The sequence below is a fragment of the Cytobacillus sp. OWB-43 genome (assembly GCF_034651445.1).
In the GTDB taxonomy this organism is placed as follows: domain Bacteria; phylum Bacillota; class Bacilli; order Bacillales; family Cytobacillaceae; genus Cytobacillus; species Cytobacillus kochii.
Window position 1 is genome coordinate 57,672 of the sequence record NZ_JAYEFF010000006.1, and the last position, 57,671, is coordinate 115,342.

Annotated in this window: 54 protein-coding genes and 1 other annotated feature (2 of these 55 cut by a window edge); of the genes, 15 read left to right on the top strand and 39 right to left on the bottom strand. The window is 36.5% G+C overall.

Annotated features, from left to right (window positions below; translation table 11 throughout):
* Nucleotides 1-341: the 3' portion of a glycosyl-4,4'-diaponeurosporenoate acyltransferase gene (locus U9M49_RS18375; protein ID WP_095372249.1), read on the top strand. The gene continues 169 nt to the left of window position 1, outside the view; 341 of the gene's 510 nt are visible here — the last part of the coding sequence; the start codon falls outside the window, past its left edge; the stop codon is at nt 339-341.
* Between the two features lie 45 nt (nt 342-386).
* Here the strand turns inward: U9M49_RS18375 and tyrS are convergent, their stop codons facing one another.
* Nucleotides 387-1,637, bottom strand: coding sequence for a tyrosine--tRNA ligase (gene tyrS, locus U9M49_RS18380; RefSeq protein WP_095372248.1), 1,251 nt, complete (start codon nt 1,635-1,637; stop codon nt 387-389).
* A gap of 65 nt (nt 1,638-1,702) precedes the next feature.
* Nucleotides 1,703-1,926, bottom strand: a binding site (T-box leader).
* 179 nt (nt 1,927-2,105) lie between these two features.
* On the opposite strand from tyrS, the gene U9M49_RS18385 reads away from it, so the two are divergent.
* Together U9M49_RS18385 and tlp are read left to right on the top strand one after the other, a co-directional pair.
* Nucleotides 2,106-5,024 (top strand): transglycosylase domain-containing protein, encoded by a 2,919-nt coding sequence (locus U9M49_RS18385; RefSeq protein ID WP_322910350.1) that lies wholly within the window; start codon nt 2,106-2,108, stop codon nt 5,022-5,024.
* Between the two features lie 769 nt (nt 5,025-5,793).
* Nucleotides 5,794-6,039: a small acid-soluble spore protein Tlp gene (tlp, locus tag U9M49_RS18390; protein WP_307316780.1), complete on the top strand. Its 246-nt coding sequence runs from the start codon at nt 5,794-5,796 to the stop codon at nt 6,037-6,039.
* 409 nt (nt 6,040-6,448) lie between these two features.
* On the opposite strand, the gene acsA is transcribed toward tlp, so the two are convergent.
* Together acsA and U9M49_RS18400 are read right to left on the bottom strand one after the other, a co-directional pair.
* Nucleotides 6,449-8,167 (bottom strand): acetate--CoA ligase, encoded by a 1,719-nt coding sequence (gene acsA / locus U9M49_RS18395; protein WP_322910391.1) that lies wholly within the window; start codon nt 8,165-8,167, stop codon nt 6,449-6,451.
* A gap of 236 nt (nt 8,168-8,403) precedes the next feature.
* Nucleotides 8,404-8,544: a hypothetical protein gene (locus U9M49_RS18400; RefSeq protein WP_307316778.1), complete on the bottom strand. Its 141-nt coding sequence runs from the start codon at nt 8,542-8,544 to the stop codon at nt 8,404-8,406.
* A 464-nt stretch (nt 8,545-9,008) separates the two neighbouring features.
* On the opposite strand from U9M49_RS18400, the gene U9M49_RS18405 reads away from it, so the two are divergent.
* Genes U9M49_RS18405 through U9M49_RS18415 form a run of 3 tightly spaced genes read left to right on the top strand, consistent with a single transcriptional unit; the run spans nt 9,009 to nt 11,471 of the window.
* A complete protein-coding gene (locus U9M49_RS18405; protein WP_095372243.1) occupies nt 9,009-9,641 on the top strand; it encodes a GNAT family N-acetyltransferase in 633 nt (210 codons plus the stop codon).
* A gap of 25 nt (nt 9,642-9,666) precedes the next feature.
* A complete protein-coding gene (locus U9M49_RS18410) occupies nt 9,667-10,308 on the top strand; it encodes an acetoin utilization AcuB family protein (protein WP_307316775.1) in 642 nt (213 codons plus the stop codon).
* Nucleotides 10,309-10,313: 5 nt separating this feature from the next.
* The gene (locus U9M49_RS18415) at nt 10,314-11,471 is read left to right on the top strand and encodes an acetoin utilization protein AcuC (RefSeq protein ID WP_322910351.1); all 1,158 of its coding nucleotides are present in this window, start codon (nt 10,314-10,316) and stop codon (nt 11,469-11,471) included.
* Between the two features lie 324 nt (nt 11,472-11,795).
* Here U9M49_RS18415 and U9M49_RS18420 read toward each other — a convergent pair whose 3' ends face one another.
* From U9M49_RS18420 to U9M49_RS18445, 6 genes are all read right to left on the bottom strand, one after another.
* A complete protein-coding gene (locus U9M49_RS18420; protein ID WP_322910352.1) occupies nt 11,796-11,987 on the bottom strand; it encodes a hypothetical protein in 192 nt (63 codons plus the stop codon).
* Between the two features lie 63 nt (nt 11,988-12,050).
* The gene (locus U9M49_RS18425; protein WP_322910353.1) at nt 12,051-12,692 is read right to left on the bottom strand and encodes a hypothetical protein; all 642 of its coding nucleotides are present in this window, start codon (nt 12,690-12,692) and stop codon (nt 12,051-12,053) included.
* A gap of 111 nt (nt 12,693-12,803) precedes the next feature.
* Entirely contained in the window at nt 12,804-13,250 is a 447-nt protein-coding gene (locus tag U9M49_RS18430) for a DUF6376 family protein (protein ID WP_307316769.1), read from the bottom strand.
* A gap of 399 nt (nt 13,251-13,649) precedes the next feature.
* A complete protein-coding gene (locus U9M49_RS18435) occupies nt 13,650-14,105 on the bottom strand; it encodes a DinB family protein (protein ID WP_095372239.1) in 456 nt (151 codons plus the stop codon).
* Nucleotides 14,106-14,126: 21 nt separating this feature from the next.
* Complete coding sequence (locus U9M49_RS18440; RefSeq protein WP_095372238.1) at nt 14,127-14,492, bottom strand: cupin domain-containing protein; 366 nt, start codon at nt 14,490-14,492, stop codon at nt 14,127-14,129.
* A 2-nt stretch (nt 14,493-14,494) separates the two neighbouring features.
* Nucleotides 14,495-15,049 (bottom strand): flavodoxin family protein, encoded by a 555-nt coding sequence (locus tag U9M49_RS18445; protein ID WP_095372237.1) that lies wholly within the window; start codon nt 15,047-15,049, stop codon nt 14,495-14,497.
* Nucleotides 15,050-15,167: 118 nt separating this feature from the next.
* Here U9M49_RS18445 and U9M49_RS18450 point away from each other — a divergent pair, with 118 nt between their 5' ends.
* Nucleotides 15,168-16,079, top strand: coding sequence for a LysR family transcriptional regulator (locus U9M49_RS18450; protein WP_322910354.1), 912 nt, complete (start codon nt 15,168-15,170; stop codon nt 16,077-16,079).
* A 295-nt stretch (nt 16,080-16,374) separates the two neighbouring features.
* Here the strand turns inward: U9M49_RS18450 and U9M49_RS18455 are convergent, their stop codons facing one another.
* Nucleotides 16,375-17,595: an MFS transporter gene (locus tag U9M49_RS18455; protein WP_095373627.1), complete on the bottom strand. Its 1,221-nt coding sequence runs from the start codon at nt 17,593-17,595 to the stop codon at nt 16,375-16,377.
* 143 nt (nt 17,596-17,738) lie between these two features.
* On the opposite strand from U9M49_RS18455, the gene U9M49_RS18460 reads away from it, so the two are divergent.
* Entirely contained in the window at nt 17,739-18,626 is an 888-nt protein-coding gene (locus tag U9M49_RS18460) for a LysR family transcriptional regulator (RefSeq protein WP_095372235.1), read from the top strand.
* Nucleotides 18,627-18,653: 27 nt separating this feature from the next.
* Here U9M49_RS18460 and U9M49_RS18465 read toward each other — a convergent pair whose 3' ends face one another.
* The 6 genes from U9M49_RS18465 to U9M49_RS18490 form a co-directional block, all read right to left on the bottom strand.
* Nucleotides 18,654-19,193 carry a GrpB family protein gene (locus U9M49_RS18465; protein ID WP_307316759.1) on the bottom strand — a complete coding sequence of 180 codons (540 nt, stop codon included), beginning with the start codon at nt 19,191-19,193 and terminating at the stop codon, nt 18,654-18,656.
* A 15-nt stretch (nt 19,194-19,208) separates the two neighbouring features.
* Complete coding sequence (locus U9M49_RS18470; RefSeq protein ID WP_307316757.1) at nt 19,209-19,853, bottom strand: hypothetical protein; 645 nt, start codon at nt 19,851-19,853, stop codon at nt 19,209-19,211.
* A gap of 150 nt (nt 19,854-20,003) precedes the next feature.
* Nucleotides 20,004-20,750, bottom strand: a complete 747-nt coding sequence (motS, locus tag U9M49_RS18475; protein WP_322910355.1) for a flagellar motor protein MotS — start codon at nt 20,748-20,750, stop codon at nt 20,004-20,006.
* Nucleotides 20,737-21,558: a flagellar motor protein MotP gene (motP, locus tag U9M49_RS18480; RefSeq protein ID WP_322910356.1), complete on the bottom strand. Its 822-nt coding sequence runs from the start codon at nt 21,556-21,558 to the stop codon at nt 20,737-20,739. Before motP ends, motS begins: the two co-directional genes overlap by 14 nt.
* Before the next feature lie 214 nt (nt 21,559-21,772).
* Nucleotides 21,773-22,771, bottom strand: a complete 999-nt coding sequence (gene ccpA, locus U9M49_RS18485) for a catabolite control protein A (RefSeq protein WP_224938773.1) — start codon at nt 22,769-22,771, stop codon at nt 21,773-21,775.
* Between the two features lie 350 nt (nt 22,772-23,121).
* The gene (locus U9M49_RS18490; protein WP_285840908.1) at nt 23,122-24,195 is read right to left on the bottom strand and encodes a bifunctional 3-deoxy-7-phosphoheptulonate synthase/chorismate mutase; all 1,074 of its coding nucleotides are present in this window, start codon (nt 24,193-24,195) and stop codon (nt 23,122-23,124) included.
* 239 nt (nt 24,196-24,434) lie between these two features.
* Between U9M49_RS18490 and U9M49_RS18495 the strand changes: the two genes are divergently transcribed.
* Nucleotides 24,435-26,669, top strand: coding sequence for a cell division protein FtsA (locus U9M49_RS18495; RefSeq protein WP_322910357.1), 2,235 nt, complete (start codon nt 24,435-24,437; stop codon nt 26,667-26,669).
* A 31-nt stretch (nt 26,670-26,700) separates the two neighbouring features.
* Here the strand turns inward: U9M49_RS18495 and ytxJ are convergent, their stop codons facing one another.
* The 3 genes from ytxJ to U9M49_RS18510 all read right to left on the bottom strand — a co-directional run bounded on the left by ytxJ (nt 26,701) and on the right by U9M49_RS18510 (nt 28,145).
* Complete coding sequence (gene ytxJ / locus U9M49_RS18500) at nt 26,701-27,024, bottom strand: bacillithiol system redox-active protein YtxJ (protein ID WP_095372227.1); 324 nt, start codon at nt 27,022-27,024, stop codon at nt 26,701-26,703.
* A 129-nt stretch (nt 27,025-27,153) separates the two neighbouring features.
* Nucleotides 27,154-27,636 carry a YtxH domain-containing protein gene (locus U9M49_RS18505; RefSeq protein WP_095373626.1) on the bottom strand — a complete coding sequence of 161 codons (483 nt, stop codon included), beginning with the start codon at nt 27,634-27,636 and terminating at the stop codon, nt 27,154-27,156.
* 23 nt (nt 27,637-27,659) lie between these two features.
* Complete coding sequence (locus U9M49_RS18510) at nt 27,660-28,145, bottom strand: DUF948 domain-containing protein (RefSeq protein WP_095372226.1); 486 nt, start codon at nt 28,143-28,145, stop codon at nt 27,660-27,662.
* A gap of 317 nt (nt 28,146-28,462) precedes the next feature.
* On the opposite strand from U9M49_RS18510, the gene U9M49_RS18515 reads away from it, so the two are divergent.
* Entirely contained in the window at nt 28,463-29,578 is a 1,116-nt protein-coding gene (locus U9M49_RS18515; RefSeq protein ID WP_095372225.1) for an aminopeptidase, read from the top strand.
* Nucleotides 29,579-29,658: 80 nt separating this feature from the next.
* Here the strand turns inward: U9M49_RS18515 and U9M49_RS18520 are convergent, their stop codons facing one another.
* The 7 genes from U9M49_RS18520 to U9M49_RS18550 all read right to left on the bottom strand — a co-directional run bounded on the left by U9M49_RS18520 (nt 29,659) and on the right by U9M49_RS18550 (nt 37,900).
* Entirely contained in the window at nt 29,659-30,072 is a 414-nt protein-coding gene (locus U9M49_RS18520) for an acyl-CoA thioesterase (protein WP_322910358.1), read from the bottom strand.
* A 318-nt stretch (nt 30,073-30,390) separates the two neighbouring features.
* Complete coding sequence (murC, locus tag U9M49_RS18525; RefSeq protein ID WP_095372223.1) at nt 30,391-31,686, bottom strand: UDP-N-acetylmuramate--L-alanine ligase; 1,296 nt, start codon at nt 31,684-31,686, stop codon at nt 30,391-30,393.
* A gap of 273 nt (nt 31,687-31,959) precedes the next feature.
* Nucleotides 31,960-32,637 carry a hypothetical protein gene (locus tag U9M49_RS18530; protein ID WP_095372222.1) on the bottom strand — a complete coding sequence of 226 codons (678 nt, stop codon included), beginning with the start codon at nt 32,635-32,637 and terminating at the stop codon, nt 31,960-31,962.
* A gap of 29 nt (nt 32,638-32,666) precedes the next feature.
* Nucleotides 32,667-35,246 carry a DNA translocase FtsK gene (locus U9M49_RS18535; RefSeq protein ID WP_322910359.1) on the bottom strand — a complete coding sequence of 860 codons (2,580 nt, stop codon included), beginning with the start codon at nt 35,244-35,246 and terminating at the stop codon, nt 32,667-32,669.
* Nucleotides 35,247-35,409: 163 nt separating this feature from the next.
* Complete coding sequence (locus U9M49_RS18540; RefSeq protein WP_224938783.1) at nt 35,410-36,219, bottom strand: DUF1444 domain-containing protein; 810 nt, start codon at nt 36,217-36,219, stop codon at nt 35,410-35,412.
* Nucleotides 36,220-36,557: 338 nt separating this feature from the next.
* Complete coding sequence (locus tag U9M49_RS18545; protein WP_095372220.1) at nt 36,558-36,869, bottom strand: thioredoxin family protein; 312 nt, start codon at nt 36,867-36,869, stop codon at nt 36,558-36,560.
* A complete protein-coding gene (locus U9M49_RS18550; RefSeq protein WP_095372219.1) occupies nt 36,866-37,900 on the bottom strand; it encodes a PTS transporter subunit IIC in 1,035 nt (344 codons plus the stop codon). The genes U9M49_RS18545 and U9M49_RS18550 overlap by 4 nt, the downstream gene beginning before the upstream one ends.
* A 514-nt stretch (nt 37,901-38,414) precedes the next feature.
* Between U9M49_RS18550 and U9M49_RS18555 the strand changes: the two genes are divergently transcribed.
* Nucleotides 38,415-38,861, top strand: coding sequence for a YtoQ family protein (locus U9M49_RS18555; protein WP_095372218.1), 447 nt, complete (start codon nt 38,415-38,417; stop codon nt 38,859-38,861).
* A gap of 134 nt (nt 38,862-38,995) precedes the next feature.
* On the opposite strand, the gene U9M49_RS18560 is transcribed toward U9M49_RS18555, so the two are convergent.
* Together U9M49_RS18560 and U9M49_RS18565 are read right to left on the bottom strand one after the other, a co-directional pair.
* Nucleotides 38,996-39,508 carry a DUF84 family protein gene (locus tag U9M49_RS18560; RefSeq protein WP_095372217.1) on the bottom strand — a complete coding sequence of 171 codons (513 nt, stop codon included), beginning with the start codon at nt 39,506-39,508 and terminating at the stop codon, nt 38,996-38,998.
* Between the two features lie 112 nt (nt 39,509-39,620).
* Nucleotides 39,621-40,694: a M42 family metallopeptidase gene (locus U9M49_RS18565; RefSeq protein WP_095372216.1), complete on the bottom strand. Its 1,074-nt coding sequence runs from the start codon at nt 40,692-40,694 to the stop codon at nt 39,621-39,623.
* A 200-nt stretch (nt 40,695-40,894) separates the two neighbouring features.
* On the opposite strand from U9M49_RS18565, the gene U9M49_RS18570 reads away from it, so the two are divergent.
* Nucleotides 40,895-41,206 carry a PepSY domain-containing protein gene (locus U9M49_RS18570; RefSeq protein ID WP_095372215.1) on the top strand — a complete coding sequence of 104 codons (312 nt, stop codon included), beginning with the start codon at nt 40,895-40,897 and terminating at the stop codon, nt 41,204-41,206.
* 66 nt (nt 41,207-41,272) lie between these two features.
* On the opposite strand, the gene U9M49_RS18575 is transcribed toward U9M49_RS18570, so the two are convergent.
* Both U9M49_RS18575 and trmB read right to left on the bottom strand, forming a co-directional pair.
* Nucleotides 41,273-42,115: a YtnP family quorum-quenching lactonase gene (locus U9M49_RS18575; RefSeq protein ID WP_095372214.1), complete on the bottom strand. Its 843-nt coding sequence runs from the start codon at nt 42,113-42,115 to the stop codon at nt 41,273-41,275.
* Nucleotides 42,116-42,533: 418 nt separating this feature from the next.
* Nucleotides 42,534-43,172: a tRNA (guanosine(46)-N7)-methyltransferase TrmB gene (gene trmB / locus U9M49_RS18580; RefSeq protein ID WP_095372213.1), complete on the bottom strand. Its 639-nt coding sequence runs from the start codon at nt 43,170-43,172 to the stop codon at nt 42,534-42,536.
* Between the two features lie 216 nt (nt 43,173-43,388).
* On the opposite strand from trmB, the gene U9M49_RS18585 reads away from it, so the two are divergent.
* Nucleotides 43,389-43,667: a YtzH-like family protein gene (locus U9M49_RS18585; protein ID WP_307316725.1), complete on the top strand. Its 279-nt coding sequence runs from the start codon at nt 43,389-43,391 to the stop codon at nt 43,665-43,667.
* Here the strand turns inward: U9M49_RS18585 and U9M49_RS18590 are convergent.
* The 4 genes from U9M49_RS18590 to thpR all read right to left on the bottom strand — a co-directional run bounded on the left by U9M49_RS18590 (nt 43,655) and on the right by thpR (nt 48,960).
* Nucleotides 43,655-44,446, bottom strand: a complete 792-nt coding sequence (locus U9M49_RS18590; protein WP_095372211.1) for a phosphotransferase family protein — start codon at nt 44,444-44,446, stop codon at nt 43,655-43,657. The genes U9M49_RS18585 and U9M49_RS18590 overlap by 13 nt on opposite strands.
* 146 nt (nt 44,447-44,592) lie before the next feature.
* On the bottom strand, nt 44,593-46,719 hold the full coding sequence (gene pulA, locus U9M49_RS18595; protein WP_307316720.1) for a type I pullulanase: 2,127 nt from the start codon (nt 46,717-46,719) through the stop codon (nt 44,593-44,595).
* Between the two features lie 720 nt (nt 46,720-47,439).
* Nucleotides 47,440-48,387 carry a nuclease-related domain-containing protein gene (locus U9M49_RS18600; RefSeq protein ID WP_095372209.1) on the bottom strand — a complete coding sequence of 316 codons (948 nt, stop codon included), beginning with the start codon at nt 48,385-48,387 and terminating at the stop codon, nt 47,440-47,442.
* Nucleotides 48,388-48,399: 12 nt separating this feature from the next.
* On the bottom strand, nt 48,400-48,960 hold the full coding sequence (thpR, locus tag U9M49_RS18605; protein ID WP_307316718.1) for an RNA 2',3'-cyclic phosphodiesterase: 561 nt from the start codon (nt 48,958-48,960) through the stop codon (nt 48,400-48,402).
* Between the two features lie 181 nt (nt 48,961-49,141).
* On the opposite strand from thpR, the gene cysK reads away from it, so the two are divergent.
* The gene (gene cysK, locus U9M49_RS18610) at nt 49,142-50,071 is read left to right on the top strand and encodes a cysteine synthase A (protein WP_095372207.1); all 930 of its coding nucleotides are present in this window, start codon (nt 49,142-49,144) and stop codon (nt 50,069-50,071) included.
* A 385-nt stretch (nt 50,072-50,456) separates the two neighbouring features.
* Here cysK and U9M49_RS18615 read toward each other — a convergent pair whose 3' ends face one another.
* Nucleotides 50,457-51,977: an MDR family MFS transporter gene (locus U9M49_RS18615; protein ID WP_307316716.1), complete on the bottom strand. Its 1,521-nt coding sequence runs from the start codon at nt 51,975-51,977 to the stop codon at nt 50,457-50,459.
* 152 nt (nt 51,978-52,129) lie between these two features.
* On the opposite strand from U9M49_RS18615, the gene U9M49_RS18620 reads away from it, so the two are divergent.
* A complete protein-coding gene (locus tag U9M49_RS18620) occupies nt 52,130-53,002 on the top strand; it encodes a TetR/AcrR family transcriptional regulator (RefSeq protein ID WP_095372205.1) in 873 nt (290 codons plus the stop codon).
* A gap of 78 nt (nt 53,003-53,080) precedes the next feature.
* Here the strand turns inward: U9M49_RS18620 and U9M49_RS18625 are convergent, their stop codons facing one another.
* From U9M49_RS18625 to U9M49_RS18640, 4 genes are all read right to left on the bottom strand, one after another.
* The gene (locus U9M49_RS18625) at nt 53,081-54,337 is read right to left on the bottom strand and encodes an MFS transporter (RefSeq protein WP_322910360.1); all 1,257 of its coding nucleotides are present in this window, start codon (nt 54,335-54,337) and stop codon (nt 53,081-53,083) included.
* 24 nt (nt 54,338-54,361) lie between these two features.
* Nucleotides 54,362-54,595, bottom strand: coding sequence for a hypothetical protein (locus U9M49_RS18630; protein WP_322910361.1), 234 nt, complete (start codon nt 54,593-54,595; stop codon nt 54,362-54,364).
* 452 nt (nt 54,596-55,047) lie between these two features.
* The gene (locus U9M49_RS18635) at nt 55,048-57,090 is read right to left on the bottom strand and encodes a catalase (RefSeq protein WP_322910362.1); all 2,043 of its coding nucleotides are present in this window, start codon (nt 57,088-57,090) and stop codon (nt 55,048-55,050) included.
* Nucleotides 57,091-57,298: 208 nt separating this feature from the next.
* Nucleotides 57,299-57,671, bottom strand: the final stretch of a protein-coding gene (locus U9M49_RS18640; RefSeq protein WP_322910363.1) for an FUSC family protein. It continues 1,565 nt past the right edge of the window; 373 of the gene's 1,938 nt are visible here — the last part of the coding sequence; the start codon falls outside the window, past its right edge — the gene reads right to left on this strand; it ends in the stop codon at nt 57,299-57,301.

Below are 57,671 nucleotides of genomic sequence, written 5' to 3' on the forward strand. Positions count from 1 at the left end.
GAGAGCTTTGGCAATGGCTGGTTAAGGTAAGACAGTGGAAACATAAAATTCCAGATGGTAAGCATATTATTTCTAAAGGATACGAAAAACAAAACTTACAGGGTGTTTCTCTGTCAGACCTTGAAGTTTTCTTATATGAATCTAGAAGAGCAGAGCTCACCCACTGGCTATCCATACCACCTGCATGTTTATTTTTCATTTGGAACCCCATTTGGGCAGGTTGGGTAATGATTGCCTATGCATTAATATTTAATTTACCTATTATTATCGTACAACGCTATAATCGGCCACGCTTAATACGCTTAATAGCATTAAAAAAATGCAGAAAAACTGTTTACTAAAGATAAGTAGCCTATCTCTAATTTTTAGAAATAGGCTACTTCATTTTAATATTGAATTAATGTATATTTCTTCTTCCCGCGACGAATAACTGTAAATTGACCCTCTATTTTATCTTGCTCACTCAACTGATAATCAACCTGTTGCATACGATCACCGTTAATGTAGATTGCACCGTTCGTTACGTCTTCTCTCGCTTGTCTTTTAGAAGGCGAAATTTTAGCCTCTACAAGTAAGTCAACAATATTGCCCTCTCCAGTATGTTGATAAGAAGGAACATCCTTAAACCCTTCCTTTACTTCCGCAGCGGTTAACTCTTTAATTTGTCCACTGAATAAGGCTTCAGTAATTTTCAGCGCTTGGTTCAATGCTGCTTCACCATGTATTTGTCTCGTCATTTCTTCTGCTAATGCCTTTTGTGCTTTACGTAAATGAGGCTCTTCTTGGACAGCTACTTCCAAAGCTTCGATGTCTTCACGTGATAGGAATGTGAAGTATTTCAAGTATTTAATGACATCTGCATCTGCTGTATTAATCCAGAACTGATAAAACTCATAAGGTGATGTTTTTTCGGCATCTAACCAAATGGCTCCACCTTCTGTTTTTCCAAACTTCGTACCGTCAGCTTTTGTCACAAGCGGAATGGTCATACCGTATGCTTTTGCACCTTCTCCAACCATTTTACGGATAAGCTCAAGCCCAGTTGTAATATTACCCCACTGATCACTGCCGCCAATTTGAATTTTACATTGATGATTTTCATAAAGATGCTTAAAGTCCATCCCTTGTAAAATCGTATAAGTGAATTCCGTAAAAGAAATACCTGATTCTAATCTTTTAGCAATCGTATCTTTAGCTAACATATAGTTAACCCCAATATGTTTACCGTAATCCCTGAGGAAAGTGACAATATTCATACTCGATGTCCAGTCGTAATTATTGACTAATGTCGCTCCATTATCTCCTTCAAAATCAAAAATACGTTCTAATTGCTGTGATAAAGAAGCAACATTTTCTTGTACTTTCTCAATCGTTTGTAGTGTTCTTTCTTCTGTCGCCTTTGGATCACCAATTAACCCAGTTGCCCCCCCTACTAACACAATCGGACGATGCCCAGCATTTTGAAACCTTCTCAATGTTAAGAAGGGTAATAAATGACCAATATGCATACTATCACCAGTCGGATCCATCCCACAATATAAGGAAATCTTTTCTTTTTCTAAAAGATCCTTCATCCCCTCTTCATCTGTTTGTTGATAAATAATGCCTCTCCACTGTAAATCTTCTAATAAATTCATCCACTTTTCCTCCTTTATTTCATAAAAGATAAATTTTTATCCAAAAAAAATACGCCCCTGCTCATTGCAGGGACGCATTTCTTTGCGCGGTACCACCCAGTTTGAGAACACTATTATTCTCCACTCTTCACTGATAACGGAAATACCGTTTACTACTACTAGATATATTCATTCGCAGTAAAAGCTCCGGGAGGTATTTCGCACTTCTATTTGTATCGACTCACAGCAAACCGTCGACTTTCTGAAAACAGGGATAGAATGACTACTTATGACCCATCAACGCTAATATTAAATTGAATCGTAATAATGCATTTTTATCATAAAAGAATAACCAATGTCAATATGACGTTTTTTTAACTTTTTTTCATCCCAATAGGAAAAATATGAATTTTGTACTTTATGACGAACCTTGTCATATTACCTGTTAGGTTATGCTATAATGTATTTGATTTTAGGAGGGATGAACGAATGAATGAAACCTTCAGCAAGATAAAAGAAAAAGCAAAAGCCGCGTTCGGTTTTTTAACTCATAATAAAACCAAAAAAGGCGCACGTATTACATATCAAGTTATATGGAACTTATTATTAATACTTGCAATTACCGTTATCTTAGGTGGGGCATTTGCAGGTGCCACAGGTATTGGCTATTTTGCTTCTCTTGTTAAAGATGAACCCCTTCGTTCTTATGAAAATATGCAAAAAGATATCTATAATTATGAGGAAACCTCAAAATTATATTTCGCTGGTGATGTATATTTAGGAAATGTAAGAACGGACCTTGAAAGAGAAGAAGTGAAGCTAGAAAATGTTTCACCATATTTGAGAGATGCTGTTATTGCCACAGAGGATGAGTACTTTTATGAGCACGAAGGTGTAGTGCCAAAAGCTATCCTACGTGCACTGTTTCAAGAAGTAACTAACGCCTCTACTCAATCTGGAGGAAGTACATTAACTCAGCAACTGATAAAAAACCAGATCTTAACAAACGAAGTTTCTTTTGATCGAAAAGCAAAAGAAATCTTACTCGCATTAAGGTTAGAGAATTATTTCGATAAAGAGGAGATTCTTGAAGCTTATTTAAATGTCTCTACTTTTGGCCGAAATGCGGAAGGTAGAAATATCGCTGGCGTTCAGGCTGCTGCTCAAGGTTTATTTGGTGTTGATGCTAAAGATGTATCTATTCCGCAAGCAGCTTTTATTGCTGGTATGCCTCAGTCACCTTTTGGTTATACACCATTCCAACAAGGTGGTGGCTTAAAGGATGAAGAGTCTCTACAACCAGGCATTGATCGTATGAAAGTCGTACTTAAGAGAATGTACGATGATGAAAGGATTACTGAAAAAGAATATAAAGAAGCTAGTGAGTATGATATTGTTGCTGACTTTAGAAAACCGAAAAATGATGATGCAATTGAAAAATACCCTTATTTAACTTATGAAATTCAAGACCGCGCCAAGGAGCTTTTAGCATCCATCTTAGCAGAACAAGATGGCTATGAAGAAGCTGATTTAACTGGTGACCTTAAAAACGAATATCTTATTTTAGCTGATCGAGCATTAAGACAGAATGGTTATCATGTCCACTCAACTATTGATAAAGATATTTATGAAGCTTGGCAAAAAGTTGTTAAAGATTATCCTAACTACGGGCCAGCCAAAAGTGCAACCTATGTAATCGATGGTGAAGAAAAAGAAGTAATGGAACCAGTGGAGGTTGGGGGACAACTTATTGAAAACAGTACAGGGAAAATTCTGAGCTTTGTTGGTGGTCGTGGCAAGGGTGTATCCTTAAATGAAGACCTTAACCATGCAACCGATACGTTAAGACCAAACGGCTCAACCATGAAACCATTACTTGTTTATGGTCCTGCATTCGAACTTGGTGCAGCACAACCAGGAAGTATTCTTCCCGATGTGCCACTGCGCTTAAATCCAGGTTCAAGTGACTATTGGCCAAAAAACTATTCTTTTACCTACCATGGTTTAGTTTCAGCAAGGTATGCCGTTGAACAATCTTATAACGTCCCAGCGGTTAAACTTTATACCGATATTTTGAGCCAAAATCCGGCACAATATCTTGAAAAGATGGGTATAACCACATTAACCGCAGAAGATAAAACGAATAGATCAGCTGCATTAGGTTCATTAACAAATGGTGTTTCCGTTGAGGAAAATACGAATGCATTTACTACATTTGCTAATAACGGTAAATTCGTAGATGCTTATATGATTGATAAGATTACTGATAAAGAAGGCAATGTCATCTACGAGCATGAAACGAAGGAAGTAGAAGTCTTTACTCCGCAAACAGCATACTTAACAATAGATGTGATGCGTGGGGTTATTAATAGTGGGACAGCCACTGCTGTTAAAAACCGTTTAAAATTTAGTGCCGATTGGGCAGGAAAAACAGGGACAGGTAATAACTTTGAAGATGCATGGTTCGTCGCGTCTAACCCAAATGTAACCGCTGGTCTATGGAGTGGCTACGATACGCCTAAGTCTCTAAAAGCAAGTGGTAGTTTATCTTATAGCGCACGTAATAATTACTTATGGGCTGATTTGATGAACGCTGCTTATGATGTAAAACCTGAACTCATGAAGCCAGATAAAACCTTTAAACGACCTGATGGTATAGTCAGTCGCTCATTCTGTGCAATTAGTGGTTTAATCCCTTCTCAAGCTTGCTCTGAAGCAGGACTTGTTGATACTGACATCTTTAATGCAAAATATGTTCCGTCTAAATCAGATGATAGTCTTGGAACAGGTAGAATTGTCTATATAGGGGATAAAAAGTATTTGGCACTTGAATCCACACCAGTGGAATTTTCTGAGCCTGGTATGGTCATAGATGCCGATTATATTGAAAAACTATTTGGCATTAGAGCGAACCCAAGTGATTTATTGCCGAAAAGGGATAAATGGGCTAAAGTACTCGTTGCAGCCGATAAAATGAGTGAAAATGGCAAAAAGCCAGCTGCACCAAATGCTAAAGCATCAGGTAACTCCATCACTTGGGGGCAACATCCTGAAAATGACGTCATTGGTTATCGTGTATATAAAGACGGTAAAAAAGTAGCCAGTATCAAAGCCGGTGACTCCTTAGGCTATAAAGGTGGCAATGGTGAGTACCATGTTACAGCAGTTGATATTGCCGGTAATGAATCTTCACCTTCAAGCAAAGTCCAAGTTGGCAAAGTGAAGGAAGAAGAGAAGCCAAAACAAGAGGACAAAGTAAAAGAAAACGAGCCTAAAGAGGAACAAACAGATAAGGAAACAGAAACGGATAGCAAACCAGAAGAAAAACCGGAAGCGGAAAAGCCCCAAGGTGAAACAGAAAATCCTCCTGCGGAAGAAGATCAACCGGATACGAGTGATGAAGAATAGAACAATGAGAAATTTAGAGATTTAAAGAGGTGCCATTCGCACAAAATTAAACACCTGGTGTAAATTCCGTTTGATTAGAATTAATTGGCGATAGTCTAAAATCAAAGCTGAAGAATACGAAAAGAGACAGATAATCGGGCATGTAAGAAAGAGTTTTTTTATAGAAAAAAACACAATGACATTTGTTACTACCCTAAAATAACTAAACAAAGTAAATCATTCTTGAAGTGGTACTATTAAAGTTTACCAGTTGATTAATGTCCCCTTAAAGTAGATATTCAAAAAAGCCTTCATCTTACCATGAAGGAAGAATGCTACTTGGAGGGGATTTTTTTATTGCAAAGAAAGGATAAAGTTTTAATAGATATTCATAGGAGAGTTTTCACATAACACCGGGTAAAGGATATATGAATAGATGAATTAGGGATTCGTCACTGCAGCCATCAAAAATGTGTGTTATGAAATGGAAAGAGTGAGTATCTTTTGATGTACGGAAGGATTCTCAATATCTTTTAAGAGGAGTGTAATAGCAATTAAGTAGAGTTTTTCTTCTTCATATCAATTAAAAATCAAACTACATTACATCTAATCTTTTCTAAAAAAATTTCTACTTATTCAATTTTTTGTATAAAATATTTAACGAAAATAGTCTAGAAAACGGGCACCATAAATCAATTTATGATCCATTATATAGCGAAAAAAACTTAGTAAGAATATTTCCGAAGTGTTAGGAGAAAATACTGAAAGAATTAATCTTAGGAGGGATAATATGACGAATGCCAAACCAGACAACCGTTCAGATAATGTGAGAAAAATTCAAAATAACATTGACAATACACTTCAGAATATTAATGAAGCTGAGGACTACACTAAAGCTCACTCAGAAGAGTTGAGTGCCCAAGAAAAAAATGAAATATTGGATAAAAATGAAAGACGGAGAAAAAGTATCGACGGTTTACGCTCAGAAATTAAAGATGAAGCTTCGCATAATGAATATAATAATGATTTAAATTAATTTCTAAATATGTACTAAATAAAATTGTGAAGCAATTGACTGCCGACCTTGAAAATAACATAAATTTTAAGCAGCCATTGCTCTATATTCTATAGAGCTGTGGCCATTTTGTTTTGCATTCTATTGTGGTTATAAAAAAGAGGTTAGATTAATTTATCAAATTTTTACGTATATGTAAATAATAATTCCCACTTTAAACATCTATTAAAACAAGGAGAACATTCATTATAGCTATTAACCACCCTTTTATGTGTAGATAGCATAAAATGTTGCTTTCCTAAAAAACTTTCCTCAAATACTAAAAAACGAGTCAATAAGAGAGGAATCCCCTATCATTGACCCGCAATTTCAAAAAACCCAAAAATCTTTCTCACTACTCTATCTATATGACTTGTGTGTGGTTGTTAGATCAGTCTTCCATTGTAGATAAGTCGCCCGTAGGTAAATCTAATTCCCAAGCCTTTAATACACGGCGCATGATTTTACCACTACGTGTTTTTGGCAGTTTGTCGCGGAATTCGATTTCACGAGGTGCAGCGTGTGCAGCTAACCCCTTTTTAACGAATTGACGAATATCTTCTTTCAGTTCATCTGTTGCTTCATAACCATCGATTAGCGCAATAAAGGCTTTTATAATCTCGCCACGAACCGGGTCCGGTTTTCCTATGACACCAGCTTCAGCAACAGCTGGATGTTCGATGAGCTTACTTTCTACCTCAAATGGTCCTACCCGTTCGCCGGACGTCATAATTACATCATCGACTCTCCCTTGGAACCAAAAATATCCATCTTCATCCATATAAGCGGAATCACCTGAAACATACCAGTCACCTGGCATAAAGTAAGAATCATATTTCTCTTTATTATTCCAAATGGTGTGCATCATAGATGGCCACCCTTTTTTTATGGCCAGATTACCCATGCGATTTGGTGGTAGTTCATTCCCTTGGTCATCGACAATGGCTGCTTTTACCCCTGGAATTGGTTTACCCATGGAGCCAGGTTTAATTTCTAGGCTTGGGTAGTTACAAATGAGTTGAGCACCCGTTTCAGTCATCCACCACGTATCATGAATACGCTTATTGAATACTTTCACTCCCCATCTCACCACTTCAGGATTCAATGGTTCACCTACACTTAACACATGTCGTAGAGTGCTTAAGTTGAATTTCTTCACTACTTCATCCCCAGCGCCCATTAACATACGAAAAGCTGTTGGTGCACTATACCAAACCGTAACACCATAATCTTCAATCGCCTGGTACCATGTTTCTGGGCTAAATCTGCCTCCGACAATAAGGTTTGATGTTCCTGTCAACCAAGGTCCGAAAATACCATAAGAAGTTCCTGTTACCCAACCTGGGTCAGCCGTGCACCAATAAACATCATCTTCTTTTAAGTCCAATACCCATTTCGCCGTTTGATAATGTTGAATCATCGCATTGTGAACGTGCAGCACACCTTTTGGTTTACCAGTGGAACCAGAAGTATAATGTAAAATTAGACCGTCTGTCGGTTCTACCCATTCAATTTCTAATTCTTTACTAGCCTTTTGCATATATTTACGAAAATCTAATAATTTTCCATTTTCTTCTACATTCTCACCAACAACAAAAATATGTTTTAAGTTTGGTAATTTATCAGCGGGTACACGATCTAATAGTTCAGGAGTCGTAATAAGGACTTTTGCTTCGCTATCCTCTAAACGGTCTGTTACTGCTCCCTCCATAAAGGCTTCAAATAGTGGTCCGACTATGGCACCTAGCTTGATTGCGCCAAGAACTGAGAAGTAAAGTTCTGGTGAACGTCCCATAAAAACAAATATGCGATCACCTTTTTCAACGTCTCCATGTGCTTTTAGTACATTAGCCGCTTGGTTTGAAAAGTCCTTCATCTCTTTAAAGGTATACTTCTCTTTATTCTCACCTTCACGATAATAGAGCGCTACCTTGTTTTTCTTATCACTTTCAGCATGGCGGTCAATTGCCTCGTACGCCAAATTCATTTTCCCTGTTTCGTACCAAGAAAATTGCTTTTTCGCTTCTGTCCAATCAAAACTATTATACGCTTCCTCATAATTTTTCAAATTATGGTTACCTTGTATTGCTGGCAGCGCTTCCAATTTCATGTTCATTTATCCCCCTTTAAACTTGTTTAAACTATTATAATATAAATACTTTTTTTTCACAATTTTTTAAATTATAAGGCAGTAAATTATCTATAAAGACTTATTAAACTGTAAGTTAAGATTGGATAACCATTAAAAGTTGTTACCTTCTGTGTTATTGATATGATTTTTTCCAATCACGGTTAGATGAATAAAGGAGATTCAGGCGTACATCTGAAGGGAAATTGGTAAGGATGTTAAGCTACCAGGGCTCGTACATCTGAACTAAAAAATGGTCTATCCTTCTTCCATTCTTCTTGTCTTGCTATCGTTACATCTTCATTTTTACTAGTAAATACTAAATCTAAAATATACTTAGATTTACTCTCACCTACCAATTGCTATCTGCTCTAGAGATATGCTTATTTGCTTGTGCAGCCACTTTTTTCAAAAATGTCAACAGTTCGATCAGCTAGCTGTTTTTTTATACTTACCTACTGTGAAGTAAGATTTTACATTCTCCATTACTTCATCTGGTGTTGAAGCTACTCTGGGTTTTTAATTTTATACTGATAGCTTTAACAAACGTTCTTACTTCTTTTATTGCTATGATTTTCTTCACGGCTACATTGCCTGTTAAGAGTAATCTAAAAAGGCTGACGTAAATATTATGTTAAATCCTCCCTTTCCATTGATCAAATATAGGGCAATTAAAATAAAAAGGTTTCAATTCCCACTAAAATTTTTATATAATCTACATATTATTTTAAATTGTCATTAAATTGATGTTTTTTATATGAAAGCGCTTCAGTAGTTTATGTATAATAGATAGAAAGATTAATTGTTTTAGGCGGTGAATGAATTGCAGCATCTGAAAACGTATAATGCGATGAAACTGAATACGGCAAACGGAGAATTAATCATTGAAGGACCGATATCTGCCGACGTTCTAAAAACCTATGACTTTCATCATGATCTTGTTGCTTTCAGACCTCCAGAGCAACAGAGGAAGGCCTTAATTGAGATTGCTGGTTTACCTGAAGGAAGAATCATTATTGCTAGATTTAGAGATACGATCGTAGGCTATGCGACTTATTTATATCCAGATCCGTTAGAAAGATGGTCAGAAGGGAAAATGAATAATCTCATCGAACTAGGGGCAATAGAAGTGATTCCTGCCTTTCGAGGAACGGGAACAGGAAAAAGTATCTTACGCGTATCGATGATGGATGATGCGATGGAAGATTATATTGTTATTACTACCGAATATTATTGGCATTGGGACTTAAAAGGAACTGGTTTAAACGTATGGGAGTATCGCAAAATCATGGAAAAGATGATGAATGCAGGGGGACTTGTTTGGTTTGCTACCGATGATCCAGAAATCAGCTCCCATCCCGCTAATTGTCTAATGGCCCGGATTGGTAATCGGGTAAGCACAGATTCCATTCAACAGTTCGATAAACTTCGATTTATGAATCGCTTTATGTATTAGTTTTTCTTAAAAAGGGGGATTTTAAATGATTGTTGAAGAAATGATGAAGAAGGAAATCTTTACACTTACAGAAAATCACCTCATTGCTGATGCACTCCAACTCATGCGTGATCAAAAAATCCGCCATTTGCCCATTATCGATGAAGCCAATCACCTGATCGGCTTAGTAACAGATCGAGATATACGGGATGCGACGCCTTCTATACTAGATACAGTTCAATTAAAAGAAGGCCTCTCACAACCAATTAAACGAATTATGAAAACGGACATTATTTCTGGACACCCATTAGACTTTGTAGAGGATATCGCTGCGACCCTTTACGAGCACCGCATCGGTTGTATGCCCATTCTCAACGATAACCAATTAGTCGGCATTGTGACTCAGACAGACCTCCTTCATACTTATGTAGAATTAACAGGTGCCCATCAGCCAGGGTCACAAATCGAAGTAAGAGTGCCTAATCGTACAGGTAAGCTCTTTGAGGTTACCTCCGTATTTCGTAATTTAAAAGCCAATATTCTTAGTGTCCTCGTCTATCCAGATAAAGAGGATAGTAATTATAAAATTATAGTCCTTAGAGTCCAAACAATGAATCCGCTTTCTCTTGTAGACAAATTACGTGAGGAAGGACATTCTGTACTCTGGCCTATAGATCCAAGGAAGTGAACATCATGGACCGTTCTGTTTTTTTATATTCTGATGCATTACTTAACTATCGCTTTAATGCTGAGCACCCTTTTAATCAGCAACGCTTAAAATTAACTTTAGATTTACTACAATCTATCCATGCGATAAAAGACACGCAAATGATTGCACCTAGAATAGCAACAGAAGAAGAATTATTACTCATTCATGATCCAGGTTATGTTCGTGCTGTAAAGTTAGCAGGTAATGATGAGCTTCCCCAAGAGCAGGCAGAGAGTTACGGGCTTGGAACCGAGGATACACCTATTTTCCCTCAAATGCACGAGGCCAGTAGCTTACTTGTTGGAGGCGCATTGACTGCCGCTGATTATGTCATGCAAGGGAAGGCAGAACACGCCCTTCATTTAGGCGGGGGACTTCATCATGGCTTTAGAGGTAAGGCATCTGGATTTTGTATCTATAATGACAGCTCAGTGGCAATCAAATATTTACGAGAAAAGTACAATGCCCGTGTCCTTTATATTGATACGGATGCTCATCATGGTGATGGTGTACAATGGGCGTTTTATGATGACCCAAATGTATGTACATTATCTATCCATGAAACCGGTAGATACTTATTTCCCGGAACAGGGAATATTAACGAAAGAGGTCATAGTCATGGATATGGCTATTCTTTTAATATACCTTTAGACGCTTTTACAGAGGATGATTCGTGGCTACATGCATACGAAACGTCCTTTAAAGAAGTAGCAGCGTTTTTTAAACCAGATATTATTTTCACCCAAAATGGTGCTGATGCGCATTACTTTGATCCGTTAACACATCTTTCGGCAACAATGAGAATATATAAAGAAATACCAAGGCTCGCTCACCAACTCGCTCATCAATATTGTGAAGGAAGATGGATAGCCGTTGGTGGGGGTGGATATGATATCTGGCGGGTAGTTCCGAGAGCTTGGTCACTTATTTGGTTAGAAATGATTGAAAATTCAAGCGGAACAGGACCATTACCTTCTGATTGGATTGAAAAGTGGGAAAAGGAATCTCCATTTAAGTTGCCACAAACTTGGGAAGATTCATCGGATATATATAATCCCATTCCAAGAAAAAATGAAATCACTGAAAAAAACGCTAAAACGGTGGAAAAAGCGCTTTATCCCTTAAGAGGAAAAAATGAATGAAAAATGAAGTAAGGCGCAAAGTTTTGGGACAGAAGTTATTAAGTAATGATAAAGGTTAGGAAACATAACTAACATCACCTATTGATCTATGAGCTAAATTATCAATATAGAAAGCTGAACTATTGTAGCATGTTCCCGATGTGTGAGCTTGTCTAATCATAGTTCGGCCTTTTTAGTTGAGTTGCTGCAAACCTTTTGTCCTAACCTCTTCTCTTTTATGAAGAAGTAGCTAAACATTGTAACAGAGTGTAAGCAGCTTGCTGGGCGCTGACAGTAAGAAACACATATTATGATTCGTATTCTTTTATATTTACTGTTATATTCTTATTTTTCCGGCAGAAAAAAATCCTGCGAAGCATTCAGATCTTGTTTTCCTTTTGAGTAACTTGCTAATCCTTTTTGCGAAGCGCTCAGCTCTGGTTTTGTTCCTGAGTGACTTGCTATTCCCTTTTGCGAAGCGCTCAGCTCTGGTTTTTCTTCTGAGTGACTTGCTAATCCTTTTTGCGAAGCGCTCAACTCTGGTTTCCCTTCTGAGTGACTTGCTAACATCTTTTGCGAAGCGCTCAGCTCTGGTTTTTCTTATGAGTGACTTGCTATTCCCTTTTGCGAAGCGCTCAGCTCTGGTTTTCCTTGTGAGTGACTTGCTAATCCTTTTTGCGAAGCGCTCAACTCTGGTTTTCTTTCTGAGTGACTTGCTAACATCTTTTGCGAAGCGCTCAGTTCTGGTTTCCCTTCTGAGTGACTTGCTAACATCTTTTGCGAAGCGCTCAGCTCTGGTTTCCCTTCTGAGTGACTTGCTAACATCTTTTGCGAAGCGCTCAGCTCTGGTTTTTCTTCTGAGTGACTTGCTATTCCCTTTTGCGAAGCGCTCAACTCTGGTTTTGTTCCTGAGTAATTTGCTATTCCCTTTTGCCAAGCGCTCAACTCTGGTTTTCTTTCTGAGTGACTTGCTATTCCCTTTTGCGAAGCGCTCAGCTCTGGTTTCCCTTCTGAGTGACTTGCTAATCCTTTTTGCGAAGCGCTCAGCTCTGGTTTTTCTTCTGAGTGACTTGCTATTCCCTTTTGCGAAGCGCTCAGCTCTGGTTTTGTTCCTGAGTGACTTGCTATTCCCTTTTGCCAAGCGCCAACTCTGGTTCTCTTTCTGAGTGACTTGCTAACATCTTTTGCGAAGCGCTCAGCTCTGGTTTTCTTTCTGAGTGACTTGCTAACATCTTTTGCCAAGCGCTCAGCTCCGGTTTCCCTTCTGAGTGACTTGCTATTCCCTTTTGCGAAGCGCTCAACTCTGTTTTGTCCCAGTCTCTGCTTGTTTTAACTTAATAGGAACACGGGAGTCTATTCTCCAAGATTCTCAATTTCATTGTAAATAGATGTGATGTCATTAATTGTTTGCATAAATTCTTGGTCCTCGATGAATGCCTCAGATAATGTCCCTTTCTCCAAACCTTCCTCAAGCTTAACTAAATGCGTAGATAATGCTTCATTTTGTTGCACCAACTCAGCATGCAGACTATCAATTAATTCTGGTGCTTCAGTGTTTTCAATTGTATCGATGGCATTTTGTAAATCCTCTACATTTTTTTCCAGTGATGCTGCAACATTCTCATCCGTTATCGCTTGCTCTGCTTGTTCCGGAAATTCGTTGGCAAACTGTGTAATCTCATTCATATAATCTTCCACATCATTTACGTAAGCCAACGTATTTTTTGTATCTTCAATTGGCGAACACGCAGACAAGCTTAACAACATACCAAAAGCTGCAAGGTAAACTTTTGTTTTCATCCCTTATCTACCCTTTCTTTTCTTTAACTGTTCTTTTATGATTGGCACTGCTTTCTTCTTCAAAAACTTCACGCCTTCTTTTTGAATGAGTCTCTTTAGTAATTTTTTCACAGCCATTAGTCTTCACTCCTTCATAAATGAGTTAGTGTTTCTTTTTTAAAAGCACGACAAAAACCCTTACCAAAGAAACTTGGTAAAGGTCTCGCAAACAACGAATGTTGCCAATAAAGCCGAGGGAGAGTCCCTGTATTGACGACTTTACTGTAACTGCTACTCCCCTTTAGACAAAAGGTAGTTGTATATTTAAGTTTTCCCAATTATACCATGCCCATATTTAACCTGCAACTGATTGCAACCTTCATCTGAAAGAACAAGTCGATGACAGTAGCCCAATCAAGCTTAGCCTTCCACTCCTTGGGATGCATCCCACTTTCCTTGTAATTTGCGCAACAAGATGATTTGACCCGTATGATACGCCGTATGCAAATAAAGATGACTCAATGCCTCACTGGCATTATTCATTACTAAATCATCCGCTGCTTCTAGGTTTTTTTTCCAATCATTATATAATTGATGAATCCTCTCTCTCGTGTGAGAAAAAGTTACCCCTTCAGCCAACTGAAAAGTATTTTCTTTAGCTTCATCAACTGGTTCTTCTTTGAAGCGATGCAAGTATCTTTCATTATAATAAAGAAGATGTGTCGTGATTTCATGGATACTATGAACGTCTTCGTTCGGTTTCCAATTTGCTTCTTCATCACTCAAGTTTGTTATGCTATTCAGCAAACTAACAAACCACCCATTTTCATGATGTGATGCATTTAATTGCTCGTTTAATACCTCCCTTAATTCCATCACTTTGCCCCCTTTTGCATCTTATATCCAAACATCATTTTCAGCCGTCAATGATGATTTCACCTCTCCTGTATTAATCACTCCTTTCGGTTCAATTAATATGACATGGCACTCTTCTTTTGCATATGGACAATGTTCTACTCCCTGAGGGACAACGAATAAATCACCATTCTTTAATACCACATCTTCTTCTCTCATGCGAATCGTTAATTCACCTTTAACTACCAAAAATACTTCGTCTGTATCATCATGCTTGTGCCACACGAACTCCCCTGAGAATTTAGCGACCTTCAATTGATAATTATTCATTTCTGCAACAACTTTTGGAGACCAAAACGTATGAAATTTTGTTAGTTTTTCTTGAATGTTAATGGGTTGATTGTTCATTTTTATGCCTCATTTCCTTGTGAAATAACTTTATTCATTTCTTTTGCTGCACTGATTGCCTTCGTATCTTTTTCGATATCTCTCGGTTTATTTCCTTCACCCAATATATATCCTAAAAACTTCATTCCCATAAAATCAAAGATGTACTGAAATTGTTGAATCATTGGTAATCCCTTGATCGTTGGCTGATCTCCACCAACAGCTATGACATAAGCTTGTTTATTTTCCATGCACTTCTTAAAGTGTTTCATTTCGGGATCCCTGAGTGTTTGGGACCAACGATCGATAAAATTCTTCATCATACCGGACATACTATACCAGTAAATAGGTGTAGCAAATATTAACGTTTCATATGTCATTATTTCTTGAATTAATTGTTGATAATCATCATCCACTAGAGGAAAACCGCCTTCACTATGTCGATGATCCTTTATAGCATCTATTTGATAGTTAGATAAATGAAATTCCTTAACTTTCACCCCATTTATCACTTGTTTCGTCAACCATTCAGTATTCCCGCTTTTACGTGTTCCACCATATATAACTGCTATTTTCATTACGATTCACTCCTCTAGTTTCCTATCATATTAAGTTTAATCTGTTTCTATTAATAGATACAGATGATAATATAGATATCATCAATCGAAAAATACGATCAATGCAGAAGGTGAAAAAATGGATATGAAGCAATTAAAGACCTTTCAAAAAGCGGCCACTACTTTGAATTTTACAAAAACTGCAAAAATGCTTAATTTTGCACAATCAAGTGTAACCGCTCAAATTAAAGCATTAGAAGCAGAACTGCAACACCCACTTTTTGAAAGGTTGGGAAAAAAGCTTGTCTTGACCGCTACCGGTAAAGAATACAAGAAGTATGTTGACCAAATGTTAAGGTTAAATGATGAGGCACTACAAAAAATAAGTGACAAACAGTTTAGAACAGCCTCCTTAACAATTGGCGCACAAGAAAGTCAATGTACTTACCGACTTCCACGAGTTTTACAATTATTTAAATCACAGTTTCCTCATGTAAAATTGACGTTTAAACCTGCCCATTCTGATGATTCAGCAAGAGCACTTATAGATGATGGTACACTCGACCTTGCCTTTATCATGGATGTGAGAAAAACCCCTGAGACCTTACTGACAGAGACATTAATAATTGAAGAGTTAAAAATGGTGGCAGCGCCAGAGTATGCAATTAAATCAAGCGTTACCCTAAAAGATTTACAAAATGAATCATTTCTCTTAACCGAAATCGGATGTGCCTATCGCACTTTATTGGAGCAGACTTTAGCGGGGGAAAATGTTTTTTTGCATAACAGTATTGAGTTTGTGAGTATAGAGGCCCTTAAACAATGTGTAATAGCTGGACTAGGTGTGGCTTTTCTTCCCGCCATGGTCGTCAATAAAGAGCTTCACAACGGTCAATTAAAAGAAGTTATTTGGCCAAACGAACACATTCAACTCTATACACAAATAGCTTGGCATAAAAACAAACAAATGACACCACCACTACAAGCATTTATTGATTTAACTAGAAACGTATTTAAAGAGGAGAGAAAAAAAGCTGTTAGTTCTTATTAATAAGAGTTAATTCTATTATCGATAGCTTGGCAGTTACTATTTAATGATCGTCTCCACTATGTGAAATAATGTCGTAACAAGTTGTAACGCAAACAATCTAAATTTGCGCAAGGAAACAAAATTTACTAATGAAAAGGCTAACACCACCATCGCTCGGCTTTCACTTCTGCTTTTCCACTCTTGTCCATCATTTCCTTATATGAAAAAACCCAATCCGATTTGATCAGATTGGGTTTTTACTATCGCCTATTACTCTCATAAAAATTTTGATTGAGCGCTCAATCATCAATCATTTTTATTTATAAGAATGCCACTGTTGTTTCAACACTACATGGTTTTTTTGCATATATTGTAGACTTGCAACAAGCGCAAATCCTATCATAAGAAAAATGACAACCATGCCGATGACTCCATGCCATTCGTAGCGCGACCAAAAGAAACCAGCAACTGTGCCACCGACACTAGAGCCGAAATAATAAAGAAATAAATAGAGCGAAGAGGCTTGTGCTTTGTCATGTGTTGCTCGTTGGCCAACCCAACTTGAAGCAATGGCATGTGCCCCGAAAAAGCCAAATATAAAGATAGATAAACCTAAAAGAATGCCGATGATATGAGGTATAGCCGTACAAACTGTACCCACTATGGCCAAGGTGAAATAACTAACTAACATCTTCTCTTTACCGTAAGAACGAACAAGTTTTGCGTTAATTGTAGAACTAACTACACCGATTAAATAAATAAGAAATAACCAGCCAATCGTTGCATGACTATATGAAAATGGCTCGCTCATTAATAAATAACCAACATAGTTAAACAATGCCACATTGCTGCCTAATAGTAAAAAACCGATAAAAAACAAAGCTAACAACATTGGATCTTTAAGATGGTCAATTAAAGAATTGGATAATGAACGAAGGTTTAATAATCTCGGTTTAAAGAATTTTGAATCAGGTAAACTTCGTTGAAAATACATTGTGGCAATAAAGCCAATCAGTCCCACGCCAAGGATAGCAATTTGCCAGCTGAAGTAATCTGTAATAACACCCGTAAACACACGCCCAAAGACAGCGCCTGTGGCATTCCCACTAATATAAAGGCCCATTGCCTTTCCTAAACTTTTCGGATCCATTTCCTCAGATAAATAAGCCATTGCAATAGAAGGCAGGCCTGCAAGTGTCACACCAATGAGCACACGATAAATAAGTAATATCTCAAAAGAAGGACTAAATGCTGTCAAAATACACAGAAATGAGGAAATGAACATGGAATAAACCATAATCGGTTTTCTTCCCCACACCTCTGATATAGACCCAAAAAATAACATACTAATCGCTAAAACTACTGTTGTCAGGGAGAGGGAGAGACTTGCTTCTGCTGGGGTAATAGAAAAAATCTTCGAAAACTCCGGTAGTAATGGTTGCATGCAATAGAGTATGGCAAAAGTATTAAAACCCGCTGCAAAAAATGCGATATTCACTTTTTTAAAAAGGTTGGTACCTTGCTGTATGCCGTTCATCAATTCATGTTCTCTTCTTTCTTTTAGAATAGTTCTTCTAACATATTCTTTAATATTAAACATCGTACCACCTTTGAATCGATATGTATAATGCATTATAATAATAAAAATAATGCATTAATGTAATGGAAAAGAGTGAGTCTATGGATATTCAACAACTGCTTTATTTTCGAACTCTTGCGGAAACAGAACATATGACACAATCAGCAGAGAAACTATTGATTTCTCAGTCTGCATTAAGTCGTTCCATTGCAAGGTTAGAAGATGAATTAGGCGTGCCATTATTTGAAAGACAAGGGCGTGCTATTCACCTTAATGCTTATGGGGTTATTTTTTTGCGAAGAGTAGAGAAAATCATTCAAGAATATGTAGAAGCTAAGCAAGAAATTCAAGACCTTATTCAACCGCATACTGGAACGATTTCTCTTGGCTTTCTCCACACATTAAGTACCAACATTATCCCCGATATGATTTCACAATTCCGTGATTCTTACCCTGAGACACATTTCCGACTTAGTCAAGGAGCTTCACATGTCATGTTAGAGCAACTCTATAATGGGCAAATTGATTTATGTTTTATTGCACCTAATGAAAAAGATGATCAGGTAGGCTGGATGAAGTTATGGGAAGAAGAACTTTTTGCTGTCGTACCTAAAAACCATCGGCTAGCAAAGAAAAAATCTATTACACTCGAAGAACTAAAATATGAACCAATCATCCATTTAAAGAAAGGTTATTCTTTAAGAGAAACCGTTGAGGGGCTCTTTTTAGATGCAGGCCTCACGCCAAAAATTACGTTTGAAGGAGATGAGGCAGATACAGTCGCAGGGTTAGTTGCTGCAGAGCTTGGGGTTTCAGTTTTACCTGATTTGAAAGGTATCAACAAAAGTAAGATTATACAAATTCCAATTAGTCGACCACATTGTTTCCGTATGATTGGTATTGCCTGGTTAGAAAGCCGTTATATGTCACCCATTACTAAAACGTTTAAAAAATTTGTGACAGACCAATATATCTCTTCTGGATGGTAAAATACAAAGCCATCCAGAAAGATATATTCAAAACCGATGTTGATGAAGATTCCCGAACCTTTCAAACCATGCTAATGCCTTCTGTTCAACTTTTTTCACATAAGCATTTTTTCCTTCTATATAGGCATGGATATCTGTCGAGTGCTTGATGGCCAACGATTCTTTTAAGGCACCATATTTTCCAGCTTCTAATGGATGAGTCCGTAAATAATCACGAAAGGCAAGATGTCTAATAATCTCCTTACTGTCTTTTGCAAAAAAATGAAGATGATGCGTACGATTATCATGTCCTTTTTGAAAATATCTTCTTCCTCTTATACCATTCTCTCCTCTTGCCTCATACCCTAATGCATTCATTTCAATTAAGTAATCATCAACCTCTGTAATATCTTTGACAACCGGTAATATATCAATAATCGGCTTGGCTTTAAGACCTGGTACTGAGGTGCTACCGATATGAAAAATGACTATCATTTTATCTTTGAAGACTCGTTTTAACTTCTGTGCCTCTACTTCAAAGGCCGTAGACCATTGTCTATCATAATTAAGTACTTCTACTTTCCTCATGATTACCTCCATTTCCTAGGATTGAATAGTCCCTCTATCTGTTCGAATAACGATTGGCGCTTCTTTAGCGTATTTATTTGAGAAAATCCACCTTCTACCAACAGGAGCAACAATAATATAAACTCCATCATCATATTCTCCGAAAAAGTTTAAATATTTCTCGTGTTTAATTGATTCGTTGTTTCTCACTGGTATTCCTTTATCTTGTAATTGCTGAGCAAGCTCTATTATATGGTTTGTAGCGATACCTACCTCACTTATATTTAAAAAATGAGCCTTATGAAAATGCGATTCACTAGCTACTGCTGACGTTTTTCTTGCAATCAATTCAACGATATTACCGGATGGATCCTCGAAATAGATCGCTTTTGCTTTCGCTTCCTTAAAGTCTGCCTCATCTTCCCCCTCCTCCATTGCCAATTTAACTCTATTACTTAACCAAACTTTCGCTGATTGAAGTAAGTTAGGTGGAATATTAATAGCAAAATGATAAAAAGATGCCTGTTCAATCTCCTCTTGAATGGTTAACAGACTTGTACCGACCTGAAATGTAATCTGTTGTTTAGATTCTTTATATACATTTAAACCCATCACTTCTTCATAAAATTTTCTCGTTTCATTGTAATTACCTACATATATTGTCAGCTCTTTTATTTGCATACGTTTCTCCTCCTTACCGTTTCTTTCATTATACAAAATGACCGCTGTTTAAAAGTCAGTCTATAGGTTGAGAAAAAACAGTTAAATATTATATGGTAAGGAGTAGGCATAGCTTTTTTTGGGACCAAAAAAATGAAAAAAGCTATAGAATCAATTAGATGATTCCATAGCTTCATTGTGTTTATACTCAGGATCAAGAATAATAACTTCTACTCTGCGATTTTTCTCCCAATTTTCTGAGCTATTATTTGCGGCAATCGGCCTTGTTTCACCGTATCCTACTGCAGTAAAACGAGACGGTTCTATTTCATTATTATCCACTAAATAACGAATAACACTACTTGCTCGAGCTGAAGATAATTCCCAATTCGATGGGTAGCGATACGTTTCAATTGGGCGATTATCTGTATGGCCCTCGACTCGGATAAGATTAGGCATTTCTTTGAGCATGACCCCTAAGCTTTCGAGAAAACCAAATGAATCTTCAATAAGATCGGCTTGGCCCGTTTCAAACAATACTTGCTCTTGCAGAATGAGCACAACACCTCTTTCATTTCGATTGGCTGTAATCACATTTTCCAACCCATTAGATTTTAGATAACTCTCAACTTCCTGAACAAGTGAATCAAGTGAATGTGGTGTACCTGTCTCTGTTTCATCTGGCACAGATTCACGTCCATCATCAGGTAATATTGATGAGCTAGATTGGAATATCCCTACTTTATTAAATGAATCTGAGACAGCCTTAAACTTCGTCATATCCACTTGTGACATCGAAAACAGAAGGATGAAAAAAACGAGAACGAGCGTAACAAGATCTGAATAGGTCACCATCCAAAGGGGAGCACCCTTTTTATTGTTCCTATCTCTTTTAGAACGGCGGTTATTGCGCCTCATGTTCAAAGTCCTCCGTTAGCTCTAGTCGCCCCTCGATAGATTTTTTCTCAGTTTCGGACAAGTAAACACTTAATTTCTCTCGTAAAATCGTTGGGTTCTGTCCCGTTTGAACACCAATTACTCCTTCAATCACAACCTGTTTATAAAAAATTTCATCATCCGTTTGTGATTCAAGTTTCGCAGCTAAAGGATTGAAAAAAAGATTTGCTAGTAAAGAGCCATATAAAGTCGTTAAAAGAGCAATTGCCATTCCGGAACCAAGTTCTGAGGGGTCATCCATATTTTTCAACATAAGGACTAGTCCAATTAATGTACCAATCATTCCCCAAGCTGGTGCATAATCCCCTGCTTTTTCAATAATATTCCTCCCTTTTCGATGGCGCTCTTCCATTGCATCAATATCGGCATCAAGTATATCCCTAATCATTTCTGGTTCAATTCCATCAACCGCCAACAACACACCTTTACGGATAAAAGGATTTGGTTCATTTACAACTTCTAACTCTAAAGATAATATACCTTCTCTTCTAGCACGGTCTGCTAACTTAACAAAGGTCTCAATCAGGCTCTCGATTGACCTTTCTTCTTTAGAAAAGCCTTTTTTCATTACTATAAAAGTCTTTCGTAAATCCTTCATTTGGAAGGATATAAAAAGACCTGCAACTATCCCACCAATGACAATAAAGATGGAAGAGAAATCAAAAAAATACTTGACCCCAGTCCACCCACCGGAAGCAACAATTCCAAAGATAATCATGATTACACCGACCATTAAACCAACTGGTGTTAACTTGTCTAACTTTCTCATTCTCTCTCTCCCTAATGACGAAATTAGAAAACTCGCCTATTGGCGAGTCTTGCAAGAGGTGAAGACAAGTTGTTCCTTATTAGCTGCAAAGACACTTATCTTCTCACTTGACCATTTTTTCTTACCTTAACATGTAAAAAGTGAGAATTACCTTGTAAACTCGGTAAACTCACTTTACATGTCTTTCCCTCTTTTTCTCATATCGGTCGGATGATTATTTTGTTGAGTTACGCTGTTCAATTCGGTGCGGAAGTACTACTGTGTGATCTGTGACTTCTTCCTTATTCATATACTTCGTCAATAATCTCATTGCAACTGCACCTATGTCATATAACGGTTGTACAACAGATGTAAGTTGTGGTCTCACCATTAAAGCTAATCTTGTGCTATCAGAGCTAATCACTTCTACATCCTGAGGTACGTGATACCCTTTATCTTGCGCCCCATGAACGATGCCCAATGCCATTTCATCTGAACCAGCAAATATAGCAGTTGGCTTGCTATCTAACTCTAACAACCGTTCAAATGCTTCCAAACCTGAGTCATATGTGTAGTCCCCTTCAATTACCCATTCTTCATGATACGGAATACTCGCGTCTTGAAGAGCTCTCTTATAGCCTTCTAATTTTTTCTCTGCATTGATTGGTTCTCTTAAAGGGCCAATCAGCAAGGCAATTTTTTCGTGACCTTTTTGAATAAAGGCTTCCGTGGCATCATAAGCTGCTTGTTCATAATCGATGTTAACAGAAGGAATGGTTTGCGACTTTTCAATAGAACCAGCAAGTACAATAGGTACAGGAGATTTCTCAAATTCCGTCACATGTGCTTCCTCTATATTACCGCCCATAAAAACAATCCCGTCCACTTGTTTTCCTAACATCGTGTTTAATAGATGTAACTCCTTGTCCATATTTTGATCTGAGTTACTTAAAATAATATTATACTTATACATCGTTGCGATATCTTCGATTCCTCTAGCTAACTCCGCGACAAAAGTACTCGATACATCGGGTAATATCACCCCTACTGTCGTAGTTTTTTTACTAGCAAGTCCCCTTGCAACAGCATTAGGGCGATAGCCTAAACGTTCAATTACCTCTAATACTTTTTTTCTTGTTGTCGGTTTGACATTAGGATTCCCATTGACAACCCTTGAAACAGTAGCCATTGAAACATTTGCTTCGCGTGCTACATCATAAATCGTAATATTCATGTCACACACTCCTTCTACTTTTTCTATATTAATAAAATGTATTTATGTATGTCATTCTTCTACAAACCTTATTTGTTCAGCAAGAATTGTAATTATGTATAATCATACGATACTTTTCTCTTCCCTCGCAACTTCATGCTGAAATATTTATGAAAAAGTCAAAAAATAGTTAGAATCTAACCTACATAACTGATATCCCAAAGTTCTATCCTATTGTTCAATTCCTCACATAATCTTGTAAAAAAATTAGAAACCACAACCAGCTTACTACAAATTTTTTTAAAAAGATATAAAAAAGCCGACTCAAGAGGGACGGCTACCATTCCCCTTAAATCAGCTTTATTATACCATTACACTTGAATTTGTGAAGGAAGTTTAAGTGCGTTCATGAATTGATCAAATTGATTTAAATCCATTTGCTGAGCGGAATCAGATAACGCCACTGCAGGATCTGGATGTACTTCTGCCATAACCCCATCAGCACCAATTGCAAGTGCTGCTTTTGCAGCTGGAAGTAATAAATCTTTTCTTCCAGTTGAATGAGTGACATCAACCATAACTGGTAAATGTGTTTCTTGTTTTAAAATTGGAACAGCCGTAATATCTAACGTATTTCTTGTTGCTTTTTCATATGTTCTTATACCTCGTTCACAAAGAATAATTTGGCCATTTCCTTGTGCCATGATGTATTCAGCTGCATTAATGAATTCTTCAATCGTTGCAGACATACCACGCTTTAAGAGTACAGGCTTATTGATTTGTCCTGCTGCTTTTAGCAATTCAAAATTCTGCATATTTCTAGCTCCAATTTGAATAACGTCTAAGTACTGCACTGCAGTTTCCATATCATTTGGGCTTACGATTTCTGAAATAACAGCTAAACCATATTCATCTGCTACACGTTTTAAGATCTTCAAGCCTTCAACACCCAAACCTTGGAAATCATAAGGAGAAGTTCTAGGCTTAAATGCGCCGCCACGTAACAACTTCAAGCCTTTAGCTTTCACAGCTTCAGCAACTGATGCCACTTGCTCATATGATTCTACTGCACATGGCCCAAAGACAAGATGCGGCTGTCCGTTACCGATCTGCTCTCCATTTATATCAACAATTGTATTTTCAGATTTTTTCTTACGGGATACTAATAATGCTTTGCGATGGTCATCCTTTTGTAATTCTAAACCAGCTTTAAAGATCTCCTTGAACATATGCTCAATTGTTGAGTTCTCAAAAGGTCCATTATTATTCTCTTTGATTAGATCCAACATCGCTCTTTCACGGACAGGATCATAACGATAGACTCCTTGTGTTTCCTTTACCCTTCCGATTTCTTGTACAAGTTCTGCTCTCTCATTAATTAAAGAAAGCAACTGAAGGTTAATTTCATCCACTCGGTTACGCAATTGCTCTAGTTCTTTACCCATAATAGTCCCATCCTCTCAATTGTTATTACATTAAAGCTTAATTCCGAAAAAGCGAAGATGAGTACAATACTTTCTTGCTTCATTCAGATATCACTTATTTGTTTTGGTGATAATTATAATACATTTTTTATAATTGTTGTTATTATATATGAAATATACGCTTCTGTCACTAATTTTATCTTTATTAATTAGACGCTTTTAAGCAATAAAGCAAATTGATTCAAAAGGATGTGATTCTTTTGGGTGAGAAGAAACAATTTTTTGTCTTAGATATAGGAACAAGGTCAGTCATTGGTCTCTTTATTCTTTTTGAAGAAGGTGAGTATAATTGTGTTGATTACTTTGTAAAGGAACATGATGATAGGGCAATGATGGATGGACAAATTCACAATATCCAATCGGTTGCAGAAACAGTTATTGTTATTAAACAATACTTTGAAAAAAAACATGGTCCCCTTCAAAAAGTATTTATTGCTGCAGCTGGTAGATCATTACGAACCGAACGCATAATGGCTAGTATGGATATAAGAAATTACCCTCCTTTAACTGCTGACTATATTCAATATTTAGAATGGCAAGCTCTTCAAAAAGCACAATCTACTATTACAAATAAAACTCATCATACAGAAATCCAAACAGATTATACCTTTGTAGGCTATACACCACTGTATTATTTTATTGACCGACAGCCTATTGGGAGTTTATTACATCAACAAGGTGCTCAAGCGAGTATAGAAATTATTGCCACCTTCTTACCTAAGCTTGTTATCACCTCTCTAGAAGCAACTGTACAAAGAGCAGGGTTAACGATCGATGGACTAACACTCGAGCCTATTGCTTGTGTACAAACTTTAATTCCTCCATCCTTACGACATTTGAATATAGCTGTATTAGATATCGGAGCAGGTACATCTGATATTGCCATTACTAATGAAGGAACAATTACTGCTTATGGGATGGTGCCACAGGCAGGTGATGAAGTGACAGAGTTCATTCAGCAATTAACACTAACCGATTTCCATGAAGCAGAGCGGATCAAGCGGCATTTGGTCGACCATGAATCCTTCACATTTGAAACATTAAATAACACAATACAACATATCTACTCAAAAGACTTAATGAGTAGGCTTTTTCCCTTTATCGAACAACTTGCTCATTCACTTTCAAAAAAAATACAACAGCTAAATAATAAAAAGTCACCTCTTGCCCTCCTAATAATTGGCGGTGGAAGCTTAACACCAGGCATTCAAGAATTACTTAGAGACCAATTAGATTTGCCTCCTCATCAAGTCATGCTTAAAACTTTAAATAGCTTAAAACATCTATCATTTCCAGAAGAGCTAGCTTCTCACCCGATGTATGTCACACCTTTTGCAATCGCAATTGCAGCCAACGAAACTCCGCTCAGATTTGTTCCTATTACAATCAATGGAGAGACAGAACGATTGCTAAAAATCAAGACTCTCACAGTAAAGGATGTCTTATTAACTGCAAAATATCTCACAAGGAATTGGTATGGAAAAATTGGCTCTCCAAAAGTAATTACCGTTAACAAACAACAAATGACCATTCCAGGAAGTCACGGAAAACCGCCATATATTTATTTGAACGGTAAAAAGGCAAAATTAAATGATGCCGTTCACGCTCATGATGAAATAAGTGTCGTAAGAGGAATGAGTGGGGAGCCAGCGACTATTAGAGTATCTGATTGTGTCGGAGAAACCGAGAATAAAAGTATTTATATTCACGATGCAAAATACACCATTATGCCCTTAATAAAGGTGAATCAAGTAACAGCATCCACTCAACAGCTACTCGAGGACGGTGATCATATTGAATATATGATCCCATCGACAATTACAGAAATCTTTCATTCATTAGATTTGACACATCTATTAGAGAGCGTAAAGCCATATCAACTGATCATCAATGGGAAGCAGACAATCATTCCACCGCATAAAGGAAAAGTTATTTGCAATGGAAATTCGATATCTTTAACTAGTCATGTCAACCATTTAGATCGTTTAGAGATCATTGAGCCGCGCCCATTAACACTGGTAGAATTCATAAAATATAAATCTTTACAATACAAGGCCAGTATAACGATTAGTGTCAATAATAAAGAAGTTACGCTTTATAAACAACTTTTGCACATAATCAGAGAAAAAGAGAAATTAGTTGAGGAATCACTTATACATTCAGGAGATGTACTAGAAATAATAAAGGAAGATGACCAAGCAAGGTTTTATTTTCATGATGTGATTAAATTTGCAAAAGTTCAAATTCCTTATCATGGTAAACTTCAATGTACATTATTTAAAAACGGCAAGAAGTCCTCTTTATTAGAGGAAATACAAGAGGGGGACAATTTAAAAATTCACTGGTCAACTAAAAATTACACACTCGTGCGGAAAAAACACATAACTCCTTCAACCAATTTAAAAAATGTTCCGAACGACTCACGTCCATATTAGACAAATAAATCGTTCGGGATAGATAACTTCCTTAAGCTTGTACAGCCTCATTTAGGGTATCATATGTAATTTTACGGTGGGATGTATGCCAAGCCACTTCTTTATTAACAAAAAGAAAAGCTTGTGGAGATTCGTGTTTTACTTCAAATATTTCTGCAATCTCGTTTGACAATGGGCGATCTTCTTGAACAACTAAGTAATAAGCTTTCACATCACTATTTTCATTTGTGTATTTTTCATATTGCTCGTAAGCATCTGCGCTGATTGGGCAAGTGTTACTGTGCTTAAGTAATAACATCTTCTCATTCTCTTGCAGTGCTTGTTTAAATGCTTCTTTTGTATTTAATCTTTCCATTTGAATTACCTCTCTTATTATAATTATGGTATACCTCACATTATTTTACTAAAAAAGAAGCACCTATGACAAATCGAGATCATAATAAAGCGGTAAAGAATAGATTGCTCTTTACCGCTTTATTGAATACTATTGATTTACTTTTTCTTCTGTTTGGTCAAAAGCTACTTTCGTTTCTTCTAATCTCTTTTGTGCTTCTGCTTCCGATGTTGGAGCATTTTCTTCAGCTACTGCGTCATCTTTTGCAGTCATTTGTTTAATTTTATCTTTCATATCTGCAGACTGCTTTGATACTGTTTGTTGTAAGTCACTAGATTTTTCTTTTGCTGATTGGACAATTTCATTGCTTTTTTCTTTAGCAACCTGAACCCATTCAGTACCTTTTACTTTAGCAGTATCAGCGATATGGCTAGATTTTTCCTTTAATTGAGAAGCTTGTGTATTAATATCACTTATTAGTTCCTTACCTGATTTAGGTGCAAGTAATAATGCTGTACCAGCACCTACAATACCACCAATTAGTGCTCCGATGACGAAATCCTTTGTATTGATGCTATCTTCATTTTTGGCCACTTGTTTTGATTCATTTTCTTGACGATCTTGGTTACTCATCATTATCATCCTCCAAATTGAATTTATGACCTTGCTCTTTCTCTTTTCTTGCTAGGAACTGGGATAGGATCCTCAGCTGTATAGGTTTGCGCTGGTGCTTGCTTACGTTGTTTATATTTCTCTCTTAATTCTAAGATAACATTACCCCAGCTAATAGCTTGTGCAACTTTTTCTTTATTCGACTCTAGCTGCTGACTGACTGAAGATGATATATTTTGAATAGAACCATTAAAGGTTCTTACTGAGTCCCCTACTTCTTTTACGGCACCAACAACATTATTCAAGCTTTCAGATTTCTTTTGAATATCTTCTGCTAATGCATTCGTTTTATGTAAGAGTACTGTTGTTTCCTTGGTCACTCCATCAAGCTGTTTTTCTAACCCGTCTAATGTCTTAGATACACTTGTTAACGTTACTTGTAGCGATGAGAGTGTTTTAGAAAGGTAGATGACTAAAACTAAAAAAGCAATGGCAATAACCGCTACACTCAAATACAAGATAATTTCCATTAGGCACACCTCCGTATTTTCAAAATAAGAATGATTCAAAGAAAAGAGCAAAGTATTTAATTTATTATTGCTTTTCCCCAATTATGAGAGAATAAACGCTCTTTCCAAATAATCCTTTTTATTTTATCTGTAAATATTATCATAATATAAACAATTACTTAAATGAAGCGATTAGACCTAACGGGAACCTTACTTATCTATTTTATCCTAAGAAAATCATTTATTCTGTCTTTTTCTCTAGTTATTTTCGAACAAACATCCCACTTTAGGTTACAATAAGAAGGTAGTAATCAATTTTTTATTCGGAGGGATATGTAATGAAAGATCCTCGTATTGAACAATTAGCTAAGAACTTAATTAATTATTCAATTGGTTTACAAAAAGGAGAAAAGGTTCTCATTGAGAACTTCGGTTTACAAAAAGAACTTGTAACTGCTCTTGTAAAAGAAGCCTACGCCGCTGGTGGTCACCCTTTTGTCACGATAAAAGATAATACAGTTGACCGCGCACTTTTATTCGGCGCAAATGAAGAACAATATAATATGATGGCTTCATTTGAAGCAAATGTCATGAGCCAAATGGATGCTTATATTGGTTTACGTTCTGGAAATAACATTAACGAACAAGCAGATGTACCAGATGAAAAAATGCGTATTCACGGATCAACAATCGGCCAAAAGGTACATAGAGAAATTCGCGTGCCAAAAACAAAATGGGTCGTACTCCGCTATCCAAACGCTTCAATGGCTCAATTAGCTAAAATGAGCGTGGAAGCATTCGAAGACTTTTACTTTGATGTATGTAACTTAGACTACAGTAAAATGGATGCAGCCATGGACAATCTCGTTTCATTGATGAATAAAACAGATAAAGTTCGCTTAACAGGACCTGGGACTGATTTAAGTTTTTCAATTAAAGATATCCCAGCTATTAAATGTTCTGGACAAATGAATATACCAGATGGTGAAGTTTATACCGCTCCAGTGCGTGATTCAGTGAATGGAGTTATTTCTTATAACACACCATCTCCATATAACGGTTTTACGTTCGAAAATGTAAAACTAACTTTCGAGAATGGTAAAATCATTGAGGCCACTGCTAATGATACTGAGCGTATTAACAAAATATTCGATACAGATGAGGGAGCTCGCTTTGTTGGAGAATTTGCTATTGGTGTTAACCCTTATATTCTACACCCAATGCAAGATATCCTTTTTGATGAAAAAATTGACGGTAGCTTTCACTTCACACCAGGACAATGTTATGACGAAGCATATAATGGGAACAAATCAAATATCCATTGGGACTTAGTCAATATCCAACGTCCTGATTATGGTGGTGGAGAAATCTACTTCGATGATCAATTAATCCGCAAAGACGGCAAATTTGTAATTGCAGAATTAGAAGCTCTCAATCCAGAAAACTTAAAATAAGCTAACAAATTCGACTTTTTCCATGTACCACGAACAAATTTTTGTTCGTGGTTATTTATGTATTGCCATATTCTTCGGATTTAATTGTTATAATTTTCCTTATTTACTAATTCTGTAATTTCCTTAACAACAGGTACACCCTGTCTTGTAATTGTATTAAACATGACAAATGTCTTCTTACATGTTGTTAATAGCTCTTGATTCTCATTATATATTTCTTGATAAATATAAAAGCTTTTATTACCTACGTTACGCAATTCTGTGAAAATTGTGAGTTCTTCATTCACCCGTGCCTCTTTTTTATAGGTAACATCAAAGTTAACCATTACTGTTCCTAAATGCTGTTGATCTAATTGCTCTCTTCCAATGCCAATTTCTCTATACCAGTTAGATACTCCCTTCTCTAAATAGACAAGATACTTCATATAATTCATGTGTCCTAAATGATCAATATCATCTTGTTGAACACATACCTTTAATATATTTTTTCGCATACTCATTCCCCCGTAATTTATCCGTCATTTTTTTATATTATATTTTATCAAAATAGTAAGAAAATGAATACCATCAACTTTCATCATTCAAATTTATTTAGTTCAAAGTAATTGATTAAGGAGAGTATTTGAAGAAAAAATGATTGTTGTGTCGTTTTCGACGGCCTGATGTAAGTGCAACTCAAAAATTACGCAGCTATCTTTGCCGATTTCACTTCAATTGCACGCACAAATTCCTTTTTTGCTCTAATGGAATTGAACCACAAATTGAATTTATAAAAAAAAAATAGTCCCCCACTCACATGAGGAACTACTCGCTTATAGTTGCATTTCGTATGCTTTCTGGAATTTTTGAATGTCGCCTGCACCCATAAAGATTAAGACACCATCGTGGTGATCTTTTAAGATATTCGTATCGTCTTCGTTTAAAATAACAGCACCATCGACTTTTGCTTGTAAATCTTCAATAGAAAGCTTTCCGTGGATTTCCCTAGCGGATCCAAAGATTTCACATAGATACACTTGGTCTGCCAAGTTTAAACTTGAAGCAAAATCATCTAAGAATGTTTGTGTCCTTGTGAAGGTATGCGGTTGGAAAACACCGATGATTTCTTTATCAGGGTATTTTTGACGCGCTGCTTCAATTGTTGCTTTTATTTCAGTCGGATGGTGAGCGTAATCATCGATAATGACTTGATCACCAATTTGTTTTTCTGTAAATCGTCTCTTTACTCCTCCAAAAGTGAGGAGCTGCTCTTGAACAATCGAAGCATCAATATCTTCGTAATGACACACGGCAATAACGCTTAAAGCATTTAAGATGTTATGATCTCCGTATGATTTGATCGTGAACGTATTATAGAAGGTATTCCTTACAAATACATCAAAGGTTGTACCGCTTGTTGACTTGATGACATTTCTTGCTTGAAAGTCATTTTCTTCACCAAAACCGTAAAAAACAACAGGTACTTTTGCTTGCACTTTTTGTAATTGTTCATCATCACCACAAGCGAAAATTCCTTTTTTCACTTGTAATGACATTTCTTGAAACGCAGAAAAAACATCATCAAGACTTGCAAAATAATCTGGATGATCAAAATCAATATTTGTCATGATGCAATAATCCGGATGGTATGACAAGAAGTGGCGGCGATATTCACATGCTTCAAAAGCAAAATATTCGGCCAGTTTATTTCCTCTCCCAGTACCATCACCAATCAAATAAGCAGTAGGATTCGCACCTGTAAGTACATGTGCAAGCAACCCAGTCGTAGAAGTTTTACCATGTGCTCCTGTAACAGCGATACTTGTAAAATTCTTCATGAAATCACCGAGGAACTTGTGATAGCGAATGATTGGTAAACCAAGTCTTGTCGCTTCTTCTATTTCCTCATGTGTATCAGGGAATGCATTACCGGCAATGATTGTTAAGCCAGGTTGTATATTATTTTTATTAAATGGCAAAATTTTTATTCCAGCTTCCTCAAGTGCCACTTGTGTGAAGAAGTGCTTTTCAACGTCTGATCCTTGAACATTATAATTCATATCATGTAGAATTTGTGCAAGTGCACTCATCCCTGACCCTTTAATACCGACGAAATGGTAAATAGTCATATAAAGAAACCTCCAACCATCGTATATCTGTAAAACAGTATATGACATATATCTATTTTTGCTCATAATCGTTTATTTCAAGTTTCCATAGTTCTTTTTAATTCACATTTAAACATTATATCATTATTCCCTTTGAAAAACTATGTATCACTTGTCCCGATCATTATAATTTTTTTCAACTTATAAAGCATTAGCATTTTCTTACCTACAGTACAGTATAACAGCCTTTTCTACCTAAAAAGGGTGTTTGTTTTTAGACAATAAGAACGAGGACTATTGACTCACCACTTCCCAATATTGGCTTTCTGGTAATATGTCCAATGCTCTGTGCTTTAAAAAAGATCTCAATGTATCTTTTTTGCCCATTCTTTGATAGTTTGTACGTAATTCACTAAAAGGATGAACATCTTGACATAGTAGGAGAGGGGTGAAAGCGAAATTATTCTTTATACCAGGAATTCTCCTTAAAAAAACAACCGTTCCTCTTACGATAGTTAAAGAAGAATGCTCCACTTTATTTAAAGATACAACTTGTTCTTCCTCATTTAAATCATATCCAACTATAGTCTTTCCATCATAGTTTGTAATTAACAATGGTTCCATAACAGCAGCCATACATAGGGCAGCTTGAATCATTTCATATTCATGCATCTGAGTTCTTTGTCTCTGTAAAAATAGCTGAAACACGCTAACCCCATGAATGGTTTGGTAGTCAAAAATTAACCAATCCGTAAATAGCTGGTACATACTTGATGGAATTTCATCCTCCTCCTTTAATTGGAGGTGTAGTTTAAAAATATGCTTTGCACGGACCATCTCACGAATATTTAAGTGGCGTTCACTGTACCTTTTAACCTTTTCAATTAACTGAAAACTAGCTTCCTCACCTTGCAGTTGCTTTTTATCACGAAACTTGTGCAAATGAACGATGGGTGTATCATTTTCAACCATCATGACCCTTCCTTACCTTTCTTCTAACATCATTCACTATTTTGTTCAATTTCATTTAGTTCCATTTCAGTAATGAGGACATCTCTTGGCTTACTGCCCCGATTTTCAGATACGAAGTCTTGTTCCTCCATCATATCTATTAAGCGTGCTGCTCTGTTATAACCAATTTTAAACCTTCTTTGTAACATAGAAGCCGATGCCGCCTGATGATCAATCACAAAATAACATGCTTCAAAGAATAATTCATCTGTTTCTTCAGTTACTTTCGCTTTCTTTAATAACTCATCTTGTTCAAATAAATATTGTGGTTTCTGCTCTTTCCTAACATGTGCTACAACATCATCAATTTCTTGATCAGAAACAAAAGTTCCTTGCAAGCGAACTGGCTTTGATGAACCGTTTTCTAAAAAGAGCATATCTCCTCTACCCAATAGCTTTTCAGCACCACTAATATCTATTATTGTCCGCGAATCCACTTGTGAAGAGACAGAAAAAGCAATTCTTGTTGGTACATTTGCCTTAATGAGACCCGTGATAACATCAACTGATGGTCGTTGAGTCGCAATAATTAAGTGAATCCCACAGGCCCTTGCCTTTTGAGCGATACGACAGATGGCTTCCTCAACATCCGCTGGAGACATCATCATTAAATCGGCTAATTCATCTATGACAATGACAATATACGGCAGTTTTTGATGGTATTGCTTATTTGCCTCTGCATAATCATTGTAACGATTAATATCTCGTACGCCCGAATGAGCAAATAATTCATACCTTCTTTCCATTTCTTCTACCGCCCACTTCAGTGAGGCTGTTGCTGCTTTTACATCGGTTATGACCGGACTAACAAGATGTGGTATTTGATTGTATGGTGCTAATTCTACCATTTTAGGATCAATGAGCAAGAGCTTTAACTCCTCAGGATCAGCTTTGTATAAAAGACTAATAAGAATAGAATTAATACAAACACTTTTACCAGATCCTGTTGCACCTGCAATTAAACCATGGGGCATTTTGCGTAAATCTGTGACAATTGGATCACCAGCAATATCTAGACCTAATACAGCAGTTAGTGGTGACTCTGATTGCATAAACTCTTCACTATGAATGATTTCGCTAATTTGTACAGGTCTACTCTTTTGGTTAGGCACTTCTATGCCTATCGCGTGTTTTCCAGGGATAGGTGCTTCTATTCTAATATCCCTTGCAGCAAGACTGAGTTTGATATCATCAGCTAGGTTTGTAATTTTATTTACTTTCACTCCAGGCTCTGGTTGCACTTCAAAACGAGTAACCGCAGGACCTTTCGTTACTTGTATCACATGCGCTCGGACATTGAAGTGATGTAGGGTGGCATTTAATAATTCCTCTTGTTCTAATAACCATTCTTCATCTGTGTCCATATTAACTGGAGGATCTAACAACCTCATAGACGGGAAGACATAATTAGGCAAATTTTCTTCTATTTCCTCATCTCTATAAAAGTCATTTTTTTTTACCTGTGACGATGGATGGAATTCTGGTGTCTCATTGACATTTAACTTTTTCCTATCCGATTGCAACATCATTACATTAAAGGGCAGATGACTCCGTTTCTGTGGTTGATGAGACGACGTTTCAGTTTCTATCTCTTCTTCCACATTAGCGTGAGCATCTTCCATGCTATGTATGTTTGTTTGACCTTCATCCTGTGCCACATCTTCATACATCCGTTTTTCTTCAACTTCTTCATACTGGTTCGAATAAGGAATGGACTTTTCAAGTGCGACAGCAGTTTGATTTTGTGAAACTGTTAGCTCATCTTCGACCTGAAAGGATGCTATCACTTGTTCCGGCTCATTGTTAGTCGCGACAATCGGGGCTTCTTCCACCCTCTCATCCACTTGTTCCGGCTCATTGTTAGTCGCGACAATCGGGGCTTCTTCCATCCTCTCATCCACTTGTTCCGGCTCATTGTTAGTCGCCACTATCAGGTCTTCTTCCACCCTCACATTCACTTGTTCCGGCTCATCGTAAAGAGACAATTGATTGTATTGTTCTTCAAGTGAAGCAGATTCTTTTCTGCCACGAGCAATACCAAGGTCATATTCAGTAGGTTCTATTCTTTCATACTGTTCAAGTTTCGTTTCCTCTTTTATTTGACTTTTTCTTTGACCAAAACCATATATAGGAGAAGGAATTTCTGATGGTTTAAATGGCCCTGCATTCAGCTTAATTTCCGTTTTTTTTATTTGTTTCTTTTCTAATGGACGATGATTTTCTTGCTGATTTTCAATATTTTCTTTTGTTGAATGACTTCTTCTTTGTCTTGTTTGAAGATTTTTGCTATCTTTTGGCTTTTCGTCTGCTAATTTATTTTCACGTTCTCTTGGCTTTCTTCTTTCCCGTGTCTCATCTGGGATGAGAGGAAAACGAAATTCACCTTTTGGATATTGATAAATTACTTTTGCTTCTATCTCTCTATGTGTTTCAAATGGTTCTTTAGTTTGAATTTTATTAGTGTTATTTGTAGGTTTATCTTCTTGAGTTGTATTCGTTGGATCATATTCCTTGAACTCATCGGCATCATAGCCATTAAAGTAGGCTTTTATTCTTTTAAACCAATTCATTCTATCAACTTCCTTTTCTGTTCTAACTTACATTCTATCAGTAAACCTACTAAGAATGATAGCAATTATATAATCTGAGTTATCTTTGATAAGTTTTTGATATCATTGAAAAAGATGACACACAAATGAAAAATGGACCGCCTATAGCGACCCATTTCCATGGTTATTGTTTCTTTTTATTCTTGCCTAAAATAAATATTGGTTCTAACTCCCCATCTTCATATAAGAAAGACAGAGCTGTAATTGGTACATGACCACTTGCAAAAAAGCTCATTGTCATTTGTGCCAGGATATCGTATCCTGTTTCATTCATAATATCAGCAATAATTAATACATCTTGATGAGGAACAGCTACAGCCATATTTCCTTTGACCTTTGTCGCCATATTTTTGAGAAAAGACTCGTTTAAGATACGACTAGCATCATACCCATCTTTTTTATTGAGGAAATAAAAATCGTTACCAGCTACTTGATCTATTTTCATTTCTGTAGAAAGCGACCGAACATTAAACTGAGCAACTTCTTTTATTCGCTCTTTTTCCCAGCCTTCTTTTTGAAGCAATTTTTCATCAATTAATCGGTAAGTGCTCCCTAAGTCAAGTGCATAAAAAATTCGCGTTTCTGCGGTATGCTCATCATATACAAAGGGTACTTCATCACCTGTTTCTAGTGGAAAGGAAGTTGAGCGAATAACGGGAAAAATGTTTTTCTCTTTACCGGAAAAACGTTGTTCTCCTGTCATGGCTTCTAAGCCTTCTTCTACATAATAAACAACCTCATCAATTGCTTTTTCCTTTTGCTCTTGATATCTCGCGACAATGCCAGGCAATTCTATCGTAATCCCTTTGCCAGTATGTTTATTTTCTATACGTAATTGATCTTTTTCTCTATCGAAAGTCATTAGGCGATCCTCTTTATGAAGACGCTTTTCTAATTCTTCTTTCATACGCTTACTTGTCATTTTATTCTTCATTCTTATCCCTCCTTACAGGGAAGATTTTCGGTACTTAGTTTACACTAAAATGAGCAGAAACAAAAGTGTCCCGCTTCCATAACCGATGATATGGCTATTATCCATGTAGAACAAATATCTCCATCTATCCTATCAAAACAACCAAACTATTTCGTGGGAAAAACGATATAAAGGAATGAACAAAATACCTTTTATTGATATACAGGGTGGATTCATTTGCCATTCAAACAAGATTGTCATTGATTCGTGGTGTGAACAAGAAATAACACCGATGATCTCCAAATTCGTATTGTAAAAATAAAAAAACGGCCCTTATAAGGAGCCGTGCAAATCTATTTTTAAAGCGCTGCAATAAATTCCTCAATTTCATCTTGTGTTTTACGATCCTTACTGACAAAACGACCAAGCTCTTTACCATTTTCGATAGCTACAAAGCTCGGAATGCCGAAAATATCAAGTTCCACACAAAGATCGATGAACTCATCGCGATCTACATAAATAAATGTAAACTCTTTATACTTATCAGCTACTTCAGGCATAAACGGTTCAATAAACCGGCAATCCCCGCACCACTGTGCTGAAAACATTAAAATATATTTTCCGTTTTCCTTTAATTGCTCATACTCTTCCATTGACGCTAATTTTCTCATTGTTTTTCATCTCCCATATCAAGCTTCATATCGCCGAATTTAATCCAGCCTTTTTTTCTCATATATTCTGATATTATCAAGCTAATGATTGCAGGTCCAATAAAATGTATTACAATCACTTTTAATAGTACAGTAAGATTAAATCCCATTGTTGTAAAAGTCATTATTTGGCCGACTAAGCCACTCGTACCCATTCCCGCACCAGCAGCAATACTTTCCATATTAAAAATAATAATGCCAATTGGCGCAAGTAAAAGCCCTGCAATTGTGGGTGGGATGAGTATGAATGGATTTCTCATAATATTTGGCACCTGCAACATAGAAGTTCCTAGCCCTTGTGCAACAAGGCCACCAAATTTATTCTCCCTATAACTCGAGACAGCAAATCCAACCATTTGAGCAGCACAACCAATTGTTGCTGCTCCTGCAGCTATACCATTTAAATCAAGCATCATCGCAATAGCTGCTGCTGATATAGGGGCTGTTAAAGCGAGACCCATTAGTACAGCTACAATCATTCCCATCACTAGTGGTTGCTGCTCTGTCCCCCACATAATCAATGCTCCAAGATTTTTTATTCCAAGATCTATAAAAGGACCAATTAAAGACGCTACACTATATCCGGAAAACACAACAACAAAAGGTGTCACAATAATATCAAGCTTTGTTTCCTTACTAATTAGTTTGCCTAGTTCAGTAGAGATGATTGCTGCAACAAAACTACCTGCTGGTCCACCTAATACCGCACCAGCTGCCCCACTTAATAAAGAAGCAAACAAGACGAGAGGAGGCGCTTTTAAACTATACGCAATAGCAACCCCGATCGCAGGACCCATTAACCCCATTGCCATTGTACCCATTTCAATCATTACATTAGAAATCATGCCTAGTTGTAATTGTTCACCAATAGTTTTAATAATCAACCCTATAATTAAAGTGGAGAACAATCCTAAAGCCATACTCCCCATAGCGTCTATAAAATATACCTTTAGAGACAGTTTTACTCCCTTCTTATTAAGAAAAGCGTTCATGTATAATTCCTCCATCATTATGTTCATTTAACACCATATTATCTTATCACATGTAAAGACATATGTAATATCTTAATTTTTATTTCATTAAGATGTTAATAGAGGGAGTTACAACCTTAAAGTTTTATACCATTCAAAAATAAAATGAATGGTATGACCATTTGTATTTCTTCAAAAACGTTCAGTAGATACTTGTCCACATTCTTTCTTCATCTTCTCATATTCATACTTCATTTGATGAAATAGTTAATACCATTAGAATTAGCCGCCATACAAGCCTTCTAATAATGAAATGAAATAGACTATCTTAATGCGCGATTGTTCGAAAGATCTGTTCTTCAATAGATGAACGACATTAAGTAAAGGGTAACTTTTATTTTTAGAAAGGAGTTAAGCATCGGAACAGAAAATAGCCATTTAGCACATACAGTATCAAACAAAATAAGCAGTGCACATATTTTCACTATCAATCCATTTGATGTTAGAATAAGTAAAAGTGTAGAGGAGGAAGACAATGGAACTGAATGTATATTTAGCTGGGGAAATTCATTCTAACTGGCGTGAAGAACTGAAGGATAAAGCCAAATCACTACAGTTACCGGTTCATTTTTTCGGACCTATGGAGAATCACGATCGCAGTGACTTCATTGGGGAGGAAATCCTTGGTAAGCAGCCTAATGCTATTTTCAAAGACGAAGCAGCTTCAAATATCAATAATTTACGCACTGAGCTTTTATTGAAAAAATCTGATTTAGTGATTGCCTTATTTGGCGAAAAGTATAAGCAATGGAATACTGCTATGGATGCAAGTGCAGCAATCAACCAAAACAAACCGCTTATCCTCATTCGGCCAGAAGAACTCCACCACCCTCTGAAAGAATTATCAAGTAAAGCAAATGTTACAGTGGAAACGGTTAATCAGGCCATTAAAGTACTTTCTTATATTTTTGAGGAAAAATAGTAGACTATTCCCTACCTGCCACCATTCATGTGGTGGGTATATTTTTGAGACTTTTGCAGAAAACACATCATATGCATCTTAAATAAAAACCAGCCCTAAAATGAAATGGGCTGGTTAATTTATTGCAAAAGGCTTTATTCACCTCTATTGCGATATTGCCATTGACCATACAATAGCTTAACAAGATGGGTAAACATTTCTTCGCGGTTGATTTGATTTTCTGTAAATACCCCTATTGCTCCTTCTTGGCTACGGATATTATTTTTATTCGTAAAATCATCCATGACTGGTCCCAGTTCCTCTCCTTCAATCAGACGCTGCGCTATAGAATCTGGTAAAAGAATTCTTGCTCCACCTGCAACAATTGGCGTATGCCCTTCTACTGCAAGTGCACCCCAATTACATAAGAATAGACCATAATCTGTTTGCTGTACACCACCTTCTAGGCCAATGCCAATGACTCCATCGCCTTCATATAAGGCACCCTTCGCCCTGTTAATTGCTCCTTGAATCGTTTCTTGATCAGTCATTGGTTGTTTAGCTACATTAGATGCAACATCAACAGCAATAACATCACTATTTTCAATGAAAATATTTTTAACGGCCTGTACTTTTGTAGGGTTTTTCGATCCAATATAGATCTTCATGATAGCCCCTCCTAAAATAAATATATTAAAAATCATCCTGATATACTCATTGCCAATGCAAAACTTAAAAAGGACCTCTTGTAAAGAAGTCCCATGTTACTTATTTGAAATTCTAACTGTTTTGACGAATGGTTTCAACTGTTGTGCGATCAAGTGATTTTATCAATGTGACAAGTAGTTCTTTCGCAGCAGCATAATCATCTATATGGATAATTGAACCGTGCGTATGAATGTATCTTGAACAAATACCAACAACTGCACTTGGGACACCATTATTTGTTAAGTGAACACTGCCTGCATCCGTTCCACCAGGAGAAACAAAGTATTGATATGGAATCTGATGACTTTCAGCCGTATCTAGAATAAATTCTCTCAAACCGCGATGTGTAACCATTGAGCGATCAAGTATTCTTAATAATGTACCTTTCCCTAACTGTCCGAACTCGTCCTTTTTACCAGTCATATCATTGGCAGGACTTGCATCAAGCGCAAAGAAAAGATCCGGTTTAATCATATTAGCAGCTGTTTTTGCACCTCTTAAGCCTACTTCTTCTTGTACAGTCGCACCAGACCATAAATTAATAGGTAGTTTCTCATCTTTTATCTCCTCAAGTAATTCGATAGCAAGACCACACCCATAGCGATTATCCCAAGCCTTCGCCAAAATTTTCTTCGGATTCGCCATTGGTGTAAATGGACAAATAGGAACAATTTGTTGTCCCGGTTTGATACCGATTTCTCTTGCATCTTCTTTATTGTCAGCCCCGATATCAATCAACATATTCTTTATATCCATCGGCTTATTTTTTGCCGTATCATCTAATAAATGAGGAGGGATAGAACCAATTACCCCAATTACCGGTCCGTTAGCAGTCATAATCTGCACCCTTTGTGCCAATAATACCTGGCTCCACCAGCCACCTAATGTTTGAAATCTGATCATGCCATTATCTGTAATAGCAGTTACCATAAAACCTACTTCATCCATATGACCTGCAACCATAATCGTAGGATCTGTTTCAGCACCTTTTTTCACACCAAAAATACTTCCTAAATGATCTTGTACAATTTCATCTGAATATTTACTAAGCTCTTCTCTCATAAAATTTCTAACTAAGTGTTCGTTACCAGCTGCTCCGGGAAGTTCTGTTAATGTTTTAAATAGTTCTAAAGTCTTCTCATTCATTATTTCCCACTCCTATTATTTGACTATATTGAATCCTATGTATATTACCATTCTACATAACTTTTATGACGGGTGCCACCATTAGGAAAGTTAATTAGTTTTTAAATATTCAATTCTTTGCTAAGATAAAAGTGAAGCAATTAGCATAGCAAAACATCTAAAAGATTATGTAGATACTTTTTAATAATGGAGGTTTAATTATGAGTTGGAAATCATTTGTTTTAGGTGTAGGGGTCGGTCTTGTTGGAGGATATATTACGCGCGAGGTAATGACAGAGAAAATAGCAGCGTCACCTGAGAAGGCATTACAAAATGCAAAAGATGCCTTCAAAGAGAATGGGGAAATAAGTGGTTCATGGATTCATATGGAAAAAGAACCTTATCAAAAGGAAGAATTACATTATGAAGTGTATAAAGGCGGCATATCCAGATATACTGGTGAAGACGTAAAACAATATGAATTTGTTGCCGATGCAAAAACAGGTGTCATTATTGACGCTTATCCTATTTAATTTATTCCTAAATGAGCGCTGAGCCTCATCGACGCAGATGCGTTGATGGGCACAGGCATTCATTATTTATTTGGCTCTTTTAATTTCTGCGATGATTTCTTTCCCCTCTTGATTCCATTTAACTGCTCGATAAAAGGCATCATGATAAAAACTAAACCAAGCTTCTTTTTCTAATCCTATCTTCATCCACTTTTGTTTTGCAGAGATAGAATCCATCGGATAATCATCAAACGCCAATACCCATAGCACATTTTGATGCGCATGTGTTGGCATAATATCGGCCATATGTATAAGCAACTCTTCTTTTCCCTCAATGATAATGATGCTATGTCCATCACTATGGCCGCCTGTATGAATCATTTGAACAGGTCCCATACTCCATTCTTTATCAAATGTTATTACTTGTTCTTGTATACTCTGCCAATTTTCCTTCCAATATGTATTACGTGAGCGAATATTCGGATTTCTCATTTCATCCCATTCGATTTGTGAACAAATAATCTTCGCGTTCGGAAATACAGAATGATAGGATTCTCCTTCTAATTTAGTCAAACCACAAGCATGATCAAAATGCATATGAGTCATAAGAACATAATCAATATCCGACGTCGTAAAACCTAGTTGCCTTAAGTCTTCCTCTATAAACGATTCTTCCCATGCACCGTAATTCCGCTTTTGTTTATCTGTAAACTTCCCAATCCCTAAACCGCTTTCAACTAACAGCAATTGATTATTCCATTGTATGAGGATAGGATCTGTTCGTAGCTCAATTTGGTTATTTTCATTACTAGGATACTTTTTGGACCATAATGGTTTCGGAACGACACCGAACATCGCTCCCCCATCTAGATGATTGACACCACCACGAAGCCAAGTTAATTTTATATCGTCTATTTGTAAAGTCTCCATTCTTTTCCCTCCCTTTCACACCATTAGTCTATCATATTTACGCAATATTAAGAAATCTATTATTAAGCAGTATTCCATTAATTAAAGAAAAACAAGTTCAGTTAAGCCACTGGGTATAGTCACTAAAAAGTTCTGAAATCAGGAGGAGAAATAGAGATTCATCGTTCACATAGAAACTCTCTTTCCGTTGACTTCCGTTACAGGATCGATGTGCTTACAATTCTTCAATTTTTCATATATTCGATTTTGTACGAAACTCGTATTCTCTTCGCTTTTTTGAACACATACTCTTGATATGCAGTCTACTCAAAGAAACATGATTAGAGAAGTGAAAAAGGCCTTTATCACCAACACAACATGACGATAAAGACCTGTTACTATTTTCTGAGCCTTTCTTAAGTGAAGCGGCATTTTCACCTTATCGATATTGCACTTCACATCGGAAAATACGACTACCTTTATTCGAGAACTTTTCTTCGTACTCTGTCATTATATTTCCTTCATAATCACTCTGGTGAAGGTCTAAGCTGACATATTTCAATATCATTCCGTATTGAGAGAAACTCATTAAAGAATATTCGAAAAGACCTTGGTTATCTGTTTTAAAATGAATCTCTCCTTGAGGAGGTAGAATATCTTCATAAAGAGATAAGAATGTTTGATAAGTTAGTCTTCTTTTTGCATGTCGTTTTTTAGGCCACGGATCTGAGAAGTTTAAATAAATCCGATCTACTTCACCTTTCTCAAATACCTCCCGTAACTCTGCTGCATCGATATTCATCAGTTTTACATTTGGTAATTCTTCTTCAATAATATGATCTAGCGCACTTACAATGACGCTCTCCGCTAATTCAATACCAATATAATTAATCTCAGGATTCTGTTTTGCCATTCCAGTAATAAAACGACCTTTTCCCGTACCAATTTCGATATGAAGTGGACGATTATTACCAAAGCACACTTGCCACTTTCCTTTTTGTTCTTTTGGCTCTTGGATAATGTATTGTGGATAATTGGCAAGTTTTTCTCTCGCCCACGGTTTATTTCTTTGTCGCATAATTACACCTCTATATTCAATTCATCTTTCAAAAGATAACATGCAATGTAAAAGTGTGCAAGCTCCTTTAAAAGGGTAGCTTACTATGCAGTTTTGCAGACACTCACTACTTCCCATGGTGAAACCTCTTTTGTCATTACGGTTTTTAGCATGTATAAAAAACGAAAGGAATCACAATCTAGTTGTGATTCCATAAAAAGAAAAAAGGTGAGTAAAATGCCAATTAGTCAAAAAGACCAATTAACATTGCTGCAGGATCTATTAAGGAACCATCACACAGATACCTGTGGCTCCAAATCAGAATGTGAACAAATTGCTAGGCTTGTACAATCCCTACAAAACCAAGAAACTATTCATCAAGATTTACTTCCTTTATTAAATGATGTTGACCAATATAGTAAAAACGGTATAGAATCATCTGACCTAAACGAGCATATTTCTTCTAGCAAAGATGAACTCGCTCAATGGGTCGACACAATGAATCAACTAATATAATCTAAATGAAGCCTTCTTTCCAACCCTTGGATTAGATTATTCATTTCCTGAAAACGGAATTTACTTTTATGCCATTGAATACTATCCAAGGCTTGGAACAATGCATACCACTTCATGCGCAATCGCAAATCTTCCGTCAACACCATGCCATATAACTGAAGCCACTCACTCCATTGTTCATATGGAATATAGGCATATAATAATGTACCAATATCTATAGCCGGGTCACCGATCATTGCTCCATCCCAATCTATTAAAAACAACTGATTATCCTCGGATAATAGCCAATTATTATGATTCACATCACAATGACACACAGTCGTTACATCCGTTTCAATCGCATTCACTGTGTCTTTTAAAAATGTTAGTGACTCAGCTACTAATGGAATTTCCAATAAGTCTTGATCCAATTCCGTTAATAGTGATTGTAATACTGTCTCTGGATGGATGGCCGATTTCCCTAACCTAGTTAACATGGCAAGCAATGGTTTTGATGAGTGAATCTTCTTTAGCAGCTTGGCTACTCTCTCGCTATTCATTTGCGATTGCCTAAGCTCACTACCACTCATCCATTGCTGAGCAGTAAATACATCTCCATTCTCCATCCTTTTCGTCCAAACAAGCTTCGGGACAATTCCTTCTGCAGAAAGCACGGCTAGAAAAGGAGAAGAATTCCTTTTTAAAAATAATCGCTGTTCATCATGTTGTGCATAATAGGCTTCTCCAGTTGCACCACCAGCCGGGATAATCCGCCAGTCATCCCCGAATAAATTTTCCAAAATAGTTCACCTGCAATTTACTACGCCATTTATGAATAGCTGTATTAAACAATTTCACACTTAAAGTTTCAATTGAAAATAAAAATAGCTATTGATACAAATTCAACAATAGCTATCTTTATAAATTTTATCTCTTTCAAGAGTTTTTAGCAAGTTACTTTTTCCTGAACAAAACAATAGCAGGAAAAGGGAGGCAAAGTAATATTAGAATAGTTACCTAACGAATGAGGAGAGGCTTGATTTTGAGTGACATATAATTTCCATTGCCCATATGGTAAGGAAATTTCATATTCCTTTTCAGTTGGATTAAAATAACATAATACATCCTCATTAAACTTATGATGTGAAAGTAAATACGCCAGTAGTGGTTTTTCAATATCTAGAAAACTTACCGCTTCATTAATTTGCTTCGTACTGGATAAACGTAAAATCGCATACCTTTTTCTGAAAGCAATTAATCCTTTTACATATTCAACATTCTCTTTATATTTACTCCTAGCCATCCAATCCAATTGATTCACACAATCAGGTGAACGATAACTATTCCCTTCACCGTTTTTTGTTCGAAAGAACTCTTGACCACTGTGCAAGAAAGGAATCCCTTGTGCAAGAAGAACCATCGCTGTTGCTAATCGATGTCTTAGTCTTTTACTTTCATCTGTGTCTTCAGGAAAACATATATGGATTTTATCCCATAATGTATGATTATCATGTACTTCCACATAATTAACCGTCTGAAATGGTTCATTAAATATCCCTTGTTGACCAATGCTCCCCTTCAATACTGTTTTAGCTGTTTGATAATAATAGTGATTACCAAGTGCATATCCACAATCGTATAGATTAAATGTATTCCCTTTTATTCCATCTCTAAACTGATCATTAAATTGTGCAATGGCACCAAGCCTATCTTGATTATGAATATTCGCTTTCTCTTCTTTAGCGAGAGGTGTATTTAAGTCCCAACCTTCACCGATAACAAGGATTGTCGAATCAATGCCATCTAACGTTTTCCGGATAAGTTTCATCGTTGTCACATCTAAAATACCCATTAAGTCAAATCGAAAACCATCAACCTTAAAAGTGTTGGTCCAATAAGTAATCGAATCAACAATAAACTTTCTTACCATATGCCTTTCAGATGCGATATCATTTCCGACACCTGTACCATTTGATGGAGTACCATTTAGATCATGTCTAAAATAATAACCTGGTACAATTTTTTCAAAAGAGGAAGTTTCTCTTTCATACACATGATTATAGACAACATCTAAAATGACCCTTATACCTTTTTGATGAATGACATCAATGAGTCCGATTAATTCATTTATTCTTGTATAAGGAGTGGCAGGATTAGAGGCATAGCTTCCTTGTGGCACATTAAAATGAAGAGGATTATATCCCCAATTATAACAATCGTCTGGTCTAGTCTCATCAACTCCAGCAAAATGATTCAATGGTAAAAATTCGATATGTGTTATACCTAATTCTTTCATATAATTGAGCGCTGTAGAGTCTCCTTTTACGTTAGCAGTGTTCTCTTCAGCTATGCCTTTATATAAACCTTTGTGGCGGACACCGCTATTTGGATGAATGGTCAAATCCCGAATATGCGTTTCGTAAATAATAGCATCTGTCATCATTGAGAAGGATGGGCGTGCTGTTTTTGGATGTTTATATCGATTCTCATCAATAATGACACCTAATTGCCCATTTGGAGTAATTGCTTTTACATATGGGTCTACAGCTTCTCTCCAAACCCCGTTCACACATATGTGGTAGCAATAACACCATTCATGTACATCCATTGATACAGTAACCTGCCAAACACCTTTTTGCTTCCTACTCAGTTCAATCATTTCTGAATCATTGCCATGATGTAACTCTAATCGTAGGGCAGTTGCCGTTGGTGCCCATACTTTAAAAGTCGTTGCATGCGGTTGATATTCATATCCAAGAGGCCCTTCATATTTGAAGAGCTCATCAAATTCAGGTGTTCTTGTCACCGACCCAATATCGACCTCAATCACATCTCCGTGTTCACTTTCTATATAACATATCGCCCCAAATGGAAAAGGATGAGGAAAAGAACAATAGTATTTGCGAAAATCATTAATTTCTTCTATTCCTTCTATCACAAGCTCGTAACTTTCATCACGATGGATATAAGTAAAATACTTTGAATGACCCTGGTGATAATCATAAGGAAGTAATAATGTGACTAAATCTAATCGATCTAAATACGCGTAAAATGCTTTCTTACTATCATTCATATTACTCCCCCATCCCTTCATTTAATTATTGTCCTCTTTGCTAGATTGGAAATATCTCTTAGGCGAAATGATAAGCCATTCTCCCCTCTATCCTGCACATCAAATGAACGGGAAGCCGCATTGAGATAGAAAGTCCAAGAAGTGACATCACTTCTTTATACTTCCCTACTTTCCTTTGCAATGTGAGCATACTAATCAATTATAAATAATGTCCATCTCTGTACTCACCACAGTTCCTACGACATTTGCGGAAATCATATGTAACGCCAACAAAAAGTCTCAGGTTCTATTCCTATCGGTTTATAAACCGATTCACCTTATAGGCAACTTAAGCATCAAACCACAGCCCATTATTTTTACAAATAGCAAATAGAGTTATTTAATCCCTAAATTCACCCGATATCAAAACTCTTCTTCATTATCTATATTATTCACCAGTGATTTAAGTGCTTGTTTAGCTGAATAGACTTTCAAAATACCTCTTATCAAATCATTACCCGATCTATATGGAAAAAGGCCAGTTTAACAGCCGAGCTCTTATTCCATCCATGCAGTTCATGAATGGTACAAACACTGCCTTACAAACCAATAACACTTTTTATTCGGACCTGTTACTGGACAAGAGTATTTGACTTTGCTGTCTTAAATTTGCCTGAACGAGAGACACACTTATTTCATTTTTTTCGTATGGATAGACAATAATGATTAATCGCCTATTCGTTACCCTTCCCCTATGTCACTCCATTCCGATCTTTCGAATGATATACTTTCCGCATAAGTCAACAAGGCTTGTGCTGCTAATAACTGCTGACTTTTTAACGGTGCTTTTGTTTGTCTTTTATTTATGAACCAAGACGGATACTCTTTCCGATCAATTAAAGTAACATCAAAGGGTACTGAAGGATAATCAATATATCCTTCTCGGCAAAGAACAACCTTTTGAACAGGTAAAGTGACATCATGTTTGTCCAAAATTTTCTTGACTACTGTGACTGTTCTGTTTAATGAGATCAATGGGTTTAAAATTTTCTGTTCATTTTCTTTTTTAGCTAACCAAAATCGGCCAGCACTTCCGGTATAAGCCGTTAATTCAGCACCGTCTAAAAAATGGAGACAGATTACTTCCGTCGGTGTGAGAATAATTGTATCAAGAGAAACCGGTGCTTGACCTAGCTTTAGTATCGGCTGGAATAGGACAAGGAATGTATCTGGAAACCTTTGTAACAAGTATTTTAACTGTTCATTATAATAGTAACTTCTTGGTAGAGATGATTCAGAAAACAAGGTTGAGCTTGCCCACTTTAATTGTGTACGAAATAATTGATCGAGGTACATTTGCTTAAGTTCCTTTGTTGAGGTAGGTCTCACATGATAGTCCGCGGTAAACGAAAATGAATCTTCATTATGATTCGTTTCCTCTTCAGCCACCTCTTCAATCATTGTCTCCTTGTTTCTTTTTACAATATTGAGCAGCTTATCCTTCAAGCGTGGTTTATGATATTGAGCTGGTTCTTCCTCTATGAGTTGGTACTCTTTTCCTTCTTCTTCAAAACGGGTCAATAACAGTTCCCATTGTTGTTTTTTTAATTTTACAAATCTAGATGGATATAAATAAATATTCTGCTCATATCGTGAAATACAATCGACAATTTTTATTAACTGCCCCACCCTACTACCCCCTTAACTTTTTAATGAGAATGTTGCTATTCTTTTATATTTCGGCTTACTCTCTGTATTTACTTCATAAAGACCCACTTCAGTAGCTTCAAATGATAACGGTGTTTCCATAATAGGCGGAAAATGTGTGAACTGATTTTTACCTTGCCATTTTTTAGCTAATGTAATATGTGGTGTGAAATTTCTTCTATCACGTGAGAAACCATACTTTCCACAGACTTGATTAACAATGGATTGAATTTCATGTAATTGCTTTTCTTTATGTATATCACACCATAGAATACGAGGGCGTTCCTTAAGTCCAAAAGTTTGAACACCTTCAAGATACAGCGTAAATGGGGAAGTATTTTTTAAATCATTAACTATCAGTTGGTTCATTTCGTCCAATACTTCTAAAGAAGCACTCCCTAAGAAAGCAAGAGTAATGTGATAATCACATTCATGTACCCAATCTTTAAACGGATAATCAGCCTCTACTGCCAGACATTTTTGTTTTATGATTAATTGTATATTTCTTGGTATACTAATCGCATAAAAGTAATGAGGATTTCTCTTTTCCATCATCTTTATCCTCCCAATTCCTTTTGATTATCTATATCTATTTTATCAGAACAGATAAGAATTTCAGTATTTTTCCATAGGTATGATGTCATGTTTGCCTTTAAGCAATTCCTTTATAACTGATAAGTTAAATATGATATAACTATAATAAAGAGTAAAGCATTGAAGAAAGGATGCGACTTGAATGAAGGTTGTTGAAAACTTAGCGCAACTAATAGGAGACACCCCTCTATTGAAATTAAATAAAATTGGGCCTAAAAATGGGGCTACTATTTATGGAAAACTAGAGTTTTTTAACCCTAGCAAAAGCGTAAAGGACAGAGCAGCATATAATATGATTCTAAAAGCTGAAAAAGCGGGGTTATTAAAACCAGGGGCTACAATTATTGAACCCACAAGCGGAAATACAGGCATAGGTCTTGCTATGAATGCTGCCGCTAGAGGATATAAAAGTATACTCGTAATGCCCGATACGATGACGAAAGAAAGAATCAATTTATTAAAAGCGTACGGTGCAGAAGTTGTTCTCACACCAGGAGATGAAAAAATGCCTGGTTCAATCAGAAAAGCAAAAGAATTAGCTAAACAAATTCCTAATAGCTTTATCCCTATGCAATTTGAAAATAATGCTAACCCAGATGCCCATAGGCATTCAACTGCTATTGAAATTATTGATGGGATGAAACAAATAGGTAAGGATTTGTCTGCATTCGTTGCTACTGCAGGGACAGGGGGAACCATTACAGGTACCGGGGAAGTATTGAAAGATTATTATGAGGGACTCCAAGTCCATGTTGTAGAACCAAAAGGTTCGCCTGTGCTTTCCGGTGGAGAACCAGGAAAACATAAATTAGTAGGGACAAGTCCTGGCTTTATACCAGAAATCTTAAATACAAATGTCTATGATGAAATACATCAAATCACAGACGAAGACGCCTATCAAACAACAAGAGACCTCGCACGAAAAGAGGGCATCCTTGTCGGTCCATCATCTGGAGCAGCTTGTTTCGCAGCGATACAGGTCGCTAAAGGTTTAACATCAGATGATGTCGTTGTATTCATTGTTTGTGACACAGGTGAGAGATATTTATCAAGTGATTTATTTAAAATTTGAATATAGAGCTAGAAAGCCGGACGAATGCTATCGTAGATTTGTCAGGCTTTTTTATTATTACACTCCTAAATTAAAAACCGATCCCCCGTTAACCAAGTTTACCAAGCTTTCACACCTCGTGTGTACCCAATTTAATTCCCTAATTTCCTATTTTAGTTTTCATTTGTGTCTTTCCTGCTGAATGACTTGCAAGTTCGCATTGCTCGGCTTTCATTTCCATTCTCGCTTCTGAGTAATATGCAAACCACACATTTAATAAGTACCTTGTGCTTCCAATATGCCCTAAAGAAACCCTCCCATATTTCTTTCGCGTGTTCCCCGCTCATATGCGTTATGTTTAGAACAACAAAAAAAAGGCCACTCGATTTATCGAATGGCCTTTCTCTTATACTTCAGCACTCACTTGTTTTGAATGCCTATTGTCTTCCTCTTCTTCTAACTTACGTACTGCTTCCTCACTTGTATCCACTCGTTTTATAAATAATACGAGTATAAGTGCAACAATATTAATTGCAAGTGATACATAGAAGGCATATTGTATACCTGATAGTAACGCTTGTTGAGTAACTGCAGCAGTTGTTGCTTCTGTCATTGTTGTAGGGTCTACACCTGTCATTAAGCTTTCTGCTTTAGATTGTGTGACACTATTCATAATCGTTACTAATATAGCTGTACCGATTGAACCCGAAACTTGTTGAGCTGTGTTATTTATTGCTGTTCCATGTGGATTTAAGCGATTTGGAATTTGGTTCATACCATTTGTCATAATTGGCATCATTACCATTGACATACCAAACATTCTCAACGCATAGATAATCACAATATGACTATAGGATGTATCGATTTGTAAATTAGCTAACATATAAGTTGAAATAGCTGTCACTATTAAACCAACAGCAGCTAACATACGCGGTCCAAATTTATCAAATAACTTACCAGTGATTGGTGACATAATTCCCATCACAATTGCTCCTGGAAGCATTAACAGACCAGAATCGAGCGGCGATATTCCACGAACACTCTGTACATATGCTGGAGTTAAGATCATACCTGAAAACATGGCGACCGCATTAACAATTGCAATCACTGATCCCAGTGCAAACATCGGATATTTATATACACGTAAATCTAATAGTGGTTTTTCCATTGTCATTTGACGAATAATAAAGAGAATAAGTGAAATGCCACCAACAATTAAAGTCGTTAGTACCCATGTATCTGTCCAACCATCAGCACTTGCAGAACTAAAACCATAAAGCAAGCCGCCGAAACCTAAACAAGATAGCACGACTGAAAAATAATCAAGTTGCACATTTTTATTTTGAGGCATAACGTTCTCTAATTTCCAAATAGATAGTAATAAGCTGATGATTGCTAATGGCAAAATCATCTCAAAAAGAACACGCCAATCATGATATTGAACAATATACCCAGACAAAGTCGGACCAATGGCTGGTGCAGTAATCATAACTAATCCAAACACACCCATTGCAGTACCGCGTTTTTCACGAGGAAAACTAACAAGCATGACGTTCATTAATAAAGGCCCCATAACGGATGCACCTGCAGCCTGAACCATACGACCTGCTAATAACATACCAAAGTTTGGTGCAAATGCAGCCATAGCTGTACCAATTGTAAATACAGACATACAGAAAATATATAAGCTACGATTTTTAAAACGTGTTAGTAAGAATGCTGAAGCAGGAACAAGCACGCCACTAACTAGCATATACCCAGTTGCCAGCCACTGTACTGTAGAATAATTTTCTACATTTAAATCGACCATAATACTAGGCAACGCCACATTTAATAATGAATTATTTAAGAAAGACACAAACGCACCGACAAATAATATTGCAAGCATTAAATACGGAGGTTTTTGAGGTTGTAAACTTGAATCCATACTTTCTCATCCTTTTTATTTTTTATTTCGAGTACTGAACCATTTTAAACCCAAAGTATAAATCGGTCAACATATTTATACTAAAAGTTCAATTACATTGTATTTCTCTTCTTAAGAATTTATAATTAAAGCCATAAGGGTGGGAATACACGATGAATAACAAGAAGAAGAAAGTGGCAGATGCAGCATTGAAACTGTTTCAAGAAAAGGGAATTCAACAAACATCTGTACAAGATATTATTGATTCAGCAAATATTTCCAAAGGGACATTTTACAATTATTTCGCCACAAAAAATGATTGTATCGCTGAGATATTAGAGGATTTGCGCTATGAAGCAAGTCAAAGAAGAATTGCACTACAAGTGGGGAAAGATACAAAAGATAGAGATGTCTTTATAGATCAAATCTCCCTATTATACACACTACAAGAAGCCAGTAATCTTCATCGATTATTTGAAGCGATATTGCATTCCAATGAAAAGGATTTAAAGAAACTCGTTTTACAACATAGAGTGTACGATATGGAATGGTTAACATTTAGAGTTATTGAGGTATTTGGAGAAGACACTAGAGATTATGCGTTTGAAGGAGTTGTCTTATTTACTGGAATGCTCCAACACCTTCTCTTTGTGAAAAGAATTACGAATAATGTTTATGATTTAAAACAACTTATTGATGTGACACTATCTTATTTAGAGATGATTTTACAAACGATGAAATCTAGTGGCGTTTCTCTTCTCAATTATTCAGCTATTAATCAGCTAAGAACTCATATAAATAAACGGATTATCAAAATTGAAGAAATTTTTGAGTTTGCTCAGCAATTGCAAGAACAGCACCAATTTGATGAAGATCAACAAGATTTATTTGATGCGATATTAACAGAATTAAAAGCAGACCGAATTCGTAAACCTGTTCTGTTACCTTTACTCAAACCTTTCCAAACCTCACTAGACAAGACAGAGATCGAACTACAAGCTCATACGTTTACAAATTTGATTTGGTACTATTTACAAACAAAATAAAAACAGCTTGGACAGTTTTGCTTTTATCTAAAATAACCACGAGCCAAATGAATTTGGTTCGTGGTTATTTATTTCCCATTAGCTATTTGCTTTTGCTAACTTTGGCCAGAAGACAATTGGTACTAAAATGAATGAAATCAATCCACCAACTATACTTAAAGTAGCATAACTAGAATGAGCAACAACCATGCCCGAAAGCAACCCACCTGTCGCACCAGATAGGGCAATAAACACATCGACTTTTCCCTGAATGTGAGCTCTGTTTTCATTGGTTGTTCCATCAACAATTAATGTCGTTCCACTGATTAAACCGAAGTTCCAGCCTAACCCTAATAAAGCTAAAGCTAAGATTAATCCAAATAAAGAATCCTCAGGCACACTAGCAGCGGTAATACCAGATAACAATAATGTAACACCTGCAGCAATTGCAATAAAATATCTACCTAATCTATCAACTAGAACACCTGTAAATAGAGATGGTAAATACATCGCACCAATATGAACGCCAATTACCACTCCGATTGCTTGTAGTGTATGACCATGATGAAGCATATGAACAGGGGTCATCGTCATAATCGCTACCATAATTAACTGTGTTAAAATCATTACTGTTGCCCCAACAACGATATGATATTTATTTACATTTTTGGTAGAAATAACAGAATTACTCATTTGATTTTCTTCTTCAGCGACCCATTGCTTCGCTAAGATAAATGGGTCTGGACGTAATAAAATAAACAATACAATCCCAGCAGCTATGTATGCAAGAGCAGATAATAAAAACGGGCCAGCTAAAGGAGGAATGGTTAATCGGCCTGCCACCTCCCCCATAATATTAACTAGATTGGGCCCTAATACTGCTCCAAATGTGGTCATAACCATTGTTAAACTTACTGCTTTTCCCCTTTGATTCTCATTAGCCAAATCACTGCCGGCATATCTCGCTTGTAAATTGGTTGCCGTACCTGCGCCGTAAAGGAATAAAAAAAAGAATAATAGAAAGATATTCTGTAATATAGCTGCCAAAACAACCCCTAATGCTCCTAGTCCACCTACAATAAAACCTATAGTAAGTCCAATTCTTCTGCCATAATGTTGAGAAGTTTTCCCTACTATAAAAGCAGTAACTGCTGATCCAATCGTGAATAAAGCTGTTGGCAAGCCTGCATATGAAGCCGTTCCTAATATATCCTCTGCTAATAACGCTCCTACCGTAATGCCTGCAGCCAAACCTGCTCCACCAAACAACTGAGAAATACTCACAACCGTTAAAGTTCTTTTATATAATCTCTCTCTCTCACTCTCACTATAACTCGATTGAATCGGTTCTCCCATTTCTTCCCCTCACTTTGTTAAATCTTATATTTCTTGATTTTGAAGTTTTATTAGTATTGTATCCTTAATAAACTGTCGGCAGCTTTCAGATAAAAGTGACTTATTCGGATGAATCATATCACCATATATGTTATTCCCTAGAATTCTCACTTCTCCTGCAAATGGTTTATCGGATTGTGCATCGTACCCTTGTAGGACAATATAAATAGATTGTCCCCTCCTCGCAAAATCAATGATAGACATTTGATGTTTACTCAATTTTATTCCATCCCCTCTGGTTATAACCGTTATTGACTAGTTTACTCTATTTTTGGTAAATGGGAGCAATGATTTGATTATCATTCAGCTAGTAAAAGCTTTCATAACACCTTATTTTAAGGTATTCAACCATTTTTTAATCTTCAAGCATAATAAGTAATACATGAGAGGAGTTGATTTTATAAAGGAGTTTTTATAATTGACCCTATTACGACGTTTAGATGGCACTAATCGTCTTTACTGGATCTAACAGACAAGAGAAGATAACGGATGATTTGATTAATAAAATTGAGGGTACAACTATTTCAAAAACAATACATCATAATCATTGAAGAAATTCTCTATAAAACAACTATGTATGATAGAAAAGATGATACATGTAGTTAAATTTACTATTGAACGCAAAAAACAGAGACACCATTAGATGACGTCTCTGTTTTCCTTCTTAGTCATTATACTTGCGACCGATTCCAAAATCTGTGAGCGGACAAAGCATCAATTATTTGTTTCGCAAAATCATTACCTGATTGTTCTTCTAGTAAAATGCCTTCTTCACTAGGATAATCTAAATCTTTAATCCAATAGATGGCATCACCAGTAGCAGCGATTGGTTTGAAGTGTTGGTATGCTTCATCTATAAACAGCAATGCATCATGCTTAAAGGTTGCATCAACTTCATCACTACCAATGAGATACACACCATCAAATACCACTGAACTGTCACTAGCAAATGTATGTTTTGCTTGTAACTCTACTCCCCCACTCCCTCTAATTGTGCCAAGACGGTCACTTATAATACATGGGTTCACACCAGCTTCTTGCAAATCATTGATGATTGACTTTGCTTTTTCACCTTCAAACCCATCTGTAACAATGATTGCTAGTTTACGTGTAGCTGCGGAAAAGATTGTGTTTTGTTGACTTAGTGCAGGTGATGATTTCGCTGTAGTTGTCTCATTTTTATTCTCAACTGCATCTACACCCACTTTTTCAGCAATGCGATTAGCAAGATCACTATTTACGTGACTAAACATTTCGACTACACGCTCTTTTACAGCTTGGCTTTCCACTTTACTCAATTCGAATTGAAAAGCACTAATCGTATGTTCTTTTTCTATATCGCTCAAGCTATTCCAGTACAGTGTAGCTTGACTAAAGTGATCTTCAAAACTATCACTTCGTTCTCTAATTTTCCTACCTTCTACTTTTTCTTGATAGTGAGCATAACCACCTTCAGATTCTTCAACCGTATTCGGCGAACCATTTGCTAGGGTATTATTATGATAAGCAGCTTGTCCTGTATTAATCGTTTGGCGACCATAACCATCTCTTTGATTATTGTGGAAAGGGCAAACAGGTCTATTAATAGGTAGCTCATGGAAATTTGGACCACCTAAACGAATGAGTTGGGTATCTGTATAGGAAAACAATCTTGCTTGTAATAATGGATCATTCGTAAAATCAATACCAGGTACTACATTTCCAACTTGGAAGGCCACTTGTTCTGTTTCAGCAAACACATTGTCTACATTGCGATTCAGTGTCATTTTACCAATTTTACGAACAGGAATTTCTTCTTCTGGCCAAATCTTCGTTGGATCCAGAATATCGAAATCAAACGAAAATTCATCCTTCTCTTCTAAAATTTGCACACCAAGTTCGTATTCAGCATAGTCGCCTGCTTCGATAGACTCCCATAAATCACGGCGATTGAAATCAGGGTCTTTCCCTCCTAACTTTTGTGCCTCGTCCCAAACAAGGGAATGTGTGCCTAATACTGGTTTCCAGTGAAACTTAACAAAGTGACCTTCCCCTTTATCATTAACCAATCTAAATGTATGAACACCGAATCCTTCCATTGTTCGATAACTTCGCGGAATACCACGGTCACTCATCACCCACATCACCATATGGGCAGATTCCTGATTTTGCGAAACCCAATCCCAAAAAGTATCATGTGCAGAAGCCGCTTGTGGCATTTCATTATGCGGTTCAGGTTTCACTGCGTGAATTAAATCAGGAAATTTAATACCATCTTGGATAAAAAATACAGGAATATTATTACCTACTAGATCATAATTTCCTTCTTCTGTATAAAATTTTGTAGCAAATCCCCTGGCATCTCTCGGCGTATCAAGTGAACCACGCGAACCAACAACTGTTGAAAACCGGACAAAAACAGGCGTTGTCGTATGAGGATTAGTTAAAAATTTCGCTTTCGTGAATGCCTTCATTGAATCATCATAAACTTGAAACTCACCGTGAGCCCCAAATCCCCTAGCATGAACAACACGCTCAGGAATTCTTTCATGGTCAAAATGCGTTAACTTCTCACGTAAATGGAAATCCTCTAGTAATGTTGGACCTCTTGTACCAGCTTTTAAAGAATGATCATCTTCTGAAAGTTTTACTCCACCGTTTGTTGTTAAGTCTTTATCCTTATTGTCATTACTTCTAAAATTTTTAAGTTGTTTGTCTTTATCATTTTTAGACATAGTAATTCTCTCCTTTTATTATGTAATTATTTTTAAGGAATAGTTGTTTTTATTTACCCTCCATATTTTTTCTAAAACAAAAATAATCATTTTTTTTAAATAATAATTATAAAAAAGATGGAATCAACACATTGATTATTTTAAGCCAACGCCTATTTACAGGTTTCTTTTATGACATACTAGCGTTTTATCATAAAAAAAAAGCACCCTATGATGGATGCTTTTCTTCGTGCATTTGTAATGATCTTTGAAGATGAATCATGTCATTTTTCAAGTTAGATAAACCTTGCATTTTAGGAAAGGAAAAATTTGCTGGAGCGTGCTCTCTGTAAGCTGCATTAGCTAAAGATTCATAAGAATACAAGAGTTGCGCTAAAGCCTCATCAGATAATTTCACTTGGTGCGCTTTCTCTTCTGCTGTTTTTTCAAGAAAATAGGTGATTTGCTCTAACCAAAAAACAACTGGCCAATAATAGGTTAATGCGCTGCGATCGATCGGGATCTCACCAGCTGCTGTATTATATACAGTCTTTAAGCCTTGAATATTTGTTTTCAATTTAGATAGTTCTCTTTCTGATTCA

Coding starts and splice junctions, on each gene's coding strand:
- U9M49_RS18510 (WP_095372226.1), bottom strand. CDS start 28,145: ATGGAAATTATCTTGTATTTGAGTGTAGCGGTTATTGCCATTGCTTTT.
- U9M49_RS18540 (WP_224938783.1), bottom strand. CDS start 36,219: ATGAAGAATAAAATGACAAGTAAGCGTATGAAAGAAGAATTAGAAAAG.
- tlp (WP_307316780.1), top strand. CDS start 5,794: ATGACGAATGCCAAACCAGACAACCGTTCAGATAATGTGAGAAAAATT.
- acsA (WP_322910391.1), bottom strand. CDS start 8,167: ATGAAATTGGAAGCGCTGCCAGCAATACAAGGTAACCATAATTTGAAA.
- U9M49_RS18565 (WP_095372216.1), bottom strand. CDS start 40,694: ATGAATGAGAAGACTTTAGAACTATTTAAAACATTAACAGAACTTCCC.
- U9M49_RS18435 (WP_095372239.1), bottom strand. CDS start 14,105: ATGGAATTAAGGGAGGTATTAAACGAGCAATTAAATGCATCACATCAT.
- U9M49_RS18460 (WP_095372235.1), top strand. CDS start 17,739: ATGGATATTCAACAACTGCTTTATTTTCGAACTCTTGCGGAAACAGAA.
- U9M49_RS18560 (WP_095372217.1), bottom strand. CDS start 39,508: ATGAAGATCTATATTGGATCGAAAAACCCTACAAAAGTACAGGCCGTT.
- cysK (WP_095372207.1), top strand. CDS start 49,142: ATGAAGGTTGTTGAAAACTTAGCGCAACTAATAGGAGACACCCCTCTA.
- U9M49_RS18505 (WP_095373626.1), bottom strand. CDS start 27,636: ATGAGTAACCAAGATCGTCAAGAAAATGAATCAAAACAAGTGGCCAAA.
- motP (WP_322910356.1), bottom strand. CDS start 21,558: ATGAGAAAGTTAGACAAGTTAACACCAGTTGGTTTAATGGTCGGTGTA.
- U9M49_RS18410 (WP_307316775.1), top strand. CDS start 9,667: ATGATTGTTGAAGAAATGATGAAGAAGGAAATCTTTACACTTACAGAA.
- U9M49_RS18445 (WP_095372237.1), bottom strand. CDS start 15,049: ATGAAAATAGCAGTTATATATGGTGGAACACGTAAAAGCGGGAATACT.
- U9M49_RS18450 (WP_322910354.1), top strand. CDS start 15,168: ATGGATATGAAGCAATTAAAGACCTTTCAAAAAGCGGCCACTACTTTG.
- U9M49_RS18620 (WP_095372205.1), top strand. CDS start 52,130: ATGAATAACAAGAAGAAGAAAGTGGCAGATGCAGCATTGAAACTGTTT.
- pulA (WP_307316720.1), bottom strand. CDS start 46,719: ATGAATGATAGTAAGAAAGCATTTTACGCGTATTTAGATCGATTAGAT.
- U9M49_RS18570 (WP_095372215.1), top strand. CDS start 40,895: ATGAGTTGGAAATCATTTGTTTTAGGTGTAGGGGTCGGTCTTGTTGGA.
- U9M49_RS18430 (WP_307316769.1), bottom strand. CDS start 13,250: ATGAAAACAAAAGTTTACCTTGCAGCTTTTGGTATGTTGTTAAGCTTG.
- U9M49_RS18550 (WP_095372219.1), bottom strand. CDS start 37,900: ATGAACGCTTTTCTTAATAAGAAGGGAGTAAAACTGTCTCTAAAGGTA.
- U9M49_RS18530 (WP_095372222.1), bottom strand. CDS start 32,637: ATGGTTGAAAATGATACACCCATCGTTCATTTGCACAAGTTTCGTGAT.
- U9M49_RS18455 (WP_095373627.1), bottom strand. CDS start 17,595: ATGAACGGCATACAGCAAGGTACCAACCTTTTTAAAAAAGTGAATATC.
- U9M49_RS18535 (WP_322910359.1), bottom strand. CDS start 35,246: ATGAATTGGTTTAAAAGAATAAAAGCCTACTTTAATGGCTATGATGCC.
- U9M49_RS18515 (WP_095372225.1), top strand. CDS start 28,463: ATGAAAGATCCTCGTATTGAACAATTAGCTAAGAACTTAATTAATTAT.
- U9M49_RS18490 (WP_285840908.1), bottom strand. CDS start 24,195: ATGGGTAAAGAACTAGAGCAATTGCGTAACCGAGTGGATGAAATTAAC.
- U9M49_RS18440 (WP_095372238.1), bottom strand. CDS start 14,492: ATGAACAATCAACCCATTAACATTCAAGAAAAACTAACAAAATTTCAT.
- U9M49_RS18465 (WP_307316759.1), bottom strand. CDS start 19,193: ATGAGGAAAGTAGAAGTACTTAATTATGATAGACAATGGTCTACGGCC.
- trmB (WP_095372213.1), bottom strand. CDS start 43,172: ATGCGACAAAGAAATAAACCGTGGGCGAGAGAAAAACTTGCCAATTAT.
- ccpA (WP_224938773.1), bottom strand. CDS start 22,771: ATGAATATTACGATTTATGATGTAGCACGCGAAGCAAATGTTTCAATG.
- U9M49_RS18575 (WP_095372214.1), bottom strand. CDS start 42,115: ATGGAGACTTTACAAATAGACGATATAAAATTAACTTGGCTTCGTGGT.
- motS (WP_322910355.1), bottom strand. CDS start 20,750: ATGAGGCGCAATAACCGCCGTTCTAAAAGAGATAGGAACAATAAAAAG.
- tyrS (WP_095372248.1), bottom strand. CDS start 1,637: ATGAATTTATTAGAAGATTTACAGTGGAGAGGCATTATTTATCAACAA.
- thpR (WP_307316718.1), bottom strand. CDS start 48,960: ATGATGGAAAAGAGAAATCCTCATTACTTTTATGCGATTAGTATACCA.
- U9M49_RS18625 (WP_322910360.1), bottom strand. CDS start 54,337: ATGGGAGAACCGATTCAATCGAGTTATAGTGAGAGTGAGAGAGAGAGA.
- U9M49_RS18470 (WP_307316757.1), bottom strand. CDS start 19,853: ATGCAAATAAAAGAGCTGACAATATATGTAGGTAATTACAATGAAACG.
- U9M49_RS18545 (WP_095372220.1), bottom strand. CDS start 36,869: ATGAGAAAATTAGCGTCAATGGAAGAGTATGAGCAATTAAAGGAAAAC.
- U9M49_RS18615 (WP_307316716.1), bottom strand. CDS start 51,977: ATGGATTCAAGTTTACAACCTCAAAAACCTCCGTATTTAATGCTTGCA.
- U9M49_RS18520 (WP_322910358.1), bottom strand. CDS start 30,072: ATGCGAAAAAATATATTAAAGGTATGTGTTCAACAAGATGATATTGAT.
- ytxJ (WP_095372227.1), bottom strand. CDS start 27,024: ATGGAAAGATTAAATACAAAAGAAGCATTTAAACAAGCACTGCAAGAG.
- U9M49_RS18585 (WP_307316725.1), top strand. CDS start 43,389: ATGCCAATTAGTCAAAAAGACCAATTAACATTGCTGCAGGATCTATTA.
- murC (WP_095372223.1), bottom strand. CDS start 31,686: ATGACTATTTACCATTTCGTCGGTATTAAAGGGTCAGGGATGAGTGCA.
- U9M49_RS18385 (WP_322910350.1), top strand. CDS start 2,106: ATGAATGAAACCTTCAGCAAGATAAAAGAAAAAGCAAAAGCCGCGTTC.
- U9M49_RS18415 (WP_322910351.1), top strand. CDS start 10,314: ATGGACCGTTCTGTTTTTTTATATTCTGATGCATTACTTAACTATCGC.
- U9M49_RS18635 (WP_322910362.1), bottom strand. CDS start 57,090: ATGTCTAAAAATGATAAAGACAAACAACTTAAAAATTTTAGAAGTAAT.
- U9M49_RS18555 (WP_095372218.1), top strand. CDS start 38,415: ATGGAACTGAATGTATATTTAGCTGGGGAAATTCATTCTAACTGGCGT.